The 57,514-nt window shown below is 62.9% G+C and carries 58 protein-coding genes (2 of these 58 cut by a window edge); 21 read left to right on the top strand and 37 right to left on the bottom strand.

Annotated features, from left to right (window positions below):
- From GN300_RS23310 to rimP, 8 genes are all read right to left on the bottom strand, one after another.
- Window positions 1-1,081 carry the 5' portion of an MATE family efflux transporter gene (locus tag GN300_RS23310; RefSeq protein ID WP_063316735.1) on the bottom strand. It extends 323 nt beyond the left edge of the window, so only the first 1,081 of its 1,404 coding nucleotides appear in the window; its start codon is at window positions 1,079-1,081; the stop codon falls past the left edge of the window.
- A gap of 10 nt (window positions 1,082-1,091) precedes the next feature.
- Window positions 1,092-2,084 carry a bifunctional oligoribonuclease/PAP phosphatase NrnA gene (locus tag GN300_RS23305; RefSeq protein ID WP_063316554.1) on the bottom strand — a complete coding sequence of 331 codons (993 nt, stop codon included), beginning with the start codon at window positions 2,082-2,084 and terminating at the stop codon, window positions 1,092-1,094.
- 12 nt (window positions 2,085-2,096) lie between these two features.
- Entirely contained in the window at window positions 2,097-2,576 is a 480-nt protein-coding gene (gene rbfA, locus GN300_RS23300; protein ID WP_003942248.1) for a 30S ribosome-binding factor RbfA, read from the bottom strand.
- Between the two features lie 266 nt (window positions 2,577-2,842).
- Window positions 2,843-3,133: a DUF503 domain-containing protein gene (locus GN300_RS23295; protein WP_003942205.1), complete on the bottom strand. Its 291-nt coding sequence runs from the start codon at window positions 3,131-3,133 to the stop codon at window positions 2,843-2,845.
- Window positions 3,134-3,246: 113 nt separating this feature from the next.
- A complete protein-coding gene (gene infB, locus GN300_RS23290; protein WP_063316555.1) occupies window positions 3,247-6,192 on the bottom strand; it encodes a translation initiation factor IF-2 in 2,946 nt (981 codons plus the stop codon).
- 108 nt (window positions 6,193-6,300) lie between these two features.
- Window positions 6,301-6,651, bottom strand: a complete 351-nt coding sequence (locus GN300_RS23285; protein ID WP_019748063.1) for a YlxR family protein — start codon at window positions 6,649-6,651, stop codon at window positions 6,301-6,303.
- A gap of 44 nt (window positions 6,652-6,695) precedes the next feature.
- On the bottom strand, window positions 6,696-7,727 hold the full coding sequence (nusA, locus tag GN300_RS23280; RefSeq protein ID WP_003942738.1) for a transcription termination factor NusA: 1,032 nt from the start codon (window positions 7,725-7,727) through the stop codon (window positions 6,696-6,698).
- Window positions 7,724-8,344 carry a ribosome maturation factor RimP gene (gene rimP, locus GN300_RS23275; RefSeq protein WP_063316556.1) on the bottom strand — a complete coding sequence of 207 codons (621 nt, stop codon included), beginning with the start codon at window positions 8,342-8,344 and terminating at the stop codon, window positions 7,724-7,726. Before rimP ends, nusA begins: the two co-directional genes overlap by 4 nt.
- Window positions 8,345-8,615: 271 nt before the next feature.
- Between rimP and GN300_RS23270 the strand changes: the two genes are divergently transcribed.
- Entirely contained in the window at window positions 8,616-9,065 is a 450-nt protein-coding gene (locus GN300_RS23270) for a hypothetical protein (RefSeq protein WP_063316736.1), read from the top strand.
- A complete protein-coding gene (locus GN300_RS23265; protein ID WP_003942700.1) occupies window positions 9,062-9,517 on the top strand; it encodes a ferritin-like domain-containing protein in 456 nt (151 codons plus the stop codon). The genes GN300_RS23270 and GN300_RS23265 overlap by 4 nt, the downstream gene beginning before the upstream one ends.
- 51 nt (window positions 9,518-9,568) lie before the next feature.
- Here the strand turns inward: GN300_RS23265 and GN300_RS23260 are convergent, their stop codons facing one another.
- Window positions 9,569-10,993, bottom strand: a complete 1,425-nt coding sequence (locus GN300_RS23260; protein WP_063316557.1) for an MFS transporter — start codon at window positions 10,991-10,993, stop codon at window positions 9,569-9,571.
- Between the two features lie 83 nt (window positions 10,994-11,076).
- Here GN300_RS23260 and GN300_RS23255 point away from each other — a divergent pair, with 83 nt between their 5' ends.
- The 3 genes from GN300_RS23255 to GN300_RS23245 all read left to right on the top strand — a co-directional run bounded on the left by GN300_RS23255 (window position 11,077) and on the right by GN300_RS23245 (window position 13,133).
- The gene (locus GN300_RS23255; RefSeq protein ID WP_003942694.1) at window positions 11,077-11,712 is read left to right on the top strand and encodes a TetR/AcrR family transcriptional regulator; all 636 of its coding nucleotides are present in this window, start codon (window positions 11,077-11,079) and stop codon (window positions 11,710-11,712) included.
- Window positions 11,713-11,805: 93 nt separating this feature from the next.
- Window positions 11,806-12,303, top strand: coding sequence for a nuclear transport factor 2 family protein (locus GN300_RS23250; protein WP_063316558.1), 498 nt, complete (start codon window positions 11,806-11,808; stop codon window positions 12,301-12,303).
- Window positions 12,300-13,133, top strand: a complete 834-nt coding sequence (locus GN300_RS23245; RefSeq protein WP_063316559.1) for an SDR family NAD(P)-dependent oxidoreductase — start codon at window positions 12,300-12,302, stop codon at window positions 13,131-13,133. Before GN300_RS23250 ends, GN300_RS23245 begins: the two co-directional genes overlap by 4 nt.
- Here GN300_RS23245 and GN300_RS23240 read toward each other — a convergent pair.
- Together GN300_RS23240 and GN300_RS23235 are read right to left on the bottom strand one after the other, a co-directional pair.
- On the bottom strand, window positions 13,095-14,051 hold the full coding sequence (locus GN300_RS23240) for a DMT family transporter (protein ID WP_007735024.1): 957 nt from the start codon (window positions 14,049-14,051) through the stop codon (window positions 13,095-13,097). The two genes, GN300_RS23245 and GN300_RS23240, sit on opposite strands and share 39 nt — an antisense overlap.
- Window positions 14,052-14,142: 91 nt before the next feature.
- Window positions 14,143-15,438 (bottom strand): aromatic acid/H+ symport family MFS transporter, encoded by a 1,296-nt coding sequence (locus GN300_RS23235; protein WP_063316737.1) that lies wholly within the window; start codon window positions 15,436-15,438, stop codon window positions 14,143-14,145.
- Between the two features lie 159 nt (window positions 15,439-15,597).
- Between GN300_RS23235 and GN300_RS23230 the strand changes: the two genes are divergently transcribed.
- Window positions 15,598-16,023, top strand: coding sequence for a pyridoxamine 5'-phosphate oxidase family protein (locus GN300_RS23230; RefSeq protein WP_003942732.1), 426 nt, complete (start codon window positions 15,598-15,600; stop codon window positions 16,021-16,023).
- A 75-nt stretch (window positions 16,024-16,098) separates the two neighbouring features.
- Here the strand turns inward: GN300_RS23230 and GN300_RS23225 are convergent, their stop codons facing one another.
- The 5 genes from GN300_RS23225 to GN300_RS23205 form a co-directional block, all read right to left on the bottom strand.
- On the bottom strand, window positions 16,099-16,878 hold the full coding sequence (locus tag GN300_RS23225) for a nuclear transport factor 2 family protein (RefSeq protein ID WP_030535621.1): 780 nt from the start codon (window positions 16,876-16,878) through the stop codon (window positions 16,099-16,101).
- Window positions 16,875-18,605, bottom strand: coding sequence for an acyl-CoA dehydrogenase family protein (locus GN300_RS23220; protein WP_063316560.1), 1,731 nt, complete (start codon window positions 18,603-18,605; stop codon window positions 16,875-16,877). Before GN300_RS23220 ends, GN300_RS23225 begins: the two co-directional genes overlap by 4 nt.
- 58 nt (window positions 18,606-18,663) lie before the next feature.
- Window positions 18,664-19,323 (bottom strand): rhomboid-like protein, encoded by a 660-nt coding sequence (locus GN300_RS23215; protein WP_003942804.1) that lies wholly within the window; start codon window positions 19,321-19,323, stop codon window positions 18,664-18,666.
- Window positions 19,324-19,345: 22 nt separating this feature from the next.
- Window positions 19,346-20,017 (bottom strand): O-methyltransferase, encoded by a 672-nt coding sequence (locus tag GN300_RS23210; protein ID WP_058038652.1) that lies wholly within the window; start codon window positions 20,015-20,017, stop codon window positions 19,346-19,348.
- A 79-nt stretch (window positions 20,018-20,096) separates the two neighbouring features.
- Entirely contained in the window at window positions 20,097-21,842 is a 1,746-nt protein-coding gene (locus GN300_RS23205) for a proline--tRNA ligase (protein WP_054188575.1), read from the bottom strand.
- A 55-nt stretch (window positions 21,843-21,897) separates the two neighbouring features.
- On the opposite strand from GN300_RS23205, the gene yaaA reads away from it, so the two are divergent.
- On the top strand, window positions 21,898-22,641 hold the full coding sequence (gene yaaA / locus GN300_RS23200) for a peroxide stress protein YaaA (protein WP_063316561.1): 744 nt from the start codon (window positions 21,898-21,900) through the stop codon (window positions 22,639-22,641).
- A gap of 12 nt (window positions 22,642-22,653) precedes the next feature.
- Here yaaA and GN300_RS23195 read toward each other — a convergent pair whose 3' ends face one another.
- The 10 genes from GN300_RS23195 to mqo all read right to left on the bottom strand — a co-directional run bounded on the left by GN300_RS23195 (window position 22,654) and on the right by mqo (window position 34,053).
- A complete protein-coding gene (locus GN300_RS23195) occupies window positions 22,654-24,162 on the bottom strand; it encodes a YdiU family protein (protein ID WP_058038651.1) in 1,509 nt (502 codons plus the stop codon).
- A 35-nt stretch (window positions 24,163-24,197) separates the two neighbouring features.
- On the bottom strand, window positions 24,198-24,626 hold the full coding sequence (locus GN300_RS23190; protein ID WP_007735005.1) for a CBS domain-containing protein: 429 nt from the start codon (window positions 24,624-24,626) through the stop codon (window positions 24,198-24,200).
- Between the two features lie 80 nt (window positions 24,627-24,706).
- Complete coding sequence (locus GN300_RS23185; protein ID WP_003942680.1) at window positions 24,707-26,203, bottom strand: MFS transporter; 1,497 nt, start codon at window positions 26,201-26,203, stop codon at window positions 24,707-24,709.
- An 11-nt stretch (window positions 26,204-26,214) separates the two neighbouring features.
- Window positions 26,215-27,441 (bottom strand): uroporphyrinogen-III C-methyltransferase, encoded by a 1,227-nt coding sequence (gene cobA / locus GN300_RS23180; RefSeq protein ID WP_047271356.1) that lies wholly within the window; start codon window positions 27,439-27,441, stop codon window positions 26,215-26,217.
- Complete coding sequence (locus GN300_RS23175; protein ID WP_063316562.1) at window positions 27,438-27,851, bottom strand: cobalamin biosynthesis protein; 414 nt, start codon at window positions 27,849-27,851, stop codon at window positions 27,438-27,440. Before GN300_RS23175 ends, cobA begins: the two co-directional genes overlap by 4 nt.
- A complete protein-coding gene (locus GN300_RS23170) occupies window positions 27,835-29,211 on the bottom strand; it encodes a cobyrinate a,c-diamide synthase (RefSeq protein WP_039973452.1) in 1,377 nt (458 codons plus the stop codon). The genes GN300_RS23175 and GN300_RS23170 overlap by 17 nt, the downstream gene beginning before the upstream one ends.
- Window positions 29,205-29,819, bottom strand: a complete 615-nt coding sequence (gene cobO, locus GN300_RS23165) for a cob(I)yrinic acid a,c-diamide adenosyltransferase (RefSeq protein ID WP_003942784.1) — start codon at window positions 29,817-29,819, stop codon at window positions 29,205-29,207. Before cobO ends, GN300_RS23170 begins: the two co-directional genes overlap by 7 nt.
- Window positions 29,820-29,840: 21 nt before the next feature.
- Window positions 29,841-31,802 (bottom strand): magnesium chelatase subunit D family protein, encoded by a 1,962-nt coding sequence (locus GN300_RS23160; RefSeq protein WP_042925829.1) that lies wholly within the window; start codon window positions 31,800-31,802, stop codon window positions 29,841-29,843.
- 224 nt (window positions 31,803-32,026) lie between these two features.
- Window positions 32,027-32,503: a GNAT family N-acetyltransferase gene (locus GN300_RS23155; protein WP_003942808.1), complete on the bottom strand. Its 477-nt coding sequence runs from the start codon at window positions 32,501-32,503 to the stop codon at window positions 32,027-32,029.
- Window positions 32,504-32,514: 11 nt separating this feature from the next.
- Window positions 32,515-34,053 carry a malate dehydrogenase (quinone) gene (mqo, locus tag GN300_RS23150; RefSeq protein ID WP_003942820.1) on the bottom strand — a complete coding sequence of 513 codons (1,539 nt, stop codon included), beginning with the start codon at window positions 34,051-34,053 and terminating at the stop codon, window positions 32,515-32,517.
- A gap of 146 nt (window positions 34,054-34,199) precedes the next feature.
- On the opposite strand from mqo, the gene GN300_RS23145 reads away from it, so the two are divergent.
- Together GN300_RS23145 and mtr are read left to right on the top strand one after the other, a co-directional pair.
- A complete protein-coding gene (locus GN300_RS23145; RefSeq protein ID WP_003942674.1) occupies window positions 34,200-35,249 on the top strand; it encodes an alpha/beta hydrolase in 1,050 nt (349 codons plus the stop codon).
- Window positions 35,246-36,622, top strand: a complete 1,377-nt coding sequence (gene mtr / locus GN300_RS23140) for a mycothione reductase (RefSeq protein WP_063316563.1) — start codon at window positions 35,246-35,248, stop codon at window positions 36,620-36,622. The genes GN300_RS23145 and mtr overlap by 4 nt, the downstream gene beginning before the upstream one ends.
- 77 nt (window positions 36,623-36,699) lie before the next feature.
- Here the strand turns inward: mtr and GN300_RS23135 are convergent, their stop codons facing one another.
- Both GN300_RS23135 and GN300_RS23130 read right to left on the bottom strand, forming a co-directional pair.
- The gene (locus GN300_RS23135; RefSeq protein WP_003942671.1) at window positions 36,700-37,245 is read right to left on the bottom strand and encodes an alpha/beta fold hydrolase; all 546 of its coding nucleotides are present in this window, start codon (window positions 37,243-37,245) and stop codon (window positions 36,700-36,702) included.
- 208 nt (window positions 37,246-37,453) lie between these two features.
- Window positions 37,454-37,915, bottom strand: coding sequence for a PPOX class F420-dependent oxidoreductase (locus GN300_RS23130; protein ID WP_063316564.1), 462 nt, complete (start codon window positions 37,913-37,915; stop codon window positions 37,454-37,456).
- A gap of 121 nt (window positions 37,916-38,036) precedes the next feature.
- On the opposite strand from GN300_RS23130, the gene GN300_RS23125 reads away from it, so the two are divergent.
- Window positions 38,037-38,906, top strand: coding sequence for a PhzF family phenazine biosynthesis protein (locus GN300_RS23125; protein WP_228232590.1), 870 nt, complete (start codon window positions 38,037-38,039; stop codon window positions 38,904-38,906).
- Window positions 38,907-38,994: 88 nt separating this feature from the next.
- Complete coding sequence (locus GN300_RS23120) at window positions 38,995-39,420, top strand: DUF6069 family protein (protein WP_063316565.1); 426 nt, start codon at window positions 38,995-38,997, stop codon at window positions 39,418-39,420.
- Here the strand turns inward: GN300_RS23120 and GN300_RS23115 are convergent.
- From GN300_RS23115 to GN300_RS23095, 5 genes are all read right to left on the bottom strand, one after another.
- Window positions 39,417-40,250, bottom strand: coding sequence for a GAF and ANTAR domain-containing protein (locus GN300_RS23115; protein WP_058038647.1), 834 nt, complete (start codon window positions 40,248-40,250; stop codon window positions 39,417-39,419). The two genes, GN300_RS23120 and GN300_RS23115, sit on opposite strands and share 4 nt — an antisense overlap.
- Window positions 40,251-40,326: 76 nt before the next feature.
- A complete protein-coding gene (locus tag GN300_RS23110; RefSeq protein ID WP_007734974.1) occupies window positions 40,327-40,896 on the bottom strand; it encodes an RNA polymerase sigma factor in 570 nt (189 codons plus the stop codon).
- 84 nt (window positions 40,897-40,980) lie between these two features.
- Window positions 40,981-42,492, bottom strand: coding sequence for a cobyric acid synthase (locus GN300_RS23105; protein ID WP_003942774.1), 1,512 nt, complete (start codon window positions 42,490-42,492; stop codon window positions 40,981-40,983).
- Window positions 42,493-42,500: 8 nt separating this feature from the next.
- Window positions 42,501-43,358 (bottom strand): type I methionyl aminopeptidase, encoded by an 858-nt coding sequence (map, locus tag GN300_RS23100; RefSeq protein WP_007734970.1) that lies wholly within the window; start codon window positions 43,356-43,358, stop codon window positions 42,501-42,503.
- 29 nt (window positions 43,359-43,387) lie between these two features.
- A complete protein-coding gene (locus GN300_RS23095) occupies window positions 43,388-44,107 on the bottom strand; it encodes a transglutaminase domain-containing protein (protein ID WP_050656475.1) in 720 nt (239 codons plus the stop codon).
- A gap of 53 nt (window positions 44,108-44,160) precedes the next feature.
- Here GN300_RS23095 and GN300_RS23090 point away from each other — a divergent pair, with 53 nt between their 5' ends.
- From GN300_RS23090 to GN300_RS23075, 4 genes are all read left to right on the top strand, one after another.
- Window positions 44,161-44,511 (top strand): multidrug efflux SMR transporter, encoded by a 351-nt coding sequence (locus tag GN300_RS23090; protein WP_003942817.1) that lies wholly within the window; start codon window positions 44,161-44,163, stop codon window positions 44,509-44,511.
- Complete coding sequence (locus GN300_RS23085; RefSeq protein WP_003942819.1) at window positions 44,508-44,834, top strand: multidrug efflux SMR transporter; 327 nt, start codon at window positions 44,508-44,510, stop codon at window positions 44,832-44,834. Before GN300_RS23090 ends, GN300_RS23085 begins: the two co-directional genes overlap by 4 nt.
- 55 nt (window positions 44,835-44,889) lie before the next feature.
- Window positions 44,890-45,726, top strand: a complete 837-nt coding sequence (locus tag GN300_RS23080) for an AraC family transcriptional regulator (protein WP_063316566.1) — start codon at window positions 44,890-44,892, stop codon at window positions 45,724-45,726.
- Between the two features lie 142 nt (window positions 45,727-45,868).
- A complete protein-coding gene (locus tag GN300_RS23075; RefSeq protein ID WP_223304443.1) occupies window positions 45,869-46,945 on the top strand; it encodes an iron-siderophore ABC transporter substrate-binding protein in 1,077 nt (358 codons plus the stop codon).
- Window positions 46,946-46,962: 17 nt separating this feature from the next.
- Here GN300_RS23075 and GN300_RS23070 read toward each other — a convergent pair whose 3' ends face one another.
- The gene (locus GN300_RS23070) at window positions 46,963-47,556 is read right to left on the bottom strand and encodes a GNAT family N-acetyltransferase (protein ID WP_050656477.1); all 594 of its coding nucleotides are present in this window, start codon (window positions 47,554-47,556) and stop codon (window positions 46,963-46,965) included.
- Between the two features lie 162 nt (window positions 47,557-47,718).
- Here GN300_RS23070 and GN300_RS23065 point away from each other — a divergent pair, with 162 nt between their 5' ends.
- Both GN300_RS23065 and GN300_RS23060 read left to right on the top strand, forming a co-directional pair.
- A complete protein-coding gene (locus GN300_RS23065) occupies window positions 47,719-48,117 on the top strand; it encodes a hypothetical protein (protein WP_007734954.1) in 399 nt (132 codons plus the stop codon).
- Window positions 48,118-48,192: 75 nt separating this feature from the next.
- Window positions 48,193-49,638, top strand: a complete 1,446-nt coding sequence (locus GN300_RS23060; protein WP_007734950.1) for a hypothetical protein — start codon at window positions 48,193-48,195, stop codon at window positions 49,636-49,638.
- Here the strand turns inward: GN300_RS23060 and GN300_RS23055 are convergent.
- Window positions 49,616-49,993: an SHOCT domain-containing protein gene (locus tag GN300_RS23055; RefSeq protein WP_007734948.1), complete on the bottom strand. Its 378-nt coding sequence runs from the start codon at window positions 49,991-49,993 to the stop codon at window positions 49,616-49,618. The two genes, GN300_RS23060 and GN300_RS23055, sit on opposite strands and share 23 nt — an antisense overlap.
- A 133-nt stretch (window positions 49,994-50,126) precedes the next feature.
- The gene (locus tag GN300_RS23050; protein WP_007734945.1) at window positions 50,127-50,378 is read right to left on the bottom strand and encodes a three-helix bundle dimerization domain-containing protein; all 252 of its coding nucleotides are present in this window, start codon (window positions 50,376-50,378) and stop codon (window positions 50,127-50,129) included.
- Window positions 50,379-50,569: 191 nt separating this feature from the next.
- On the opposite strand from GN300_RS23050, the gene ppk2 reads away from it, so the two are divergent.
- The 4 genes from ppk2 to GN300_RS23030 are packed head-to-tail and all read left to right on the top strand — an operon-like array spanning window position 50,570 to window position 56,895.
- Window positions 50,570-51,400 (top strand): polyphosphate kinase 2, encoded by an 831-nt coding sequence (ppk2, locus tag GN300_RS23045; RefSeq protein WP_085989950.1) that lies wholly within the window; start codon window positions 50,570-50,572, stop codon window positions 51,398-51,400.
- A 27-nt stretch (window positions 51,401-51,427) separates the two neighbouring features.
- Window positions 51,428-54,169, top strand: coding sequence for a cation-translocating P-type ATPase (locus GN300_RS23040; protein WP_054187745.1), 2,742 nt, complete (start codon window positions 51,428-51,430; stop codon window positions 54,167-54,169).
- A gap of 17 nt (window positions 54,170-54,186) precedes the next feature.
- Window positions 54,187-55,881, top strand: a complete 1,695-nt coding sequence (locus GN300_RS23035; protein WP_058038641.1) for a SulP family inorganic anion transporter — start codon at window positions 54,187-54,189, stop codon at window positions 55,879-55,881.
- Between the two features lie 48 nt (window positions 55,882-55,929).
- Window positions 55,930-56,895 (top strand): endonuclease/exonuclease/phosphatase family protein, encoded by a 966-nt coding sequence (locus GN300_RS23030; protein ID WP_054187746.1) that lies wholly within the window; start codon window positions 55,930-55,932, stop codon window positions 56,893-56,895.
- 36 nt (window positions 56,896-56,931) lie between these two features.
- Here GN300_RS23030 and GN300_RS23025 read toward each other — a convergent pair whose 3' ends face one another.
- Window positions 56,932-57,514, bottom strand: the 3' portion of a protein-coding gene (locus GN300_RS23025) for an Lrp/AsnC family transcriptional regulator (protein ID WP_228402203.1). It continues 416 nt past the right edge of the window; the window shows 583 of its 999 coding nt (coding positions 417-999); the start codon falls outside the window, past its right edge — the gene reads right to left on this strand; its stop codon occupies window positions 56,932-56,934.

Below are 57,514 nucleotides of genomic sequence, written 5' to 3'. Positions count from 1 at the left end.
ATGCGATCGACATTTGACCGAGCACCTCGGCGTCGGACGTGAAGAGTCCGGGGATCACGGAGTGGCCGGCGGCGAAGAAGATCGCGAGCACCACGGCAAATACCGTCGACCATGCGGTGATCCGCCAGGTCATCTTTTTCGCCGCGGCTGCGAATCCACCGCCGAGCGCCGCTCCGATCAGCGTCTGAGCTGCGATCGCCAAGGAATCGAGAAGGAGCGAAACCAGGTTCCACAGTTGGAGGACGACTTGGTGCGCACCGACTACAGCCGCACCGAACCTCGACGCCACTGCAGCCGCGGAAACGAAACACGCTTGGAATGCGAGGCTGCGCAGAATCAGGTCACGGCCCATCAGCATCTGCGCCCGCATGATCGCAAAATGTGGTCGAGCCGAAACCGGTTCACGAAAGAGCGCCCAGGCGAACAGCACACCCGAAACACTCTGGCCCACCAGATTCGCAACAGCTGATCCTTCGAGTTCCAGACGCGGAGCACCGAGCAAGCCGTGCACCAGAATCGGACACAACACCGCCGAAATACCCAGGCCGACAAGGACGAACCGCAGCGGTCGCACCGTGTTCTGAACCCCGCGCATCCAGCCGTTGCCGGCCAGGGCCACCAGGATGAGCGGAACACCCAACACCGCTATCCGGAGCCAACTTTCCGCAGCCGCGGCGATGTCGGGAGTCCCGGCCACCGCCGAAGTCAGCGGGCCGGCGATCACCTGCACGATCACGACCAAGGCCAGGCCGATCGCGGCCGCCAGCCAGGTCGCCTGAACACCCTCGCCCACCGCATCACGCTCGCGCCCCGCTCCGTGCAGCCGTGCCGCGCGCGCCGTGGTGCCGTACGACAAGAAGGTCAGCTGCGTACTCACCAACGACAGGATCAGACCACCGACTGCCAATCCGGCCAGCGGAAGCGCCCCGAGTCGGCCGACCACGGCGATGTCGAACAACAGATAGAGGGGTTCGGCTGCCAGCACCCCGAGTGCCGGAAACGCCAGGGAAAAGATTCGTCGCCCAGTGACGTCGAAATCAGCTGCCGAAGATCCCGCCGAGGTGGCGTCAGATTCGCTCAATGCCGCGGATTCAGCCGAGTGCCGCGACGAGCGCGGCAACAATCTCGTCGCTGGAAGTGGTCGACGTATATCCGGCCGACAGCCGGTGCCCGCCGCCACCAAGACTTTCAGCGACCGCCGACACGTCGATCGCCGACTTTGCACGCAACGAGATCGACCAGCTTCCGGAAACCGACTCTTTGAGTACGGCGGCAACTTCGGCTTCCGAAGTAGTCCGCACGATATCGACGACGCTCTCGATCTCCTCGGAGCGAAGATCGCCGATGTCACTGCGTCGGATCACCGCGTACACCAGCCCACGGCCGTCCGCGGCTTCCGGGACCAGCACCGCGGACCCGAGTACCGAAGCCAGCATCGGCAACCACCCGAACGGATGGGTGTCGAGCAGCTTTCGCGCAATCGCGTCGCCGTCGATGCCGGTCGCCAGCAAACGCGCCGCGAGCACGTGCGGAAGCGGACCTCCCCACCGGAAGGAGCCGGTGTCGGTGACCAGTCCGGCATAGAGACAGTGCGCGATATCGCGATCGATCGCGACTCCCCACGCATCGAAGAATCGTGCGATGAGCGCCGTCGTCGAAGCAGCGGTTTCGTCGACGACGTTGATACTTCCGAATTCGGAATTGGAGCGATGGTGATCAAGGACGATCGTGCGATTCGCGCCGGCGAGTCGACTCGACAACTCACCGAGACGGCCCTCGCTGCCGACATCCACCGTCACCAGTACATCGACACTTTCCCGAACATCAGTGGGCGCCACGAGCAAGTGGAGACCGGGGAAATCGCGCATCGACTCGGGCAGCGCCGACGGCCGACTGAACGCGACCTGCACCGAAATGCCCCGACGCTCGAGAACGAGACCGAGCGCAAGTCCGCTGCCGATCGTGTCCGCATCCGGCTGCACATGGCAGAGAATTGTCACCGTGTGTGCCGATTCGAGAACCTCGGCCACCTGAGCGAACTTCGCCTCGCAGGGGTCGACGTCCGAAAGTGCGGTGATCGTCATTCTCGGTGCGCGTCAGTCGGCTTCACGAACATCTGGCGACGCCTCGTCTTCGTCCGAAGCCACTCGCGGCTCCTTGTACGGATCTGCATCTCCGGCCGGTTGTGCATTCTCACGCGCCTTGGCGACCTCGTCGTCGGCGGCCTTGGCACGGGCCAGCAGTTCTTCCATATGACGCGCGGTGTCGGGAACGGTATCGGCGACAAACGTCAGAGTCGGCGTGAAGCGAACTCCGGTTCCGGCACCGACCTTCGAGCGCAGAACACCCTTGGCCTTCTCGAGACCTGCGGCGGCGGCTTCCACATCGGGTGCGGAATCAACCTTCTCGCCCATGACTGTGTAGTACACCGTCGCGTCGTGCAGATCGTTGGTGACCTTGGTGTCCGTGATGGTCACGAATGCGAGTCGCGGATCCTTGATCTCGTGATCGATCGCCGTCGCGACGATGGTTCCGATACGCTTTGCCAACTTGCGTGCCCGGGCTGGATCTACCATGACTGTCAGTCTCCTCTACCTGGCCACTCGAATCGAGGTGACTCGATCGATCAAAGTTCTGGTTAACAAGAATTATTACCGACAACAGTCTCGTCCATCGGCTACCCGGCAACCAAATCACCATCGGTAGAGGTCAGTTGTCGCATGCGTCGAGCGTGAGCACAAACACCGCCACAGTTGGTCCCGAAGCCACCGAATCCCTTGCCGACGAACTCGATTCGGTACGCCGTCTGGAAGCGTGGCTCATCGACACCGCCCGATGACGCTCAGTCTTCCGGGCCGAAGATTCGCCTTCGCACAGCCAGCAACTGAATCTCCGGACGCTCGGCGACCGCCCGCTCACAATGATCGAGAACGTCGTGCAGGTGATCGACAGACGAACTGACCACACCGACGCCCACGAGCGCACGACGCAGGCGTCCCTGCTCCCCCGCCTCCGCTGCACTCACACCGAATCGACGGAGTTCCGTCAGGATCGGCGACAGCATCGAACGCTTTTCCTTGAGTGAGTGGACATCGCCGAAAAGGATGTCGAACTCCAGTGCCCCTACAAACATTTTCCCCCTATACAGAGCCGAATGGACTCTCTCGGACTTGTATGTTCAAGTCCGAGAGAGTCCATGTCAGCTAGTACTCACGTGCGTCCGCCCCAACGCCCGTGTCGACATAATCAGTCGCGCGGCTTCTCGCGAAGCTCGTAGCACTCGAGAACGTCACCGATCTTGATATCGGAATAGGTGACGGTCAAACCACATTCGTAGCCTTCGCGAACCTCGGTAGCGTCTTCCTTCTCCCGCTTGAGCGAGGAGATGGTGACCGTCTCGGCAATGACCTTGCTGTCGCGGATGAGACGTGCCTTGGCGTTGCGACGGATGCTGCCCGACGTGACCAAGCAACCGGCAATGTTGCCGATCTTGGACGAACGGAACATGGCGCGGATCTCTGCCTTGCCCAGCTCGACCTCTTCGTACACCGGCTTGAGCAGACCCTTGAGTGCCTTCTCGACCTCGTCGATGGCCTGGTAGATCACCGAGTAGTAGCGAATGTCGACGCCCTCGCGGTTCGCCAGCTCCGTTGCCTTGCCTTCGGCGCGGACGTTGAAGCCGATGATGATCGCGTTGGACGCAGCAGCCAGGTTGACGTTGGTCTCCGTGATGCCACCGACACCGCGGTCGATGACGCGCAACTGCACCTCGTCGTCGATCGGAATTCCGAGGAGAGCCTCTTCGAGGGCCTCCACGGTTCCCGAGTTGTCACCCTTGAGGATCAAGTTCAGCTGTGAATGTTCCTTCAGAGCTGCATCGAGATCGTCGAGGCTGATGCGCTTACGACTCTTCGCTGCAAGCGCGTTGCGCTTACGTGCGTTGCGACGGTCCGCGATCTGACGAGCGATACGGTCCTCGTCGACCACGAGCAGGTTGTCGCCTGCACCGGGGACCGACGTGAAGCCGATGACCTGGACCGGACGTGAAGGCAGTGCCTCGTGGACGTCCTGACCGTGCTCGTCCACCATGCGGCGGACGCGGCCGTAAGCATCGCCGGCAACGATCGAGTCGCCGACCCGCAGCGTTCCGCGCTGAATGAGCACGGTAGCGACGGGGCCGCGGCCACGGTCGAGGTGCGCCTCGATGGCAACACCCTGAGCGTCCATGTCCGGGTTGGCGCGCAGATCCAGGGAAGCGTCGGCCGTCAACAGCACTGCTTCGAGCAGTGCGTCGATGTTGAGACCCTGCTTCGCCGAGATGTCGACGAACATGGTGTCTCCGCCGTACTCCTCGGCCACCAGTCCGTACTCGGTGAGCTGCTGCCTGATCTTGTCCGGGTTCGCGCCTTCCTTGTCGATCTTGTTCACCGCGACCACGATCGGCACGTCGGCCGCCTGGGCGTGGTTGATCGCTTCCACCGTCTGCGGCATGACGCCGTCGTCGGCTGCGACAACAAGGATCGCGAGGTCGGTGGCCTTGGCACCACGAGCACGCATGGCCGTGAAGGCCTCGTGACCCGGGGTGTCGATGAACGTCACGAGACGCTCGTTGCCCTCGAGCTCGGTCAGCACCTGGTAGGCACCGATGTGCTGCGTGATGCCGCCGGCTTCGCCCTCACGGACATTCGCCTTACGGATCACGTCGAGCAGACGGGTCTTACCGTGGTCGACGTGGCCCATGACGGTGACCACAGGCGGACGGGACTCGAGGTCCTCTTCTCCGCCGGCGTCCTCGCCGTAGGTGAGGTCGAAGCTGTCGAGCAGCTCGCGATCCTCGTCCTCCGGGCTGACGACCTGCACGACGTAGTTCATTTCGCCGCCGAGCAGCTCCAGCGTCTCGTCGTTGACCGACTGAGTTGCCGTGACCATCTCACCGAGGTTGAACAACGCCTGCACGAGTGCTGCGGGGTTCGCGTCGATCTTGTCCGCGAAGTCCGACAGAGATGCGCCGCGAGCGAGACGGATGGTCTCGCCGTTGCCGCGTGGCAGCCTGACGCCGCCGACTGCGGGAGCCTGCATGCTTTCGTACTCGGCGCGCTTCGCCCGCTTCGACTTACGTCCACGGCGAACTGCTCCGCCGGGACGACCGAATGCACCTGCCGCTGCGCCGCGCTGACCGGGACGGCCACCGCCGCCGGGACGACCGCGGAATCCACCGGCCGGAGCTGCTCCACCGGGAGCACCTGCACCAGCACCGGCGCCGGGAGCGCCGCCGCCGCGGTATCCACCGCCGCCGCCACCCGGACGACCACCGGGAGCGCCACCGGGACGACCCGGACGTCCGCCGCCACCGGGCGCGGGACGAGCGGAACGAGCAGGCATTGCACCCGGGTTCGGGCGAGGAGGCATGGAGCCGGGGCTGGGACGGGGTCCGCCCTGACCTGCAGGCGGACGGGGTCCACCCTGGCCGGGAGCCGGACGGGGACCGCCCTGACCCGGAGCCGGACGAGGTCCACCCTGACCGGGAGCCGGACGGGGACCGCCCTGACCCGGAGCCGGACGAGAACCGCCCTGACCTGCGCCCGGACGCGGTGCGCCGGGAGCCGGACGAGGTGCCGGACGCTCGGCGGGTGCCGAGGAGTACGGGTTGTTACCGACGCGAGGTGCCTTCGGTCCCGGACGCGGTCCGCCGGGCTTTGCGCCGGTGGACGGTGCGACCGGAGCCGCGGGGGCTGCCGGTGCCGACGCTGCGGGAGCAGCCGGAGCCGGACGTGCCGGCTGTGCTGGTTTCGGAGCGTTGAACGTCGGTGTGGGGACCGGCGCTGACGGTGCTGCTGGAGCAGCGGCTGCGGGAGCCGCGGGGGCTGCCGGGGCCGGAGCTGCGGGAGCAGCCGGTGCGGGTGCGGCCGGCTTGGGGCCGGGACGCGGTGCGCCAGGCTTTGCCGCCGACGGCGACGGTGCGCCGGGCTTTGCCGCGGGGCGAGCCGCCGGAGCGGCTGCGCCGGTCTCGGACTTGGTTTCTGCTCCGCCTGCCGACGGGAACGACTCCCGCAGACGACGGGCGACGGGCGCCTCCACTGTGGATGACGCAGACTTCACGAACTCGCCTTGCTCCTTGAGCGTTGCGAGTAGTTCCTTGCTGGTGACACCGAGTTCTTTAGCCAACTCGTGCACGCGGGCCTTGCCTGCCACTGCTCTCCTCACTGATGAGGTCGAGCAGGAGGCATCCCACAGATGTGGGTCCCGCACGACCTCGGGTTATCGCCGATGGACGTTCATCGTTGGTGCTTCACGGTGTGCTCATGAGTGCTTGTGCCTGTTCTTCTCGAGAGGTACTGCTTTTGTGTGAACTGCGTCGACCAGCTGGTCGACAGCGGACGTGTCCAGATTTCCGGACACTCGCAGTGCTCTGCTGAATGCTCGGCGCCGCTCTGCCAGGCTCAGACAACTCGGATCCAGGTGCAGCCATGCACCTCGACCGGGGAGTCTTCGCGATACGTCGGGGACGAGCGGGGAACCCTCCGGCCCCTGCTCACCAACCACGACCCTCAACAGATCGACAGCCGACCCTTGTTCCCTGCATCCCACACACGTTCTTACCGGCGAACCGGGTTTCACGCGCGCCGAATCCGAGGACTCACGTCGAACCATTGTCCACTCTACCGCCGAACCGTCTCGATCACTGCATTCCACCGTTATCCGTTGGACGTGGCGGGCCGGTCGGACGCGTCGCCAACGGGTGCCGCATCGCTACGAATGTCGATACGCCAACCCGTCAACCGCGCAGCCAGGCGGGCATTTTGACCCTCTTTTCCGATGGCCAACGAAAGCTGGAAATCGGGCACGATGACACGGGCCGCACGAGCCTCGGGATCGACGACAGTGACGGAGACCACTTTCGACGGGGAAAGTGCGTTGCCCACAAACGTCGCGGGATCTTCGTCGAAGTCGATGATGTCGATCTTCTCCCCCGCGAGTTCGCTCATGACGTTGCGGACGCGCTGACCCATCGGGCCGATGCATGCACCCTTTGCGTTGAGCCCCTGCACACGTGAGGCGACGGCGATCTTGGAACGATGCCCCGCTTCGCGCGCGACGTTGATGATCTCGACGCTGCCGTCCGCAATCTCTGGAACCTCGAGTGCGAACAACTTGCGAACCAGGTTCGGGTGGGTCCGCGAGAGGGTGATCTGTGGGCCGCGGGCTCCGCGAGCAACCCCGACGACGTAGCACTTGATGCGCTCACCGTGCTCGTAGTTCTCGCCGGGAACCTGTTCTGCAGGCGGCAACAATCCTTCGGCGCCATTGGATTCGCTGCCGATTCGGACGACGACCATTCCGCGGGAATTCGCACGCGTGTCACGCTGAATGACACCGCCGACGATTTCACCCTCATGGGTCGAGAACTCACCGAAACTGCGCTCGTGCTCGGCGTCGCGCAGACGCTGCAGGATGACCTGGCGTGCGGTGGTGGCCGCGATGCGTCCGAATCCCTCGGGAGTGTCGTCCCACTCCTCACCGATCATGTTGCCGTCGGCATCGGTGTCGTGCGCCATCACTCGCACCGAACCGGTCTTGATGTTGACATCGATCCGAGCGTTCTGCTTGTGCCCCTCGGTGTGGCGGTACGCCGTCAGCAGCGCGGTCTGGATCGTGGCGATCACAGTTTCGATCGAGACACCTTTTTCGGCTTCGATCGCTCGCAACGCTGCAATGTCGATATTCACTTGTCGAACCCTTCTTCGTTTTCTACGTCTTCTAATTCTGTTTCGTCGTCTTCGACACTGTCCACGCCCGAGTCCTCGGTGAGGTCAACCGCATCGGAGGGAACTGCGCGCCCCTCCGGGATGCCGCCCGCGAGTTCCAACTCCGCCTCACTGGGCTTCGAGAACTCCACCTGAACTACAGCCTTCTGAACGTCGCCCAGTGCAATCTCGCGCACGGTCAGTCCGCCACGGCCACCGATGACAACTGCCACGGAATCGTCGTTCAACGTTCCGATACGGCCCACCACGGTCTCGCCGGCCAGATCGATTCGCGCTTTACGTCCGCGAGCCCGACGCCAGTGACGATCGAGCGTCAGTGGGCGATCGATTCCCGGAGAGGTCACCTCGAGGGTGTACGGCGTTTCACCGATTTCCTCGAGGGTGTCGAAAAGTTCCGAAACGAGTCTGCTGATCTCCGCGGCGGCATCGAGCTCGATCCCGGCATCGCTGTCGACCATGATGCGCACCGCGCTGTGCTTGCCCGCACTGGTCACGACAACGTCTTCGACGTCATAACCCTGGGCGTGCACGAGTTCGGAGATCAGCTCGATCACCCTCTCCCTGGATGGCACCGGCATCTCGCGAACTCCTCATTTCAGTTGTCGTCGATTGTCCGACTTGTGTCGACTGTCGACGTGGGCGGCTGCGAGCATGAAAAGACACCAGGTGCCACATGCTGCAAGCATCCAAGAGTACCGCTCATTGCGCGTCTCCGTGACCAGAGTGCCCGACGCACGTCACACTTGAACACGTGCCGCGGATTCGAACGATCGGCCGACCACCTGGCACGATGGACTGGTGCTGACGCCCATGACTACTACCCCACTCTCCCGGCGGAGTGCGCTCAAGATGACGGGAACAGCAGCGTTGGGCGCTGCTGCCTTCTCGTTGTCCGCCTGCACCGACAACGGCACAGCGGAGGCGGCTGCAGAAGTCGACCAGCTGACGGCCCAGGCCGATCGAGCCCGCTCCGACGCGGCAGCCGCAACCGCCGCCATCGCACTCGCACCGGACAAGTCGGCATCACTGACCACGATCAGCGCCGAACGCACAGCGCATGCACTCGAACTCGACGCCGAGATTGCGCGAGCAGCGGGCAGCGGCGCCGCTACGACCACAGCGCCCCCGTCGACCTCGGTCGCAAACGCTCCTGCGGGCGTCGAAACCTTGAGTACCTCGCTGGCCGATTCGGCGCGCAGTGCCGCGGACCTCGCTCGGACGATGTCCGGCTATCGCGCGGGCCTGCTCGGTTCGATCAGCGCGTCGTGCTCGACTCAGGTTGCGGTGTTGCTTCCGTGATCACTTCGCACACCCGTCGATCCGAGAGTTCTGCCTTGCTGACCGCAATCGAATCAGAGAATGCCGCGATCTTCGCTTACGGAGTGGTTGCCGCGTTTTCGAATCCTGCCCGTGTCAACGAGGTTGCCACGCACACAGCAGCGCACCGCGCGCGACGTGATGCGCTGGTTGCCCTGTCGACCGACGCGGGCGTGACCCCGCCGACAGCCGCGGCAGCGTACGAGATCCCGTTTCCGGTGACGGACGCCGTTACCGCGGCACAGCTGGCAGCACAGATCGAATCCGACACCGCCGTGACCTACCGGGCATTCGTCGAACAGGTCGATACCGACCAACTCCGCACGTTCGGAATCGACGGCCTGACCGATGCGGCAATCCGCGGTGCCGGATGGCGGTCCGCGCTGGGAACCGCTCCGGCCACCTCAGCGTTCCCGGGGGACCCGACTTCGTAACTGCTGTGCGCCTTTATTAACCCCCGGCGGTTAATAAAGGCGCACAGCGGCTCAGGCCTTGCGATGCGAGGGCACGAACCACGCCGCGACCACGGCCACCAACACGAAGCAACCGCCGACGCGCAGTGCAGGTGTCAGCGCATCTCCGTAACCGAGTGGCGTGAGGGCACCGCCGGCGGCAAGGAAGACTGCAGTGAGAACCGCGATTCCCAGTGCAACACCGATCTCACGAAGCGTCGAGTTGGTCGAACTGGCCGTTCCGTGATCAGGCTCGTCCATGTCGACGAGTACCGCCGTCGAGCTCGGCGCGAAGGTTAGGCCCATGCCGATGCCCGCCATCAGTAGAGCCGGAACCAGCGACCCGTACGTCACGTCGGGACCGATCAACGCTGCCAACCAGAACAATGCTCCGGCCTGGAGCAACAGACCGGTCAGCAGAAGCGAACGGAGCCCGACCTTCGGCGCCAGAAAACCGGCGAGAGGCGCGAAGATCATCGGCGCTGCCGTCCACGGAAGCGTCCGCAGGCCTGCTTGGAACGGGCTGTAGCCCATCACGATCTGGAGGTACTGCGAGAGCAGGAACACCGCCCCGAAGATTCCGATCGAGAAGGTCAAGCCGATGACGTTCGCCATCGAGAAGCTGCGTGAGCGGAACAGACGTAGGGGCATGACCGGATGCGAGGTCTTCATCTCGCGAAAAACGAACAGTGCCAACGCGACTGCGGAACCGACCAACGACGCAACTACTCCAAGCGATCCCCAGCCCTCGTCGTTGCCGTGAACGATCCCCCACACCGCCAGGAACACACCGAGTCCGGCGAGTGCGACACCGGGAAGGTCGAGAGGCTGTGTGCGACCGGTCGATTCACGCAACGCATACAACGCGAGAGGAACAGCGACGATCGCAACCGGCACGTTGATCCAGAAGATCCCCTGCCACGAGAACCCGTCGACTACCGCTCCACCGACCACGGGACCCATCGCGATCCCCAGGCCGGAGACGCCACCCCACACGCCGATTGCCATGGCACGCTTGGCTTCCGGTACCGCTGCCACGAGGAGAGTGAGTGAGAGCGGCATGATCGCGGCAGCGCCGGCGCCCTGAAAGGCTCGGGCCGCGATGAGCAGGCTTGGTGTCGTCGACAACGCCGAAGCAATCGACGCCGCCGTGAACAGCCCGATCCCGAACACGAACATCTTGCGGCGCCCCCACCGATCGCCGAGCGTCGTCGCCGAAAGCATCAGCGTCGCAAAGCAGAGCGTGTACGCATTCATGAACCACTGAAGTTGCCCGACGGACGCATTCAGCTCCTTCTCGATCACCGGCAGCGCGCTCGTCATCACGAGGTTGTCGAGGGTGGCCATGAACATGGGCAGAGAGGCAGCAACCATCACTATCGCGATCGGAACCTTACGTCCTCCACTGCTTTCCGACCCGGATGCGGCGTCCGATCCGGACTTCGTCAAAACGGTCATCGTGATTCCTCGAGTGAAGGTGCCTTAAGGCATCGAATGATTACTTAGGTCGAAACTAAGCTATCCGGTGATAACGTGTCAACATGTCGATCGGTGCAGCTGAACCACGTACCCGCAGGATGAGCGCACCGGAACGTCGCGCGTTGGTCCTTGCCGCGGCAACGCGAGCATTCGCAAAGGGTGGATACTCGGGGACCAGTACGGACGCCGTCGCCAAGGAAGCCGGTGTCTCACAGCCCTACGTCGTGCGCATGTTCGGAACCAAGGCAGATTTGTTCCACGCAGTGTTCACGCGCGCGCTCGACGAAATCGTCCGCACCTTCAACGACAAATTGGATACGGTCACGATCGATCCGAGCAATCCGCAGTTCTGGGCCGAACTCGGATCCGCCTACGGCGAGCTGGTTCTCGACCGAGATCTACTGCTTGTCATGTTGCACGGCTTCGCCACCAGCACCGATGATGTCGCCGCCGTCTCCCGGAACGCCATGTCCGGCATCTACACCTTGCTGCGCGAGCGCACCGGTTGCACACCCGAGCAAGCGCGTTTGTTCATCGCGAACGGGATGCTGATCAACAATCTGCTCGCAATGATGGCGCCCGAACACGCCGAAGAAGATCCAGCCCTCGGCGAGCTCTGGGGCAGCGTCTTCAGCGACTCGACTGCGATCACGCTCACCGGCGACGAATCCTCGAGCGAAACCGACACCGATTCCTGACCGGTCACTGGGAAAAACTACACACATGTGACTGAGGACACCCTACAGTCGATCCGACATGTCTCCGGGAAACCCAGACGAAAAGGACCGACGTTGGATCTCGCACAACGCCTCGACGCGCTCGAACAGATCGAGGAAATCAAGAAGCTCAAGCACGGCTACTGGCGAGCATGTGATGCCAAGGATCCAGTTGGGTTCCGCAACAGCTTCATCCGTTCCGGAGCGTCGATCGACTACGGCCGCCTCGGCGCCTTCGACGACGCGGGGCCGATGGCGGACATCTTCGAGAAGATCGCTCTTCGCAAGGTCGAGGGCCGGTACGCGGTCCTCGACATGCATCACGGATTGCATCCCGACATCACACTGACCTCGGAGACGTCGGCGGTGGGGCGATGGGCTCTGCAGTTCCGCCAGATCGACACCGTCGGGCGCACCGAGAAGTTGATGACCGGCGAATACGACGACAAGTACGTGATCGAGGACGGTATGTGGAAAATGAGTCAATGCCATTTCACGGAGGCGTGGTCGATCACCACTCCCCTGCCCCCGGACGCTGACATCGCCGAGGGTTCGTTGGGTGGGCGGCGATGACGACGAACGGAAAAGTTGCGCTCGTAACCGGTGCCAGCCGGAGCGTCGGCAAGGGCATTGCCCTCGCTCTGGGAAGCGACGGGTGGACGGTGTACGTGACGGCACGAGGAACCGTCGGCGCCGACGGCCCACTCGATCACACCGCGGCGGAGATCACCGAGCGCGGTGGTCACGGCATTGCCGTGCAGTGCGATCACGCCGACGATCAACAGATCGTCGACCTGTTTGCACGCATCGCCGAGGAACAGTCAGGCCGCCTCGATCTTCTGGTCAACAACGTCTGGGCAAACCCGGCGGGTTATGCAGGCTTCGCCGATCCGTTCTGGAAGAGGCCGATCGACGATTGGGATTCGCTGATCGGAATCGGACTGCGCGCCCACTACGTTGCTTCGGTGGAAGCGGCGAAGTTGATGGTTCCCCGGGGCAGTGGAGTGATCGGCAACATCTCGTCGTTCGGCACCCGCGGGTACCTGCACTCTGTGCTGTACGGGATGTCGAAGGCAGGTTTGGACAAGATGGCCGCGGACATGGCTGTCGAATTGAAGGGGACCGGCGTCACCGCACTTTCCTTCTGGCTCGGGTTGATCCGCAACGAGCGGATGGAGGCGAGTGGGATCGAGAGCTTCGAAGGCTTCTCACTGGCCGAGGCCGAAACCCCGGAATTCGTCGGCCAAGTCATCACTGCATTGGCCAACGATCCAGAAGTGAACGCGCGCAGCGGTCACACACTGATCACCGCCGAGACGGCCGTCGAGTACGGAATCACCGACGCCAACGGGAAACAACCGGCGTCACACCGCAGTGCCTTCGGTGGCGGCCCGCTTTTCTGATTCATCAGTAGCAGTGGTCGCGTCGCGTGCCGGCACAGCACGCGGCGCTGCCACTCGCGCCTTCAGGGCAAGCCAGGCACACCCGATGACGACGACACCGCCGGCCACGATCGAGGGTGACAACGTCTCACCGAGTATCAGCGCCGACCAGGCAATGCTGAGCACCGGTTGAACCAACTGTGTTTGGCTCACAGTGGAAATGGGACCGATCGCCAGACCCCGGTACCAAGGAAAGAACCCGAGAAACATACTCACGCATCCCAGGTAGGCAAACGAAAGCCACGAATTCACATCGGCAGAGACCGGAGCCTGGGCCATGGACGCCACCGTCAACGCAATCGTGACCGGCAGTCCGAGAATCAATGCCCAGGCAATCGTCTGCCACGACCCGATCTCGCGGGCCAGCAACGCACCTTCCGAATATGCCAGCGCTGCACACACCACCGCGGCGAACAGAAGAAGATCAGCGAGATGAAACGAGCCGAGTCCGCCGTTTGCAATCGCCACGAACCCTACGACCGATACCGCGCCGGCGGCGCTTGCCCACCAGAATCCCTTACTGGGACGCTCTTTTCCTCGGACGACCGCAAATACCGCGGTCGCAGCGGGAAGTAGCCCGATCACGACTGCCGCGTGACTCGCCGGCGATGTCTGCAACGCAAACGTGGTGAACAGTGAAAACCCCAGTACCGCACCAACAGTCACGAGTGCGATGCGCAACCACTGCCGAAGCGTCGGAAGCGTCGCGCGAGTAACCGACAGCATCACAATCGCAAGGGCCCCGGCAACGACGGCGCGGCCCGCACCGACGAACAGGGGGTCGAGATCCGCGACGGCGACCCTCGTGAGCGGAACGGTGAACGAGAACGCCAGCACACCGAGCAAGCCCCACCACAAACCGGATCGAGACGATGGCATCGGTAGCGGTTCCTGCGGCGCGACGATAGCGCTACTCTTCATACTCATGTTTTACGATAGCAGTAGCACGCCAACTAGCGAAACTGGTACTTCAGGTGCGCACCCGTGTGCAGGAGATAGAAATTGCTCCGAGCAGTCCGACGAGCGCGAAAGCGTAGAAGCCCCACGGCACGGCGTAACCCGCACCCAGGAGGACTCCGCCCAGGATTGGGCCACAGATCGCACCGACCCGGCCGACACCTGCCGACCATCCGAGCGCGGTCGCGCGAATCTGAGGTGGGTGATTGGCGCTCGTGAAGGCGTAGACCAGTACCTGCGCGCTGAATACGAAGCATCCGGCGAGGAAGACCATCACGTAGATTCCGAACGACACCTTCACACTCAGAAGCGCCAGGAACAGTGCAGCTCCGGCGAACCACACGATGGCTGCAGTCCGCGGGCCGATCTTGTTCGCGACGCCCCCGGCGATCAACAGCCCGACGACGGCGCCGGCATTGAGGATCAGAAGGAACGTCAACGACGCCCCGAGGTTGTAACCGGCCTCACGCATGATCGTCGGAAGCCATGTGTTCAATCCGTAGACGAGCAGCAAGCCCATGAAACTGGTGATCCAGATGGCGATGCTGTTGCGCAAGAACTTCGAAGAGAACAGTGCGCGAACGGGATTGGCGGCTTCGGCGCGCTCAACTTCGGACGTGGGCGCAATCTCGAGTTCGACTCCGTAACGGGCAGCGATTTCCTCGGCTTCGGCACGCTTTCCGTGAGCGAGAAGGTACGACGGGGATTCCGGCAGATACCGCAACATGAGTGGAATCAGGGCGACGGCAGGAAGTGCGCCCACAACGAACATCGCTCGCCAACCGAAAGGTTCGATCACGACGAGCGCCAGCGCTGCGGTGGCAACGGCGCCGACGTGGTAGCCGGTCATCAGCATGGTCGACGCAGATCCACCGCCTTGTTTCTTCGAGAATTCGTTGACCAGAGCCAATGCCGTCGGTAGGGCGCCACCCAGCCCCACACCGGCAAGGAAGCGCAGCAGCCCGAAGATGAACGGATTGGGCGCAATTGCGCACAACAGAGTCAGAATCGAGAATGCGGCAACGGCGTACAGCAGCGCGCGGCGTCGACCGATGACGTCAGTGAGAGTGCCGATGACGAGGGCGCCGATGGTCATGCCGATGAGCCCGAAGGTCGAGATCATCGTAATCGTGCCGGTACTCAAACCCCACGCGTCGTAGTCGAGAAGCGAAGGAATGACCGCGCCGAGTACGACCAGGTCGAATCCGTCCAGAAGCACAGCGATCCAACACAACGGTGCTACCCACATTGCGGCACGCGCCCCAGGCGAACCGGTGATTGAACTCGACTGCGTATGCGGTGCGGTCATCGGATCCTCGACATTCACTGCTTGTGGGCGTTCGCGACCGGTTGGGATCCAGTAGTTCGGATCGAAACGTGTTCGCATTGCGAACGCCTGTTCATAATGAGCACATCGATTGTGTACGGAGTCACAACGCCATGTCAAACGTCGCGGTAATCTCGAGGAATGGCACTCTCCGAAAATGAGCGTGAACAGTTCCTGGCCGAACCCCACATCGGGGCGCTGTCCGTGGCGGACGGCACCGAGCGCGGTCCGTTGACCGTCCCGATCTGGTACCTGTACTCACCCGGTGGCAAACCATGGATCCTCACGGGCAAGGATTCGCGAAAGGCACGACTCATCGAGTCGGCCGGGCATTTCTCGTTGATGGCCGAAAGGCTCGATCCGACAATCCGTTACGTCAGCGTCAGCGGATCCGTCGACAAGATCGTTCCGGGCACCGACGAGATGCTGGTCGAAGTCTCGCGGCGTTACCTGGCCCCGGACAAGGTCGACGGGTATCTCGAATTCGCGCGATCGCAGTTGGGCGAACAGGTAGCGATCTACATGAATCCGCAGCACTGGCTGTCTGCCGATCTCGGGGCGATCTGACAATTCTCAGAAAAGCGAAGGCTCGGCGCGCCGGAGTGGCGCGCCGAGCCTGACCTGCATGTGGAGGGCTCTATGTCAGCTCTCGGTGAAGAAACGCACCCGATTGAGTCGATGACCGCTCGCCTCGAAGCCGAATAATGCGATGGCCGGTTCCCCGCACACGATGACGCTCGCCGTCACGGTGCGACCGGCAACCAGCATCTTGCTCTTCGTCACGCCGGTGAGCAGAGCGTTGACATCAGCGTTGGACAACTGCGTCCCCGCCGGAAGCTCGACGGGTACCGGCGGCGTTCGGCCGACAGCGGCCGCATCGAGGAACCGCGACGCTGCCTTCTTGCCTTTGTCTCCGACGCCGAAGATGCCGCGCGAGAACCCGAGCGCCCCGCCGATCCCCTGGTTCGAGAGCAACTGCGGCGTCAACTTCGCGGCCGCCTTCACCCCCGCCACACCAGCAGTCGCGAGCTGGCTCAACATCGTCGCCAATTCCCAATGCGCATAGAGGGTTCCGATCCGCAAGGAATCGGGCTCCCCCACCAAGTCGTAGCGCAAGTGCATCGGAACGTCGAGAACGACTCCGGTCGACATCTCGGTAGCGAGGCTCAGATCGCGCCACACCGTCCGGCCGCACACGATGTCGCGCTCGACATGGAAGGTGATCGAATTGGGGGCGATGAACGTGTCGTAGAAACTCTCGATCGCCGCCTGACCGTTGTGCGGACGTGAACCTACAGGGTCGTTGACCTGTCCGTCGCCGGCAAACAGGGCCACCCAGGTCGAGCGGTCATGCGCGCCGACGGCTTTCGGGGATCCCTCCACGACGGCCATCAACTGCTCGCGCGTCACCGGCGCGGTCACGCGCGCATCTCGTATGCACCGTCGTACGCCTTGACCTGCTGCCACACCCGGTCGAAGCGTTCACTGTCGACAACAGGCTTCCGCACCGCGGCCAGGGCCCATTTCTGCTGCTCGGGTGTCGACGACGGCTTTCCGTGCAGCGCGATCGCGTATCCCGAGAAGTCACGAATCTGGAAGTCGAAGATCTGATCGACAACGTCGGCGTCGAGCCCGCTGATCTCGGCCTGTTCGAGAATCAGATGACCGTAGACGACGAGAGAGAACAGGTGCCCGACGTTGAGCATGAAATCGAGATCCTTCTGCTGCTGCGCGTCCGGCGCTGCAGCAGTGAGCAATTCGGTGAGCGCGATCGCCTGCTCGTAAAAACGGGCGACGTTCGGAATCGAAGAGTGCTTCTCGTAGACGGGCTTCCACTCGTGGAACTGAATCTTCGCAGCGCCGCGGGTAGGCCCCTGGTTCCAGAAGAACTCGTCGTCGGCGGCGTCGTCGCGCGTGACGATCTCCGGGAACTGCGCCGAGTTGAACAGATAGTTCGGCAAGAACTTGAGAATCAGGCCGACGTTGACGTGGACGGTGCCCTCGAGCTTGGGCAGCGTGCCGATCATCTGCGCTGCCTCGCGGAAGTACGTGGACTTCTCGTATCCCTTGGCTGCGATCACATCGTGCAGCAACCCGACCACCTTCTCACCTTCGGAGGTGACCTTGGCCTTGGTCATGGGATTGAACAGCAGGTAGCGACGGTCCTCGAGGCTGGCGCTGCGGAAGTAGTCGACCGCCCGCGCACTGAACTGCTTCATCGCGATCAGACGTGAGTACGCGTCGACGAAGGCGGCGCGAACGTGGGCGAAATCCGTGACGGGATTGCCGTACAGGATTCGATTCTGCGCGTGAGTGATTGCCTCGAAGAACGCATGCTCGGTGATGCCGATGGAGCCGGTGCAGAGGTTGAACTTTCCGACGTTGACCGTGTTGAGCGCGGCCTCGAATGCGGCGACGCCGGTGTGCAGAATGTCTTCCTCGCGCACCGGGTAATCGTCGAGGCGGAAATTGCTGACATACATCTGCCCGCGCAGGACGTTGTCCACGAGCTGATAGTTCGGATGTGCACTGTCGGCGACAAAGAACACGTAGCCTTCGGGACCCTCGACGTCGGTACGACGCCCGAACACAGACACCATTCCGGCTACGTTGCCGTTTCCGATGTAGTACTTCTCGCCGCTCGCGCGGAAGGCGACGTCGCCGTCGGTGGGAGTGAGGAGCATGTCGGTGGAGTACACGTCGGCGCCGTGGTCGCGCTCGGACAGCCCGAACGCCATGACACCACCGTCGGCAAGTTCCTGCGCTGCACGCTTCTTCGCAGCGTCGTTGTCACTCATCCAGATCGGTCCGAGTCCGAGGATCGTGACCTGCCAGGCGTACCAGTAAGCGAGTCCGTAAAAACCGAAGATCTCGCTCAGAGCTGCGTTGCGGGCACCGTCCCAACGACGGTTCTCGTCACCGTCGGCGAATGCCGCCGGAGTCTGGAACGTCGCGAACAACTTCTCCCTGCCGACGAATTCGAGAAAGTCGGAGACCCACACGGCGTCGAGGTCGTCCTGAAGAAGTTGCTTCTTGCCGCGGCTCTCGAACCATTCGATGGTGGCTCGCAGCAAACGGCGGGTCTCCGGATCGAACTGAGCGGGGTCGTAAGTATGGGGGTTGAAGAGCAATCCATCGGTGCCAGACACGTCATTACCTTTCGTCGATGACGCTAAACTACCAGCGGGTAACTTTCCGCGGTGCGATTCATGGAAGACCTGCGATTCTTCGCGAATGCCACAGGTCCATCGGATTCCACGTGCCGGCCCGAGCGCGCGTGATCGGGTAGCACGCCAACCCGAGCAACAACGCAGACATGTGGCCGATGGCGGTGAAATTGGTGGCGAAAATCAGAGGTACACCGTAGAAGAGCAGCAACCCCGCGAGATAGACGTATCGCCACGGATCGACGATTCGATATACCAGAATCCCCATGACGCCGGCCAGACCGTAACTCACACCCACGTCGAGAGTGTTGACCGCCGACTCCGCCACGTATCCGTGCCGAATACCTTCGTACAGAACACCTTCGCTGATGTACGTGGCTCCGACGTGGGCGATGACGACAACACACAGCCACCGCCATGTCCCGAGCCAACGCTCAGCCGTTGCATGAAAGATGGTGAAGAGAACCAGGTATCCCAACCAACCGCCACCTTCGAGCCAGAAGGCACTCGAGAACAGGACTCGTAGCGGGTCTTCGGCCAGGTGATGCAGATTGGTCGAGCGCTTGCCGAGAAAACGCTCCTCGACATTGTCAGGCAGATGCCGCAGGAACAGTGTCGTGAACAGCAGGGCCAGCAACCAGACGTAGGTACCGGGAGCACTGCGCACCCATCGCCATGCCGCCTTTGCCGCCCCCAGCATCCTCACCGCTTCGAGTCTGCGCTCACTCGTTCACTACTGCAACGGCAAACCCGTCCCATCCCTTCGAACCCACGGTTTGAATGGCGGTGCCGTCGAGTTTTGGCTCGGCCGCGATCATCTCCAACACCGCTCGACTCGCTTTGACGCGCTCGTCGTCGATCTCCGGGTTGGACACGTGTCCCCCACGCACCACGTTGTCCACGATGATGACGGTTCCGGGATGCGAAAGAGCCAGCGCCCACCGCACGTACTCGGTGTTGTTCTCCTTGTCGGCGTCGATGAAGACCAAGTCGAAAGGTCCCAACTCTTCTTTCGCGATCAACGGGAGACTGTCGAGCGCAGCCCCGACGCGGATGTCGACACGGTCAGCCAGTTCGGCGCGCTCGATATTTGCCCGAGCGACATCCGCGTGGGTGGGATCGAATTCCAGCGTGATGACCTGGCCCGAGGGACCGACCGCGCGAGCGAGCCAGATCGTGCTGTATCCGCCGAGCGTTCCGATCTCGAGAACATTGCGCGCCAAGCACATTCGCGCCAGAAGGTTGAGGAGCTTGCCCTGGTTCGGCGCCACGTCGATGGGCGGGAGACCTGCCTCGGAATTGGCGGCGAGTGCCGCGTCGAGAACCGGATCTTCACCTACCAACGTGGAAACGAGATAGCCGTCGACTTCTGCCCAATCCGGTTCGCGTTCCATAGCCACGATTGTGGCAGAAAAGAAGGGCCGCCGCAGACACCTCGGAAGGTGGCTGCGGCGGCCCTGACGACTATTCGAATCAGCCGCGAACTGCGCTGATGATCTCCTCGATCGCCGAGTCGGCGTCGATCTCACGGCTCTCGCCGGTGAAGCGGTCGCGAATCTCGACCTTGCCGTCGGCCCAACCACGGCCGACGACAACGATCAGCGGAACGCCGATCAGCTCGGAGTCCTTGAACTTCACGCCCGGCGACGCCTTACGGTCGTCGAGGATCACTTCGAGTCCCGCGCGGTCGAGCTGCGCGGCGAGGCCTTCGGCGCCTTCGCGAGCGGTCTCGTCCTTGTTCGCAATGACGAGGTAAACGTCGGCCGGTGAGACCTCAGCGGGCCAACGCAGACCCTTCTCGTCATGGTGCTGCTCGGCAATGACGGCCACCAGACGCGAGACGCCGACGCCGTACGAACCCATGGTCGGGCGGACGGGCTTGCCGTTCTCGGCGAGGACATCGACGGTGAAGACGTCGGTGTACTTACGGCCGAGCTGGAAGACGTGCCCGATCTCGATACCGCGAGCCGAGACCAGCGTGCCGGCTCCATCCGGAGAGGCGTCACCGTCACGAACCTCGGCGGCTTCGATGGTTCCGTCGGGGGTGAAGTCCCGACCGGCAACGAGGCCGACCACGTGCTTGCCGTCTTCGTCGGCGCCGGTGATCCAGCTGGTGCCGTCGACGACACGCGGGTCGACAAGGTAGCGAACGCCGTTGGCCTGCAGCGCCTTCGGGCCGATATAACCCTTGGCCAGGAACGGGTTGTTCTTGAAGTCGGTCTCGGTGATCATCACGAATTCGGCCGGCTCCAGCGAAGCCTCGAGGCGTTTTTCGTCGACCTCACGGTCGCCGGGGATGCCGATACCGAGCAGTTCCCACTCGCCGCCGGGCAGGCGGGTCTTGACCATGATGTTCTTGAGTGTGTCGGCGGCGGTGACGGTACGGCCGAGATCAGCGCCGTTCGCCCAGTCCACCAGGGTGTCGATGGTGGGTGTGTTCGCGGTGTCGTACACCTTGGCTTCGGGCAGCCCGTCGAACGGAATCGAATCGGGAACAACAGTCTTGACGGCCTCGACGTTGGCGGCGTAGCCGGATTCGAGGCAGCGGACGTAGGTGTCTTCGCCGATCTCGCTCTCGGCAAGGAACTCCTCGGACGCGCTGCCGCCCATCGCACCGGAGGTGGCCGAGACGATGACGTACTTGACGCCCAGACGCGTGAAGATCTTCTCGTAGGCGCCGCGATGCGCCTGGTACGACTCCGTCAGGCCTTCGTCGGTCAGGTCGAAGGAGTAGGAATCCTTCATCAAGAACTCGCGGCCGCGCAGAATGCCGGCACGCGGACGCTCTTCGTCGCGGTACTTGGTCTGCACCTGGTACAGGGTGACCGGGAAGTCCTTGTAGGAGTTGTACTCACCCTTGACCGTCAGAGCAAAGAGCTCCTCGTGGGTCGGGCCGAGCATGTAGTCGTTGCCCTTGCGGTCCTTGAGGCGGAACAGGTTGGGGCCGTACTCGGTCCAGCGGTTCGACGCTTCGTAGGGATCGCGCGGGAGCAGCGCAGGCAGCAGGATTTCCTGTCCGCCAATTGCATTCATTTCTTCACGGACAACACGCTCAACCTCGCGCAGCACCCGCAATCCCAGCGGCAACCACGAGTAGACGCCTGGAGCGATACGACGCACGTAGCCGGCACGAACCAGCAGTTTGTGGCTGGCAACTTCGGCGTCCGAGGGATCGTCACGCAGGGTACGCAGGAACAGGTGGGACAGACGGGTAATCACGAGGTGTAAGGATAGTCGCCGCAGTCGGCCGAGCGGGCCTCGGTACGGTTACAGCGTGCTTGTACTGCTGCCTCCCTCAGAAACCAAGTCCGACGGCGGCAAGGATGCGCCCCTCGATCTGGCCGAACTGTCGATGCCACAGTTGACCGAAACGCGCGAATTGCTGGTTCAGACGCTGGTCGATCTGGCCGCTGACGTCGAGGCGTCGTGCGAAGCGCTCGGGCTCGGTCCGACGCAAGCAGACGAAGTGGAACGCAACGCCAAGCTGTGGGTGTCCGCGACGCGGCCCGCACTGCAGCGCTACACCGGCGTGCTCTTCGACGCCCTCGACGCAAAGTCGTTCACCCGCGCCCAGAAGGCGAAGGCGCTCGATCGGATCGCCATTGGTTCCGCTCTGTTCGGTGCTGTCCGCGCAGGAGATCTGATCCCCGCCTACCGCCTTTCCGGCGGGTCCAAGCTGCCCGGAATGGGCACGCTCCGCTCCCTGTGGAAGCCGGAACTGCCGAAGGCGTTGGCTGCCGAAGCCGACGGGCTGGTCGTCGATCTGCGATCGGGTACGTACCAAGACCTCGGTCCCGTTCCGGACGCCTTGATTGCAACGGTCCTCACCGAGAAGCCGGACGGCACCCGGACGGTGGTCAGTCACTTCAACAAGCACCACAAGGGTCTGCTCGCCCGTGCGCTGGTGGTCTCGCGCGCCGAACCGACCGATATCAAGGGTGTCGCGCGGGTGGCGTCGATGGCCGGCCTGCGGGTGGAAATCGCGTCGGAGCGTGAACTGATCATCCTGACGGATTGATGGCTTCGTCTGTCAAGTGCCGCAGAAGGTTTGGAACGTCTCGCTGAAAGACCGCGGAGCCGCCTCGGTGTAGTCAGCCCACTCGTCGCGTCGGTCGAATGGATGCGTGACAACCTCCAGCAGCTTCTCGAATGGAGCGAGGTCGCCGTCGGTCGCGGCGCGCAGGGCAGCGTCGAGCCGATGATTACGCGGAATGTACAGCGGGTTGACGCGATCCATCGCGCTCGCGGTCTCCGCGGCCCCTTGTCCGTTTTCGGTCAGGGCTCCCTGCCACCGCTGCAACCAGGGCGCGATGTGCTCCCGTGGCACGAGTTGGTCGAGAGGCGCCGAATTTCCGCGCAATTCGTCCGCGAGTGCGCGGAAACTGCCTGTCCAATCAGCTCCGTGTTCCGCCAACAACGTCAGCAGATCGTCGACGAGCGCCCGATCGACAAACGGCTGGGCCAGACCGATCTTTGCCGCGAGACCGGCCGCATAGTGTCCCTCGTAGCGCTCGTCGAAGGTCTCGAGAACTGCCGACGCCGCGGAAATCGCATTGTCGGGTGCGGAATCGATCAGCGGCAACAGTGTTTCTGCCAAGCGCGCCAGATTCCACTTCAGTACAGCGGGCTGATTGCCGAACGCATAGCGGCCCCCGTGGTCGATCGAGCTGAACACTGCCGCCGGATCGAATGCGTCGAGGAAGGCGCACGGACCGTAATCGATGGTCTCTCCCGAAATTGTCGTGTTGTCGGTGTTCATGACCCCGTGCACGAAACCGATGAGCATCCACCTCGCCACCAGTGACGCCTGCGCCTCGACGACCGCCTCGAGGAACCTCAGATAGCGATTGTGTGTACCCGTTGACGGAAGTTCGGTCAGCTCCGGGTAGTGCCGGGCGATCGCGTAGTCGGTGAGCGGCTGCAAGACCTCGCCCTGCCGGGCCGCGAACTCGAAGGTCCCAACGCGTAGGTGACTCGACGCGATCCGTGCAAGCACGGCACCGGGTTCTGCGCCGTTGCGGCGAACGTCTCGGCCCGTCGCCACCACCGACAGCGCGCGTGTAGTGGGGACACCGAGGGCATTCATCGCCTCGCTGACGAGATATTCGCGCAGCATCGGCCCTACGACCGCATACCCGTCGCCGCCCCGAGAGAACGGTGTGCGCCCGGAGCCTTTCAGATGCAAGTCCACTCGCTGCCCGGCACTGCTGACGAGTTCGCCGAGTAACAACGCCCGACCGTCCCCGAGAATCGGTGCGTACCCACCGAACTGATGACCCGCATACGCCATCGCCACCGGTGTGGCCCCGACCGGCACCGTCGACCCGGACAGGACGCCGATCCCGTCCACACTTCGCAGCGCTGCTACGTCCAATCTCAACGACGCAGCCAGCTGCTCGTTCACCACGAGCAACTGCGGGTCAGGGGCGGCAGCACCTTGCCACGGCACCGTCAGAGCGCCGAGTTCGTCGGCGAACGTGCTCTCGAGGCCGGCCACGATGGTGACCGTGTCTGCTGTGGATTCCTGGAATGCGGCCATCACACGAGAGTAGTCACCGTGCGACAACCTATCGATCAGCCCTGATCGATGTACGACTCGAGCTGATCGCGTTCGCTCTTGAGCTCGTCGATGCGGCTCTTCACCACGTCACCGATACTGACGATGCCGAGGAGGTTGCCATCCTCGATCACCGGCAGATGCCGGATTCGACGCTCGGTCATGATCGCGGCAATGCTGTCCACTGCGTCTGCCGGAACGCACGTGTACATCAGAGCGGTCATGACCTCGGAAACCTGGATCCCGAGAAGGTCCGGGCCACGCTCGTGCAGGCGTCGAACGACATCGCGTTCGGAGATGATGCCGACCACCGCGTCGTCGTCGACCACCACCATGGCTCCGATGTTGTGGCGGGCAAGATCGCACAGCAGCCCGTTGACCGTCGTGTGGGCGTCGATCGTGACGATGCTGTTGCCCTTGTTTCGCAATATGTCCGCGATCCGCATCACGGCACCCCGATCCGTCGAGACTCTCGGCACGTCCTGCAACGATCGTATCGGCTAGCGAAGCGGAAAAACAGGACTGATCAGGCGATTCCCTGAGCTGCCTTCTCCGCAGCCTGAGCCTGGGCTACCTGAGAAGGTGTGAACCTGATGCACAGCGCCGCGATACCGGCGAACACGGCGCAGACCGCGCAGCCCACAAGTGCGAAGGTGTACCCCTCTCCGAGTGCAATCAATTGCGCCGGATTCATGTCCGCTGCCTTGCCCGAAGTGCCGCCGAGCGAGAGCGTCTTGGACGTCGCCATTGCACCGATCACCGACAGCGCCAATGGTCCACCGAGCGTCTGGGCAACTTGGGAGATTGCGGTCAGCGGGCCGATCTCGGTCTCCGGGACACCGGCGATCGCGCACAGTGGCAAGGGCACCATCGCGAGGCCGATACCGAATCCGATCCCGATCACGGGCACGAACAAGTTGGCCAGGTAGGTGGAGTCGGAATCGAGAGTAGAGCCGTAGAGGAGTCCGACGATCATGATCACGACGCCGGTGAGGACCAGCCAGCGGGGTTGAACCTTCACGGCGAGCTTGGAAGCAACCGACGCGGCGGCGCCCAATCCGAACGCGAACGGAATGAACGCGATACCGGCACGCAACGGCGAATACTGCATGATGTCCTGCACGAACAGTGCGACGAAGGCCGTCATGCTGAACATCGCGCCACCGACGAAGAAGATGGCGAGGAACGTCGCGACACGGTTGCGATCGGCGAACAACGAGAAGGGCAAGAGCGGGTTGTCTGCAGTTCGCTCGACAAAGAGGAAGGCGGCGAGGGCGACCAATCCGGCCGCCAATGCACCGATGACGGCGATGCTCCCCCATCCCATTTCCGGGCCTTCGGTGAGAGCAAAAACAACACCGGTACAACCGAGGGTCGCGAGGATCGCGCCGGGGACATCCAAAGCCAGACGCGTCTGATTCGTCTCGCGAAGGGCGCGGAACGCCATGCCGACGAGCGCGATGCCGATCGGGACGTTGATGAGGAAGATCAGACGCCACGACACCTCGGTCAATGCGCCGCCGATGATCAGACCGGCGATCGATCCGACGCCCGTCATGGCGGCAAAAATCGCGATGGCCTGATTACGAGCCGGACCCGCGGCGAAAGTCGTGGCAACAAGGGCGAAGGCAGTGGGCGACGCCACGGCTGCGCCGACACCTTGAAGCGCCCGCGCTGCGATCAACATGCCCTCGTTCAGGGCGAGTCCACAGAGCAACGACGCCACCGTGAACAGCGAGACTCCCGCGATGAACATCTTCTTGCGTCCGAACGCGTCGCCGAGCCGACCACCGAGGAGCATGAGCCCACCAAACGCAAGCGCGTAGGAGGTCAACACCCAGTTGCGGCCGCTGTCGCTCAGCCCGAGGTCGGCCTGCAATGGCGCCAGAGCGAGGTTCGCGACAGTACCGTCGAGCACCACCATCATCTGCAAACCACTCAGGACGATGATGGCAAGCCCGATGACTCGAGTCGCTACCGGGGCATTCGCCGAAGCGGTTTCAGATGTTGGGGAGTCAGACACAAGACTTCACGTTACCCAGCGTCGACGGAAAAGCCCGCGACCGGCCCGATCACGATGATCGCCGGAGGCTTGATCTCCTCGTCCTTGACGCGCTGAGCAACGGTCGCCAGATCGGCCCGAAGTTCACGCTGGGTGCGCAGAGTGCCCTCTTGGATCACGGTGACCGGCGTGGTTGACGGGCGTCCACCGTCGACGAGTGCCTTCGCGAACTGATCGATGCGCTCGACCGCCATGAGCAGCACGATCGTGCCGCGCAACTTGGCCAGCGCCGACCAGTCGACCAGCGAATCCGGATGATCCGGAGCCACGTGCCCACTGACGACGACGAACTCGTGGGTGACGCCGCGGTGGGTGACCGGGATGCCTGCGGCCGACGGGACCGAGATCGCGCTCGTGATTCCGGGCACTACGGTCACCGGAACGCCGGCAGCGGCACACGCTTCGAGTTCTTCGTATCCCCGTCCGAAGACGTACGGGTCCCCGCCCTTGAGGCGGACCACGAACTTGCCTGCCTTCGCGTTGTCGATCAGCGCGGCGTTGATGGCCTCCTGAGCCATGGCACGGCCGTACGGGATCTTCGCGGCGTCGATCACCTCTACGTCCGGACCCAGTTCGGCGAGCAACTCCGGCGGAGCCAATCGGTCGGCCACGACGACGTCGGCGCGGGCGAGCAAACGGCGTCCGCGCACGGTGATCAGATCGGGATCACCGGGGCCACCACCGACGAGAGCAACACCCGCAGCGGCAGGCTCGGCCGTATCGGCGAGCACGCCCGACTGAAGACCTTCGACGACGGCGGTGCGGACTGCTGCCGAACGACGGTGATCGCCGCCCGCCAGAATTCCGATGCTCATACCGTCGTACTCGGCGCTGGCGGGAGTGACGGCGGTGCCGTGCTTCGCGTTGTCGGCGCGCACGCAGAAGATGTGGCGACGCTCCGCTTCGGCGACGATCGCCGCATTGGTTTCCGGCTCGTCGGTCGAGGCGATGGCGTACCACGCACCTTCGAGGTCGCCGTCGGCGTACGGGCGCTCTTCGACCGTGATCTGACCGGCAGTGGCCATACCTTCGACGGCTGGAGTGAACGCGCGACTGATGACGTGAACGCGGGCACCAGAGGCGACCAGCAGTCCGAGTCGGCGCTGAGCCACAGTGCCGCCACCGAACACGACCACGCGTCGATCGGTCAGGTTGAGGCCGACCAGGTAGTTGGTCTCGTCTGCGGTGGACTCGCTCACTCGCACTCCGTTTCGTTGTCAGAATTGGTCAAGCTGGAGGGAACTTTACGGGCCGCGGCCACGGTCACTCCATCCCTGGCAGTCTTGGCCAGCACAAGTCGGCCGCCCCCGGACGCGAGGATCGCAGCCGCTTCCGCGACGCTTGCCGTTCCGACGGCGTTCTCGACGCGAGGCGATGGTGACGGAACTTGAACTCGCGCAAGTACGTCCGGGGCGAAACTCACAATCGGGACGTTCAGTTCATGGGCCGCTGTCAGAAGAGCCGAAGACTCAGCTTTTGCCGCCACAGTGGCGAGTACCACGATCTTCCCTTGCGCCGCGAGCACAGCCTTCACCGCAGCGACGATGTCCTTCGCGGTGACACTCGTCGTGAATCCCACGCCGATACAGAGGTCATCCCCGTGCGGCATCGACGAACTTCGCGATCGATTCGGGCTGCCCCACCGGATGAGTGTGGAGATACGACGCGTGGACGCCGCCGCGAACAAACCCTTCGCGGACACTGCCGCCGTCCCAGGGCCGCCACCCCCACGCACTTCCGCAACCGTCCGCGTCTGCCGAGACGAGAGACGTTCGGTGGAACTCGTGACCGGTGACGCGGGAGCCTGCGTCGAAGAGGCTGGAGTCGCTGATCGCCACTGCTTCGCGGTACCCGAGGGTCAGGCGTTTCCCGAACGTCGCATCCACTCCGACCACACCGGCCATGCTGTGACCGTCCAAGCTGCGAGCGAGGTAGAGCAGACCGGCACACTCGGCGTGGATCGGTGCACCGCCGTCCGCCAGATCGCGAACCTGCTGCAGCAGTACGGTATTGGCCGCAAGGTCTACCGCGTGTTCTTCCGGGAAGCCACCGGGAAGGACCAAAGCGGCAGTTCCCGCAGGAAGCTCGTCCCGCAACGGGTCGAACACCTGCACGTCCGCGCCGGCGGCAGTCAACAGCTCCCGGTGCTCGGCATAGCCGAAGGTGAAGGCCGGGCCACCCGCCATGGCAACCACAGGCCGAGACTCTGCGTGTGCGCCGACCTCGGCAACCGGATCCCATGCAGCTGCACTCACGTTCGAGGCGGCCAGTGCGCGAACAGCACCCAGATCGACGTGCGAGGCAATCAAATCGGACATCGCGTCCACTGCGGCCACAGCGGCGGCGCCGTGCTCGGCCGCCGGAATCAGGCCGAGGTGCCGGGAGGGAACTTCGAGTTCCGTCAACCGTGGCACAACTCCGAGCACTGCGACGCCGACCTTGTCGCACGCATGACGCAACACCTGCTCGTGACGAGCGCTCCCGACGCGATTGAGAATGACGCCGCCGATGCGCACACCTGCGTCGTAGGTCGCGAAGCCGTGGAGTACGGCGGCCAGACTCTGACTGTGCCCACGGGCGTCGATCACGAGGACTACCGGCGAACCGAGGATCGACGCGACCTGCGCCGTCGATCCCTCCGCCGACGGCTGCGAGTTTGCCTCGTCGATCTTCCCGTCGAACAGACCCATGACGCCTTCGACCACGGCGATGTCGCAACCAGCGGTTCCATGCCGGTAGAGCGGTCCGATGCGATCCGGGCCCACCAGAACAGTGTCGAGGTTGCGTCCGGGCCGCCCTGCCGCGAGTCCGTGATAACCCGGGTCGATGTAGTCCGGCCCCACCTTGAAGGGTGCAACGCTGCTACCGGACCGTCGCAGCGCGCCGATCAATCCCGTTGCCACCGTAGTCTTTCCGCTACCCGAGGCAGGAGCAGCGATCACCACGGCCGGAGTGGAAGGACTTACCATTCGATGCCCCGTTGGCCCTTTCGGCCGGCATCCATCGGGTGCTTGATCTTGGTCATCTCGGTCACGAGGTCGGCGGCGTCGATCAACGCCTGCGGGGCGTCGCGTCCCGTGATGACAACGTGCTGGTTGCCCGGACGATCGCGCAGTGTCTGCACGACCTCGTCGACGTCGACCCAGCCCCACTTGAGCGGATAGGTGAACTCGTCGAGGACATAGAATCGATGTTCCTCGCTCGCAAGCCTTCTCGCGATCTCCTGCCAACCCTCCGCAGCGGCAGCAGCATGATCTTCCTCGCTACCGGCCTTGCGTGTCCATGACCAACCTTCGCCCATCTTGTGCCACTGCACCGGCCCACCGACGCCGGTTTCGTCGTGCAGGTTTCCGAGCGCGCGGAACGCGGCTTCCTCTCCGACCTTCCACTTGGCACTCTTCACGAACTGGAACACGCCGATGTCGAACCCCTGATTCCAGGCACGCAGCGCCATGCCGAAAGCGGCGGTGGACTTACCCTTTCCCGGGCCGGTGTGCACGGCAAGTACCGGCGCGTTACGACGCTGACGCGTGGTCAGACCGTCGTCGGGAACTGTCTCGGGAACACCCTTGGGCATCGTGAACTCCTGAGCTGGGATCTAGGCTGCGGCGCGGACGACACCCGCGACCTGCTGCGCTGACAATTCGGCGAGGCGGACGTATCCGCCACGTAGTTCTCGCGCCAACTCGGCCGCCAGCCCCAGACGCACGAGGCCGGTCTCGCAGTCGACGACGATGGACGCGACGGACGCGTCGGCGAGAAGATGCGCGGCGACGCGGGCGCGGTGCAGCGCGTCCTTGCCGCCGGTAGCCCGGCCGTCGGTGAGTGTGACGACGAGGGCGCGACGCTGCGGGTCACGAAGTCGTTCACGCAGAACCACTTCGCGAGCACGCAGGAATCCCTCTGCGAGTGGGGATTTGCCGCCGGTACGCATCGACTGCAAGCGACGGACAGCGATGTCCACCGAAGATGTCGGCGGCAGTACGAGCTCCGCTTCACGACCACGGACGGTGATGACGGCGACCTTGTCGCGGCGCTGATAGGCGTCGCGGAGCAACGAGACAACCGCACCGGTGACCGCGGAGAGGCGGTCGCGTGCTGCCATCGACCCCGACGCGTCGACAACGAAGACGATCAGATTGCCTTCTCGCCCTTCACGTATCGCGCCGCGGAGATCAGCGGGTGCCAGCCGCAACCGTCCAGCAGTGCGACCACGGGCAACTTGAGACTCGGCTGCGGCAAAGACCGTGCTCGTCAGATGCAATCCGTGCCCACGCTCCCGCGTGGACCGCACAACTCGTCCACGGGACGACATGGACCGCGAGCGTCGTCCCGGTGCACCTTCACCGACTCCCGGAACTTCGAGGAGCTTGGCCTTGAATTCGCCGGCCGGTGGAGCCGAGGGGCGATCGGTGGCGCGTACTCCCCCACCAGGTCCGTCAGGGTCGTCCGGGCCGTCGTCGTCAGGCCCGTCGTCGTCCGGCCCTTCGTGTCCGGGACCGCCGTCATCGGAGCCGCCATCTTCCGGGCCACGGTCTTCGTGATTTTCGGGAGGTTCGGGCTCTCCGTCGCGCGCGTCGTCCTCTACCTGCGACTGAGCATCCTGATCAGCCTGCTCGAGCGCATCGTCCAACTGCTGCTGATCCAAGCCGGGCTCGTCGAACGGATCGCGGCGGCGGCGATGCGGCAGCGTCAGTTCCGCCGCTACTCGTACGTCCTCCGCAGTGACTTCACTGTCGCCGCGCCAGGCAGCGTGGGCCGTCGCGGTGCGCGCCAGCACCAAGTCCGCGCGCATACCGTCGACGTCGAACGACGCACACAGCGAGGCGATACGGCGCAGTTCGCGGTTACTCAGCTCGACCGAGTCCAATTTCTCACGCGCCGTGAGGATTTCGGACGCCAACTCCTCATCGGCGGATACGTACCGAGCGACAAATGCCTCGGGGTCACGCTCGTAGTCGAGTCGGCGACGCACCACTTCCATGCGAATGTCGACGTCGCGGGACGCGGCGACGTCGACAGCCAGACCGAAACGGTCCAGAAGTTGCGGACGCAGTTCTCCCTCTTCGGGATTCATCGTGCCGACGAGTACGAACTTGGCCGGATGCGAATGGGAGATGCCGTCACGCTCGATGTGAACCCGACCCATCGCCGCGGCGTCGAGAAGCACGTCGACCAGGTGGTCGTGAAGCAGATTCACCTCGTCGACGTACAGAACACCCTGGTGAGCGGCGGCGAGCAGTCCAGGTTGGAATGCGCGCTCACCGTCACGCAGAACCTTCTCCAGGTCGATCGAACCGATCACCCGGTCTTCGGTGGCGCCCACGGGCAGTTCGACCAAGCGGGCCGGTCGTGTCGTTCCGGCGTCGTCGACCGCGGGCAGCAGCGCAGTCAGCGCGCGCACGACCGTCGACTTGGCAGTTCCCTTCTCACCGCGGACCAGGACCCCACCGATCCCTGGATGCACCGCACACAGGATCAGCGCCAATCGCAATTGATCCTGGCCGACCACAGCACTGAACGGGAAGCCCGCCACTGGTCGATCTTCTTCACTTCGCACGTCGATATCCCTCCACCTCTCGGTTTCCTCGCCGAGAATTTGGCTGCACTCGAATGTCGCGGCAACCTGGCTGAGATCTCCCGGTTTATCGGTAGAGGAGAGATCTTTCACAGTGGCGGGACCGCGCCTGGATCGAACAGGACTTCCCCGCGAACATTCGGTATCGAAAAAACCCTAGTCGGCTCGCTTTCCCACGAGCCGACCAGGGTCAATTCTCCGACAAACTAGCTGACGGCCACGAAAGGCTCTCCCCCACCTCGACGCATCGGGGTGTGCGGGATGCCGTCTTCGATGAACTCTTCGCCGTCAGCCTTGAATCCGTGCTTGGCGTACATCTCGACCAGGTAGGTCTGGGCGTTGATCCGACACGGCGCTTCGCCGACCTCGGCCAGTGCGGCCTGCAGGAGGCGGGTCGTGTGGCCCTGGCCGCGAGCTTGACGCGACGTGCACAGGCGTCCGATTCGGAAGCTCTTGTTTCCGTCGTCGTGCTCTTCGAGCAGCCGGAGCGTGCACACCACCTGGCCGTCCTGCTCGAGCCAGAAGTGGCGTGTTTCCGTCAGCAGGTCCCGCCCGTCCAACTCGGGATACGGGCAAGCCTGCTCGACGACAAAGACCTCCACTCGAAGCTTCAACAACTCGTAGAACGTCTTGTTGTCGAGATCGAGTGCCCATGAACGCTTCAAAGCTGCTGTTGCCGTCATGGGTTGGACTATCACACAGTCGCGGCGGTATCCGCGACCGGAGCCGATTCGGAAGCACCGGCGGAATCGAGCTCGAGAACCTTCGAGGACCAATCCCAGACCTGGTTGAACAGGCCTTCGTTGTCGGTGAGCTTGACGCCGATGGACGGAACCATCTCGCGGAGCTTGCCCTTCCAACCCTGGAACTCGGTCGGGAAGCAGCGCTCGAGTACGTCCAGCATCGCCGGGACGGCCGTGGACGCACCGGGCGAAGCACCGAGCAGGCCGGCGATGGAACCGTCCTCAGCGGCGACCACAGCGGTACCGAATTCGAGGACACCACCCTTGCCCTTGGCACGGCGGATCACCTGGACGCGCTGGCCCGCGGTGATGAGTTCCCAGTCCTGGGCCTGCGCCTTGGGCGCGAACTCACGCAGATCCCAGATGCGACCGGCTTCGTTCTTGGCAAGCTCGCTGACCAGGTACTTGACCAGGCCGAGCTCGCTGACACCGACACCGAGCATCGAGAGGATGTTGTTCGGCTTGACCGAGCCGGGCAGGTCCGTGACGCGACCCTGCTTGAGGAACTTCGGCGACCAACCAGCGTAGGGACCGAACAGCAGACCCGGCTTGTTGCCGATGACACGGGTGTCCAGGTGAGGCACCGACATGGGCGGGGCGCCGACGGCAGCCTTGCCGTAGACCTTGGCGCTGTGCTGGTCGATGAGTTCGGGGTTGGTGCATCGCAGGAAGGCACCGCTGACCGGGAAGCCACCGAAGCCCTTGGCTTCCTTGATGCCCGACTTCTGCAGCAGGTGCAGGGCGCCGCCACCGGCACCGACGAACACGAAGCGCGAGCGAACGGTGCGCTTTTCACCGGTGCGACGGTTGGTGACCTTGACGGTCCAGGACTTGTCCGAGTTCTGGGTCAGGTTGGTGACCTCGTGGCCGAAGTACATCTTGCCGCCGGTCTTGCCGATGTAGCCGATGAGCTGCTTGGTGAGCGCTCCGAAATCGACGTCGGTGCCGTCCTGGCTCCAGTTCAGGGCGATGGGATCGGAGAAGTCGCGTCCCTTGGCCATGAGCGGCAAACGCTTGCTGAACTCGGCCGGATCGTCGATGTACTCCATACCGCGGAAGAGCGTGTGGCCGGCAAGTGCGTCGTAACGAGCACGGAGGTACTTGGCGTTGGCCTCACCGTGAACGAAGCTCACGTGCGCGATGGGGTTGATGAATTCCTTGGGCTGTGTCAGGACGCCCTGCTCTACCGCGTGTGCCCAGAACTGGCGTGACACCTGGAACTGCTCGTTGACGTTGACGGCCTTCTTGATGTCGACCGTGCCGTCCGAGTTCTCAGGTGTGTAATTGAGCTCACACAGGGCTGAGTGACCGGTTCCCGCGTTGTTCCAGGGGTCGCTGCTCTCGGCTGCGACGGCATCGAGCCGCTCGAAGGTCGAGATCGACCAATCGGGCTGCAGCTGGCGCAGCAATGCACCCAGCGTGGCGCTCATGATGCCTGCGCCCACGAGCACTACATCCGTCTTCGTCTCTACCGCGTTCTGATTCGACACTGGAGAATCGACTTCCTTGTCATTAGCCGTGCGCGCATCCGCCTGCTGTGTTACGCCGAATAGGTTACCCGTGCGTACACGCGCGGTTCACCACCCCCAATTGTGCTCTACAACGCGCACTCGAAACGACGATTAGATTGTGATTTGTGACTACTTGGGTTCCAGACGTCCTCGGTGACGGATATCAGCAGCTGACGATCCCGCTCGGAACGGATCCGGACGGCGAAGGCGAGGTGGACGCAACACTGGTCCGCTACCAACCGCAGAAGGAGGCGGTGAAGACACACCGTGCCGTTTTGTACGTGCACGGCTTCACCGATTACTTCTTCCAGAAGCACCTCGCCGAGCACTTTGCCGAGCAGGGTTACGCCTTCTTCGCACTCGACCTGCGTAAGTGCGGCCGCTCCCTCAAACCGGGGCACACAGCTCATTACGTCTCCGACCTTGCGCTCTACGACGCCGAACTGAACGAAGCGCTGCGCATCGTCCGCAGCGAGACCGAGGGCAGCGAGGTGCTGCTCATGGCGCACTCCACCGGCGGTCTGATCGTTCCGCTCTGGCTGAACCGTTTGCAGCGCAAGCCCGGTGGCAGCGACGGCGCCGGAATCTGCGGGCTGGTACTCAACAGCCCCTGGTTCGACCTTCAGGGTCCCTCAGTGGTGCGCAACGTCGGTACTACGGCGATCGATGCGCTCGGACGGGTATCGGCGAAGACGGTGATCCCGGGAACTGGGCTACCGACTTACGGTTCCAGTCTTCATGTTTCGGCCAACGGCGTCTGGGATTACAACCTCGACTGGAAGCCACTGGCAGGCTGCCCCGTTACCTTCGGCTGGATGCGGGCCGTCCGAGCGGGTCACGCAAAACTTCACCGCGGCCTAGACATCGGAGTGCCCGCGCTGATTCTGCGCTCGAAGAAGTCGCAGTTCGCGAAGGCGTACAACCCGAGCGTCGACCTCGCCGATTCCGTGCTCGACGTCAAGCAGATCGCACGTTGGGCCGGTTGCCTCGGCGATCGCACCACCATCGTCCCGATCGACGGCGCCCGTCACGACGTGTTCCTTTCGACCGAGAAGCCCTTGGCCACAGCCTTTTCCGAACTCGACCTGTGGTTGGAGTGGCTCGACGGCCACCTCACGCCGGCCGCAGAAAGTTCGGCAAGCACAGCAAGCAACACACAGGAGATCGCGCAGTGACGCACTACGACCTTGCAATCATCGGCAGCGGATCCGGAAACTCGCTGCCAGACGAGCGGTTCGACGGCAAGAAGATCGCAATCCTCGAAGAGGGCACCTTCGGCGGAACGTGCCTCAATGTCGGGTGTATCCCGACCAAGATGTTCGTCTACGCCGCCGAGGTGGCACGCACCGTCACCACTGCCGAGAAGTACGGCGTCGACGCCACGCTCGACGGCGTTCGTTGGTCCGACATCGTCAAGCGCGTCTTCGGCCGCATCGATCCCATTTCTGCAGGTGGCGAGCGGTATCGCAGCGAAGACAGCCCCAACACCACCGTTTACCGCGGCCACGCAACGTTCACCGGCGAGAAGACGATCGACACCGGAACCGGCGAGACGATCACCGCCGATCAGGTGGTCATCGCTGCCGGTTCGCGTCCGATCATCCCGGAAGAGATCGCGTCGAGCGGTGTGAAGTACTACACCAACGAAGACATCATGCGACTGCCCGAACTTCCCGAGCACCTCGTGATCGTCGGCTCAGGATTCATTGCCACCGAGTTCGCACACGTGTTCTCCGCGTTGGGTTCTCGCGTGTCGATCATCGGTCGCAGCCAGCGACTGCTGCGGCACCTCGACGACGAGATCTCCGAGCGCTTCACCGAGTTGGCCGAACAGAAGTGGGACGTCCATCTGGGCTCCCCCCTCACGTCGGTACGCGGCGACGGCGACAACATCGCCGTCGAACTGGCAAACGGCACAGTCGTTTCCGGTGACGTTCTCCTCGTCGCGGTCGGTCGTCAGCCGAACGGTGACCTACTCGGTCTCGACAAGGCCGGCGTCGAACTCGACGACAAGGGCTCGATCGTGGTCGACGAGTACCAACGCACCACCGCAGAGGGCGTCTTCGCACTCGGTGACGTCTCCTCGCCGTACCAGCTCAAGCACGTCGCCAACCATGAAGCGCGCGTTGTTCAACACAACCTGCTCCAGGACGCGTGGAAGGACACGTCCGGGCTTCGCAGCACCGATCACCGCTTCGTACCGGCAGCCGTGTTCACCGACCCGCAGATCGCCGACGTCGGAATGACGGAGAAGCAGGCTCGCGACGCCGGACTCGACATCACGGTCAAGGTGCAGGCTTACGGCGACGTCGCTTACGGCTGGGCGATGGAGGATCAGGAGGGCATCTGCAAGGTGATCGCCGAGCGCGGCACCGGACGCATTCTCGGTGCCCACGTCATGGGTACGCAGGCTCCGACGGTGATCCAGCCGCTCATTCAGGCGATGAGCTTCGGTTTGTCAGCTCAGGACATGGCGCGCGGCCAGTACTGGATCCACCCGGCCTTGGCCGAAGTGGTCGAGAACGCGCTGCTCGGCCTCGACATCTGAGCCCCGCAGCCCTTATGACGCCGAAAAGGCGGGCACTCCTCGCAATGGGAATGCCCGCCTTTTCGTAGGTCAGAGTTTCACCAGGGGCTGGTACGCAGCACGATCTCGGTTGCGAGTTCGGCCGGTGCCGACTTGACGACGTCGTCGACACCCGGAAGTTCCGTCACGCGGAAGTCGGAGTACACGAAACGACCGCTGGCGTCGGCGATGGCCCGACCTCCACTGCCCACGACTACGGTGGTCGGAACCTCGACCGGCGGTACGCCGGCAATATCGCTGGCCGACGGATGTCCACGGTCCACGGCGATCAAACTCGCGAAGCGGCCGAACTGACGTGCAGCCAACAGCCACGCGAGATCGGCGCCCTCCCGGTGACCGACCAGGTTCACCCAGGCGATGTTCAACTCGTCCAGAAGTACCACTGCCGAGGTCTCGTCGAGATTCTCGATCGATTCCACCGCGACGGTCCGCAGATCCGAATGGTGCAGTCGCTCACACACATCGTCGTACAAGTCGACGGGGTCGCCCTTGCCGGGAAGCAGGAGTACCGCATGCTTGCTGACCGGCCCGTCGATCCGAACGGTGCACGAACCACTGCCCACCGCTACTCGAGTCAATTCCATGTCTGGAAACGGTACGCGATCCACACAGCGGAGGACCCTGGAGTCGACAGAAGTATGACCACTCATACATTCACGCGCCGCTACGAGCCCGAATTGTTCGCTCTGCACCGCCTCCACTCGGAGCGAAAGTGGCTTTCGGCGCATCTGAGGCGACGGACGTACCGTTCGCTCGAAGTGGGGGTGGGCCGAACTCCAGTGGGGCGCGGCTCTAGGTACCGGACGGTTTGGGGAGCCTCGTCATTCCGTAGACGTGATCAGCGCGCACCGTGAGGATCTGTCGACGCTCTGCCACCATCGCTTCGCGGTACTCCTCCCAATCGGGATGCTCCTGGCCGCTGATGTCCCGGTACAGCTCGACCAGGGCGTCCGACACTTCGTCGTGAGGATCGGCCGCTGCGGGTGTCACCACAGCAAGTCCTTCGATCACGGCGTAGCTCCAGAAGTCGGGCGCGCTGACGTGAAGGGAAACCCGCGGATCGCGGATCGCATTTTTACTCTTGGCGCGATCGGCCGTGACGGACACGGAAGCCGTCTTCGACTCGTCATCCCAGCGGTAAATGATGTTGGACAACTGTGGGCGGCCGTCACGCTTGACGGTTGCCAGCACACCTTGTTTTCCCTCGGCCACGAGTGCGAACAACGCGTCGTCGGTGTCTGTGTCATTGCTCATGTCTGCACCAACGACGCCGTGCGGCCGGTTTGTTCCGGAGGCAGTCCAGTTCGAAGATCGCGGACCGCAATCGCGCGATCACTCTTCCCTCGATGGACGACAGCGGACAAAGATGGTCGACATGGCAACTTCTCGCGACATCCTCCGGCTGACTGCGTTCAGTTCGGATCCGGCCGGCGGTAATCCGGCCGGCGTAGTGCTCGACGCGCGTGGACTCGACGACTCCGAATTACAATCTGTTGCAGCCGAAGTCGGGTATGCCGAGACGGCGTTCCTCATCGAACCGGTGCTCGGAGGCAACCCGCGCCACAGCCGGATCCGGTACTTCTCCCCTATCGCCGAAGTACCGTTCTGCGGTCATGCCACTATTGCGACGGCCATCGCTCTCACCGAGCGAGACGGTGAGGGAACCTTCACATTCGAAACACCGATCGGACCGGTATCCATCGACACGGCGACCGACGAGGACGGAAGGTCCACCGCGACCTTCACCAGCGTCGAACCGTCGGTCTCGCCGATCGATCACGCCGTGCTGACAGCGCTGCTCGGGCTCATCGGCGTCGATTCGTCTGCGCTCGACGCGCGGTATCCCGCAATGCTTTCGTACGCCGGCAACACTCACCCGATCGTCGTACTTCGTGATCAGTCGACATTCGACGAGTTCACCTTCGATCCATCCGCAATGCGAATTCTGATGGACGCGCAGGGGTGGGCCGGCACGGTGACGATCCTGCATCCCCTCGACGACAACACCTTCGAAGCCCGAAATCTGTTTCCGGTGGGAAACATCGTCGAGGATCCCGCAACCGGGTCCGCAGCGGCATCGACCGGCGGTTACCTGCGCAAACTCGAACCCGCGGCCACTCCGCGGCGGATCACCATCCACCAGGGCCGACACGTCGGGCGTCCCAGTGTGCTCGAAGTCGACATCCCGGTCGACGGCGGTATCTCGGTCACCGGCACCGCAGTGCCCGTCGTCGACGGGCAATAGTCAACCTCAGCGATGAGTTTCTCCCCGCCGGCGGGTCTATTCACCAGAGCGACGTCACAAGAGCATCGCATCGAGCCGGGAGAACATCATGTCTACAATCGCTTCAACCGCACACAACCTCCACCTCACCAAGCCGCGTGCCGTACTCGGGGCCACGGTCATGGCCCTCGTCGCCAACCTGATCCTGTGGTTGATCGGCCTGGCATCGGGCGGATCGTTCGAGATGACAGATCAGGGAAAGGTGGCGAGCGTAGCTCCCGGCGGGGTCATCACACTTACGGTAGTGCCGTTGCTGGTCGGTTTGTCGCTCGCAATGTTGATCGCACTGAAGTGGGAGCCGATCATCCGCATCGCTCAGGTCGTGGGTGCAGTGTTTGCGCTCGGCACCATCGCCCTGACGATTGCCGCGGACTTCGACGCCGCCAGCACGGTCACGCTCGCGCTGATGCACGTGGTTGTCGCCGCGAGCGTGGTCGTCGCGCTCGAGGCCGTACGTCGGTCTCCGTCGAACTAGACCGCGGTAGGCGGCGCGGAATACGTCTCGACGATCTCGGCTGCCACGTCACGCAACTTGGTGTTCGTGGTCTGAGACTGCCTGCGCAGCATGTGAAATGCGGTGTCGGCGTCGATCCGATGGATGGCCATCAGCATGCCTTTGGCCTGTTCGATCGGCGCCCGAGTCTCGAGCGCGCGTTGCAGGGCGTCAGCTACGGCCTTGGCAGATTTGAAACGGGAGAAGTCTCCGATCGCGCGTGAGACTGTTGTCGTGAGAATCTCCATGACTTCCGCGTCGACGCTGTCGAAGGCCGCTGGGGCACGTCCGTACAAGTTGAACGAACCGAGTCGCTGATCCGGCGTGAAGAGCGGCGCCGCGAGAAAGGACTTGATCCCTTCGTCCTTCGCGGCCGCCGCGAACCGCGGCCAGCGATCTGCGCTGGTCTCGGCATCAACGACTACGGTTTCACCGGTTCGAGCCGCGTGCAGACATGGTCCGTCGCCGGCGTCGTATTGCTCGATGTCGACGCGCAGGGTCCGCGAATCGGTGTGAACGGCGGTGTAGGTCTGCCCGGCAAGATCGATGGTGACGCCGATGCTGTCGGCGCCGTCGATGGCGTCGTTCGCGATTTCGACGGCGCGTTGGAGGAGAACCACGAGTTCGTCCTCGTCGCCGATACTTCCCCCGAGCGCTGCCAGCAACTCTCTGACCGCACGTGCCGTCAGCCGAGTTTCCGCAGCCTCGACGGCGACGTCAGCACCCGTTGCCGTCGCATCGTCCGGCAGTACCGACGGCACCGAATCCTCGGTTCTCGGGTCGAAGCCTCTGGGGTCGAAAGCGGTATCCACGACGAAGCATTCTTCCAGTTTCACGGGCACCAAGGAGAGTGAGTTCGGTGACAGACCCCGGCAAACCGCCGAGTCGTCATCGCCATCGATCGAGTGCGACACCGAGATTCCGCCTCGCCCGAGTGTGCTGGCCACGAACCGCGTCCGGACTCAGTTCCAGGACAACAGCGATCTGTGGATACGTCATGCCCTCCACTTCTCGCAAGACCCAGGCAGCACGCTGACGCAGTGGCAGGCGATCGAGTTCGGATTCCAGGGCGTCGAGAAATGCTGTGCCGCAGACTTCTTCGCTCGGATCACGCAAACGGGGATCAGCTTCTTCCCGGAGTTCGTCCATATCGGCGGCGCAGGAGCCGACTTTTCGATAGAAATCCGAGATCTTGCGAGAACAGATCGCGAACAACCAGGTCTTGGTGCTCGAGCGCCGCTGAAACCCCGGAAGTTGGCGCCACGCAGCGACGCAGGTTTCCTGGACGATGTCGTCGACGTCACTCTCGCTCGCGAGCAGTCGACGGGCAAATCGATACAAGTGCGGGCCGTATCGGCGGACGATGACGTCGAAGGCCGCGTGATCGCCGAGCATTGCCGAGTCGACCAGCACCTCGTCACTGAAGTCGGTCAGCAAGCCGTCGAATTGATCTGTCACCGCGCACACTCCTACTAGGGAGCCGTCGCGGGAGTGAGGCCTGGCTATTCTACCGCGTCCACGTCGACACCCGCGGGAGCGCTCTCAGGCTTCGAGTGCGGAAGCAATGACGGGGAGCCCGATAGGCGCCCCACCGTTGATCAGTTTCTCGAGTAGATCCTGATCGAGGTGCTGCTCGACGAGATCAGCGAGAAGGTCGAGTTGTTGTTCTCGCACCGCGGCAACCGCGGTGTCGGGTGCAGCAACAAAACCGGGAACCGCGAGCTCACGCAGCAGGCTGCGCCGAAAGTCGTCACTTTCCAGGAGACCGTGCCAGTGTGTCCCTCGAACAGGCCCTCGCACACTGCCTTCCGGCATACCGCTCGAGTCCGCCAGCAATGGGTGGTCCCCGTTGCGCACGACGCGTCCGTGATGAATCTCGTACCCGGACACCGAGATACCGTCTGCCGTACCGGTCATCTGCGCCAGCACCTTGTCCGGAGCGAACTCGACATCGAGGTCCAGCAGACCCAGTCCCGCGGTGGTCCCTGATCCTGATTCGACGTCGTCGACGATGGAATTACCCAGCATCTGGTAACCGCCGCAGATTCCCAGGACTGCTTGCCCGCGACCTGCTCGCGCGACGATCTCGTCGGCCAGGCCGGTACTTCGCAACCACTCGAGGTCACTCACGGTGGACTTACTACCGGGGATCACCACGAGGTCCGCGTCGCGAATCCGCGACGGATCGGTCACCCACGAAACTGCCACGCCCGGTTCACATGCCAGTGCCTCGACGTCCGTGGAGTTGGAGATGCGCGGGAGCCGAACCGCAGCAACGGTGAGCCAGGCCGAACCGACGGGTGGGCCAGGGCGCCCTACCGGGGCATTGCCGGTGACGCCAAGCGAATCCTCGGCGTCGAGCCAAAGATCGTCGGCAAACGGGATCACTCCGAGAGTGGGTCGACCGGTGAGGCTGCGCAGTTGTTCCAGTCCGGGTTCCAACAGTGCAACGTCACCGCGGAATTTGTTGATCACAAATCCCGCGATCAATGCCTGGTCGCTCGGCGAGAGCACAGCAACGGTCCCGAACAGATGGGCCAGGACGCCGCCGCGATCGATGTCACCGACGACGACGACCGGAATCCGCGCAGCCTCAGCCAATCCCATGTTGGCAAGATCCGTTGCGCGCAAGTTGATTTCGGCCGGTGAACCGGCGCCTTCACAGATCACGACGTCGAACTCGGATCGAAGCGATTCGAGATCTTCGGCCACGACGGCGCGAAGCCACTGCCGATGCTGCATGTAGTCGCGAGCACCCACTGTGGTCATCGCCTTGCCCCGAACGACCAGTTGCGAAGTGCGGTCACTTCCAGGCTTGAGCAGCACGGGATTGAATCGAACACTCGGCTCCAGACCGCATGCCCGCGCCTGAAGTGCCTGCGCACGGCCGATCTCTCCGCCGTCCAGCGTGACCACGGAGTTGTTCGACATGTTCTGCGCCTTGAACGGCGCCACTCGGACGCCTCGACGCGCCAACATGCGACACAATCCGGCCACCAGAACGCTCTTGCCTGCGTCGGAAGTCGTGCCGGCTACCAGCAGAGCGCCGCGCATCTCCGAACTCAAGGCAGGGTGAGAATCTCTGCACCGGTCTCGGTGACCACCAAGGTGTGCTCGAACTGCGCCGTCCACTTACGGTCCTTGGTGACGACGGTCCAACCGTCCTCCCAGATCTCGTAGTCGATACCACCGAGGTTGATCATCGGTTCGATCGTGAAGACCATGCCCGGTTCGATGATCGTCTCGACCGCGGGCTCGTCGTAGTGCAGGATCACGAGGCCGTTGTGGAAGGTCTCGCCGATTCCGTGTCCGGTGAAGTCCCGGACGACGCCGTACCCGAACCGATGGGCGTAGGACTCGATGACACGTCCGATCACGTTGAGCGCGCGGCCGGGCTTGACGGCTTTGATGGCCCGCATCGTTGCCTCGTGTGTGCGCTCGACGAGCAAGCGGTTCTCTTCGGACACGTCACCGGCGAGGAATGTCGCATTGGTGTCGCCGTGTACCCCATTGATGTACGCGGTGACGTCGATATTGACGATGTCGCCGTCCTGGATCACAGTCGAGTCGGGGATTCCGTGGCAGATCACCTCGTTGAGAGACGTGCAGCACGACTTGGGAAAGCTCTTGTAGCCCAACGTCGACGGGTATGCACCGTGGTCGAGCATGAACTCGTGTGCGATGCGGTCGAGTTCGTCGGTCGTGACACCGGGAGCGACAGCCTTGCCGGCTTCCTGCAGCGCGCCTGCAGCGATCTTGCTGGCGATGCGCATCGCCTCGATCGTTTCCGGCGTCTGAACCCAGGGCTCGTTGCCCTCTTTGGCGGTCGGCTTCCACGCGTACTCGGGCCGCTCGATCTTCGAGGGCACAGCGAGGACGGGAGAGACGGTTCCAGGGACCAATGGGGTACGCACAGACATGCAGAACAGCCTAGACCTCGCGTCGCGCGTCAGCCGGATGCACTCCAGTTCCGAAAAACCGGGTCGACGAGAATTCTGACGGGGGTCGACATCGTCTGTCCGAATTCCTCGAAGAGCACATCGCGAGATTCGAAGGTGCCCAGATCGCGGTCGACGAATTCGGAGAAGTCCAAGCAATCACACGAAACAGACTTGCCCCAACTGATCGGAGCGCGTCCGATCGCGTCGAACAGTGTCTCCTCGCCGGTGTTCGTGAACGGTTCGAGCGCTGAGACCACCGCAGGTGAAACGATCTCGGAGATGTCCTGCCAGCGTCCGTCGACCAGAAATTCCGGCCACGCCAGCAGCACTGACTTCGGAATCACCGCATGTAGACGCCGAAATCTCGGGTACCAGAATTCCCCGCGTAGTACGAGACCGCATACTCGGGTGGCGATACCTCGGCGGCGAGCCAACGCTTCGACGATAGCCAGTCTCTGACTGCAGGATCCGCGCTCTCGACTCAATGTCACCGAGACGGGTTGCCGGTCGTCGAGGCCGTACACCGGCCGAATATTTGCAGCGACGCTGCGATGCGCCGACACCAGGAACTCCTGCGCCGACTGGATCGCACCTTCTGCAATGTCCTCGTAGAGGCGGGCCACGTCGTCGTGGCCCCAGTCGAGGATCGGAGTTGCGGCCACATCGCCAACCGACGCGTCGTGGCGGATGTCACCTTTGCGGATTCCACCGAGCAGTACGCACGTCATGTCTCGACCGTAGTGCGCGACCGGAATCGGTGGAGCCTGACAGAATCCCAACCGTGAAGAAATGGCTGTTGTTGATCACCGCGATCCTCACCGAGGTGTCTGCGACGCTGTCGTTGCGCGCCGCCCTCGATCACCCGGCTTGGTACATCGTGGTCGTCGGCGGATATCTCGCAGCATTCACCGCCTTGTCGTTCGTCCTGCGGGAGGGCATGGGACTCGGTGTTGCATACGGAATCTGGGGCGCAACCGGAGTTGTCCTGACCGCAGTATTCGCAACGGCCCTTTTCGGAGATCCTCTGACGGCCACCATGGGCGTCGGGATTGCACTGGTCATCGGCGGAGTGCTGTGCGTCGAACTCGGCTCTCAGGCTGCCGCCGACAGCGGGCCGGCGGACCCAGCATGACCTTCGTATTTCTGATCGCTGCAATTATTTCCGAGGTCACCGCGACGTTGTCACTACGGATGGCGTCGCAGGACGGCAGCGACAAACGATGGCTCGCGGTTGTCACCGTGGGGTATCTCGCCGCTTTCGCCTTCCTGACCCTCGCGCTCGACGCGGGCCTCACCATCGGCGTCGCATACGGAATCTGGACCGCATGTGGAGTGGCGTTGACGGCAATCGCATCCCGCATTCTCTTTCGCGAACCGCTGACCAGGCTCATGATGGTCGGGATCGGCCTCATCGCGGCAGGCGTGCTTCTCATCGAACTCGGTGCGAGTCACTGATCGCTGCACACATCAGTGTAAGGTTTACCTAACTTTGCTCTGGAGGTAGTCCACGGTGCTGATCCCTGCCCTTCGTGAAATCGCCGACGGTCCACAGCTGGACGACGATTCCCACTTACGGGAATCCGACCGCCACACTCCGATGGCGCGCGCCGTCCCGGCGCCGTTCCAACTCACGACTTACATCGTCGAGACCGACCACATCACCCGGTGGCCAGAGCACGCTCACGTCGAGCACGAACTGATCTGGTCCGACCGCGGTGTCGTCAACATGATCATCGACAATCAACTCTGGACCGTCACGCCTGGCGTCGGCCTGTGGATCCCCCGCGGGGTCCTCCACGAAGGTCAGGCAAATCCCCACGTCGCATTCCGCGCCACGCTCTTCACCCCCGAGCTGTGGACTCCCGCCTGGAACGAACCGTGCATCGTGACACTGAGTGAGGCAGCCCGGGCACTGCTGATACACCTCGCCCACACCGGAATGCCTGCAGAACAACGCCTTCGGGCACAGCAGGTTTGTGTCGATCTCCTCACCCCGGCATCGGCACCTCACTTCGACGTACCGATCCCCCGAGATCCGCGGCTACGGATGCTCGTCGACAAAGTGCTGTCGGATCCCGCCGACGATCGATCACTCGATCAGTGGGCTCACGTTCTCAATCTCAGCCGACGTACGGTCACCCGGATTTTTGCCGCGGAACTCGCCTTGAGCTTTGCGCAGTGGCGCACTCTGGTTCGTATGAGCACGGCCCTCGGCATGCTCGGGACCGGAATGAGTGTGAACGCCGTCAGCCGCCGTGTCGGTTACGGGACGTCGAGTTCCTTCATCGCCGCTTTTCGCAAGACGGTCGGCTACACCCCCGGCAATGCGCTCGCCGCTGCCAACTGACTCGAGCCTGACCTGTTGTCGACATCGGCTGGCCCCTTCGCTACACGCACGCGCCCTACATTCACTTAGGTAAGCCTGCTCTCATGCGCGTACTGCGCTGAGTCGTGCAAGCACTTCCCTGATCAATCCCGAGGAGTTTCGCGTGTTCAGATCTGCCCGTCAGAGAATTCGTCCCCAGCGGAGGCGACGAATCGTTGTTGCGCTCATGCTGGCGGCGGCACTGCCTCTGACCGCCTGCACACAGTCGTCATCGGACGCCCAGGAAAACAATTCATCGGCATCCGCCGTCGAGGACGGCGCCTATCCCGTGACGATCAAGCACGCTTTCGGCGGGACCACCATCGACAAGGAGCCGACACGGATCCTCACCCTCGATTCCGCAGCGGCAGACACGGTCATCGCCCTGGGTGTCACTCCGATCGCGATGCAGAAGGACTCTTGGGCCGGCGACGCCGACGGGTTCCTGCCGTGGACCCGCGCCGAACTCGAAAAGTCGGGCCAGACGCTGCCCACGCCTGCGCCGTACTACTCCGACAGCGGCGAGCTACTGTTCGAGCAGATTCTCAATGCCGCGCCTGATCTGATTCTTGCCCCGTACTCGGGCTTCTCCGAGCAGGATTACCAGCGCCTGAGCTCGATCGCCCCGACCCTCCCGTACGACACCAAGCCGTATCAGCCCAGCTCGTGGCAAAACCTCGCCACCGATGTCGGCAAGGCACTCGGGCGTCCCGCTCAAACCGCGGCGCTGATCAAGTCGGTTGAGGAATCGGTCCAGGAATCGAAGGCGAGTCATCCCGAATTCAACGGAGTCACTTTCGCCTTCGGTTCCTACATCCGTGAAGGAGAAACCGAAACCGCCATCTACGGTCCGGACGATCCGCGCGTCAAGTTTGTCGAAAACCTCGGGCTCACAGTCGCTCCCGACGTGGTGAACGGCGCCAAGAACTTTGCCGGCGACTCGTTCCTTTTCGGCATCAGTATGGAAAAGCTCGACACGATCGACACCGACGTGTATCTCGGTTGGGCAAGCGATCAGTCGGAAGTCGACAGCACATTGGCCAACACTCTGTTCTCGCGGTGGCCGGTCATCGCCAACGGCAAGGACCTGTGGATCACCGACAATCGCCTGACTGCAGCGACAATGTACGTCAGCCTTCTGAGTGTTCCGTGGGCGACCGACGAACTCGTGCCACAGTTGACCGAACTGGTCGCAAAATAGCAGCCCGCTCGGTCTGATCAAGCAACTGAAGGCCACTCACCGCGAAGTGTCGCGAAAACCACGGTGTCGGTCCACTCGTTCTTGATCCACGCGTTCTGCCGAAAATGTCCCTCTCGCCTCATACCGATCCGCTGCGCGAGTCGCGCCGAGGATTCGTTTCTCGAATCCATTCGCGCGACCACGCGGCGCAATCGGGGTGTCGCGAACGCGAGGTCGATCAGAGCGGTCACTGCTTCCGTCGCGAATCCTCGGCCGCCGAACTCGGGCGAAAATGCCCACCCGAGTTCGGCGGTGTGCTCGACTTCGGCTGTGCAATCAGATTCTTCGACTCGCCAAGCACTCACGCTTCCGACGACCCGGCCCCCGTACTCGACAACAAGTGCCACCGCGCCCGATGCCAGGTCGCGGCGAGACATTCTGGTCTGCACGGCCTCCCGAGCCTCCGCGAGACTCCAGGGTTCGTTGAGCAAATATCGGCATACGTCGCTGCGCCCGTAGAAGGTGAGAAGATCCCGGTGATCGCCTGGGCGGTAGGTACGGAGCACCAGCCGGTCCGTCCGGATCACACCCGGTGCAGGCCTCATCGCCACACCTACGTCCGCCATATCCATGCCGTCACGGTAGGTTCTTTCGAATTCGTAGGCGAATGAATATCGCAATGCTGTGCAGCGCTCAATGTTTGATTTGCCCTCCGACGGGCTACTTCACCACCGTAAAAGGTCGGGACAGGGAAATATGCCAGGCTATTTCGCGCTTGAAATCTAGGGGCGGTCATGTCCGAGGATTCACTGGTAAAGCAGGGTGTGGCAAAAGGAAGCGCGCTGGGCGGAGCCGTTCTCCTCATCACAGTCGGCGTGCTCGAAATCCTCCAAGGCATCTCGGCGATATCGGAGGACGACGTGACAGTCGTCGGCCCGGAATACACGTACCAATTCGACCTCACTTCGTGGGGATGGATCCACCTCGTACTCGGTGTGCTCGTCACCGCTGTCGGAATCATGCTCTTCACCGGCGCGACGTGGGCACGGGTAGGCGCGATAGTCATCTGTTCTCTGTCGATCCTCGCGAATTTCCTGTGGCTACCCCACTCGCCGTGGTGGTCGATCATCATCATCGCGCTCGACGTATTCGTCATCTGGGCCGTCGCGACCTGGAATCCCGAGGTCATCTGAGGTCACCCGCCGAATCATCTTCGCAGTTCAGCATTTCAACTGTGCGCCAGTAGTTTCCGTCCCGGGAGGACCATCATGGCAAACGGCACGAGCGACGGACCACTCCAGGAGGACGAACGTGCCGAACTAGCCCGGTTGCGCGAAGAGGTAGCAACACTTCGCGAGCAGACTCCCAGCGCCCGCGAAACGACCGTCGAGAAAGTCTCCCGACCACCTCGACATGGGCTGCGGTGGACCGCGGTGACAATCCTGCTGGTGCTGGTCGCACTGCTCGCAGTCTTGTCGGTAACCACCCGCTTCGTACGTAGTCAGATCCTCGACACGGACCGCTACGTCAGCACGGTAGCGCCACTGGGTGAGAATCCAGCCGTGCAAGCGGAGATCACGAATCAAGTCACGGACGAGATCTTCGATCGCGTCGACGTCGAAGGGCTCACCACCGAGGCACTCACGGCATTGACGGATGTGTCGAATCTCGAAGCCAACGCGCCTCGCGTGGACCAGGCGTTGGTGGGTTTGGCCCCGGTGATCGCCGGCCAGGCGAAGAGTTTCGTCCACGACACAGTGGCCTCGCTCGTTCGGACGCAGCAGTTCGAAGACCTTTGGATTCAGGCGAACCGAGCGGCGCACAACTCCCTCGTCGCCGTCATGACCGGAAACTACGGACCCGACTCGGTCGAGGTCGACCAGAGCGGAACGGTCAGCATTTCACTGAGCACGATCATCGACCGGGTGAAAACGGCGCTGACCGACCGCGGCTTCGCTTTCGCAGACAAAATCCCGTCCGTGGACAAGGAGTTTGTTCTCTTCCAGTCCCCCGAGCTGGTGAAGGCGCAGCGAGCCGTCTCGGCACTCGACAAGGTCTCGGCGGTGCTGCCGTGGTTGGGAATTGCTTGCGCAGCAGCCGCTGTCGCCGTTGCGCCAACCGGTCGCAGGCTTCGTACGCTGTCCCTGGTCGGACTGTCGATTGCGTTGGGAATGCTTGTTCTTGCGATCGGAATTCTGATCGGGCGCGCAATCTACCTCGACAGTGTCCCTACCGATATCCTCTCGCCAGACGCCGCCACCGCTGTCATCGACACAGTTCTGGTTCCGCTTCGGACGAGCCTTCGCGCGGTTGCGGTCCTCGGTGTGGTGGTGGGGCTCGGCGCCTACCTGATCGGTGGGTCGTCGTCGGCGATCGCCGTTCGTCGAGGCTACGGGCAGGCGTTGGACTTCGTCCGGCATTCTGCAAGCGGCCGAACGCCGAATCAGGTGGAGCGGTGGGCCAATCAGCTTCGTGTCCCACTGCGCTGTGCCATCATCGGCATCGCCGCCCTGTTGCTGCTCTTCTGGCGCTACCCCACCGGATTGGTCGTTGGTTGGATCGTCGTCATTGCGCTCGTTGCTCTCGTCGCACTGGAAGTGTTGGTTCGTCCCGCACGCGCCGCCGCGCAGGACGCCGGGCCTGACGACGGCGGAACCGACGACGCCAGGCCCGGGGCAGAAGATACGAAAACTACGCCAGCGCCTTTGCCTTGATGGCCTGGAATTCCTCTTCGTTGATCGCGCCTGAGTCGAGAAGCTCTCTGGCGTCGGCGATCTGCTGAGTCGGCGATTTCCCGGCGACCTTTCGAATGTAATCACTCTGCGCGTGTATGTGCTCTTGAGCGGCTTCCATCGACCGCCTCGTCATTCCGTCATTCTTGACGACCACGTAGATCATCGCGGACAGGAATGGAATGACGAAGAGGAATATCATCCACAACGCCTTGGCCCAGCCCGAAGTCTCGTGATCACGGAACAAGTCGGTGATGATCGAGAACAACACGCTCAAGTACGCCACAAAGGCAAAGCAGACGAAGATGAACCAGAAGAATTCCCAGAAGCCTTCCATGTCAACGCTCCCTGTACTCGGTTTTACACATCAGGAGTTCGGGAGGCTGACGTTCCGCGCCTGAGCTCCTGCATTCGGCCAGAACTCCCTGGTCCAAGGTCATTTCAGTATGCGCCGACGATCCCCGTTCCGGCTACAGCTCGAGAGAGTTCAGACTCGCCGACCGCTCATCCATTATCGGAATCACGATTCTCCGATCCGAGATCTCTTGTCTGGCCGCTTTTTCGACCAGAAGAGGCACGAAGTCGCGGATCCGACATCCCGCAAAACGCTGGTGAATTGTTCGCACTCTGTTTTCGATCTCCGGTGGAGGAACGGCGGGATAGCGGGAAATGAGGCGAGTGATCACCCGCTCGACGTGGAGCAACTCTTCGTCGCCAGTCATCCATTAATGGTCGTCCGTCCAGCCGAGCACGTCAAGACTCGGAAAGGGTTCGAAAACAACACGATTCGGGTCTCGATTGCGAAGAGAATAGGTTCACCGAATATGGGGCATACACATAAGGGCGGACGGTTCCCCGCGCGCTCGCGTTGCGCTCATGATGCCAGGGAGTGGAAGTGGGAAAGAACGCTCGGATTCTTCACGACGACACCCCGTCGACCCTTACCGACGACGCGCCGCCCGTGGCAGAAAAGCCGATGAAGAACAAGGTGTACCGCCGCAAACTCAAGCCGTTGCACGGCGAACTCGTGGCTTTGCAGGAGTGGGTCAAATCGTCTGGAGCCAAGGTCTGCATCGTATTCGAAGGTCGAGATACCGCGGGGAAGGGCGGTGTCATCAAAGCCATCACCGAGCGAGTGAGTCCGCGAGTGTTCCGGGTCGTCGCGTTACCCGCCCCGACCGAGCGAGAGCATTCGCAGATGTATGTCCAGCGCTACGTCCCGCATCTTCCGGCTGGCGGTGAGATCGTCATCTTCGACCGAAGTTGGTACAACCGTGCCGGTGTAGAACGAGTAATGGGCTTTTGCACCGAAGAACAAGCACATCAATTTCTCCAGCTCATTCCGACCGTCGAACGCGCGATCGTCGAATCGGGAGTCATTCTGCTCAAGTACTGGCTCGAGGTCAGCGAAGAACAGCAGCTCTTACGTCTGCAGAGCCGGATCGACGACCCTCGAAAGATCTGGAAGCTGTCGAATCTCGATCTGAAGTCGTTCAGTCATTGGTACGACTACTCGCGTGCCCGCGACGAGATGTTTCGCTTCACCGACACCGGCTGGGCGCCATGGTATGTCGCAAACAACAATGACAAGAAACGCGGACGACTCAACATCATCAGCCACATTCTGAGTCAGATCCCCTACGAGCCCGTGCAATCCACGGACATCACCCTGCCGAAACGGCAGAAGGCTCACGGCTACCAGACGCCCAAACAACCGCTGCACTGGATTCCGACCCGGTATTGACGATCGCCAAGGAAAGGATGTGCGGTCATGAGCCCCACGCCGTGGCATGCGCAGAGTGGCGAATCAGTCGTGTCCGTACTGCAGTCGGACCCGGAGCGCGGACTGCAGTCGGATGAGGCCGACCAACGGCGACGACGCTACGGGTCGAACGAAATCACCTCGACGCCACCGCCGTCGACGTGGTCGATCGCGCTGTTGCAGCTGAAAGATCCGATGAACTTGATGCTCGTCGCCGTGGCCGCGGTCAGCATCGCCATCGGTGAAGTGCCGACAGCAATCGTGGTGGCGGTGCTCGTCGTGCTCAACATCGTCCTCGGAACTCGACAGGAGTTGAAGGCACGGGCCAGCGTCGACGCCCTCGCCAAGATGCAGACGCCCCAAGCACGGGTCATTCGTGACGGGAACCTGATTCAACTCGACGCTACCGAACTGGTGCCGGGTGACATCGTCCAAGTCGAGGCAGGAGACATCATCGCTGCCGACGGACGGTTGCTCGCCACCACCACCCTGGAGACGCAGGAAGCCGCATTGACCGGGGAAAGCGCGCCGATACCGAAGGACCCGAATACGCTGAACAACGAGGATATTCCGCTCGGAGACCGCAGCAATCTGGTCTTCCAGAACACCTCGGTCACCCGCGGCACGGCGACCATGGTGGTCACCGAGACCGGGATGCAGACGCAGATAGGCCGGATCGCGTCGATGTTGTCGGCGGTCGCCCCTGGCAAGTCGCCACTTCAACGTGAATTGGACTCTCTCACCAAACTTCTCGGAATCATCGCGTGGACGGCAGTGATCGTCATCGTCGTCATCGGGCTCCTTCGTGGGCAGGACCTGACTACGCTTCTGCTCCTTGGTATCGCAATGGGAGTGTCCGCGATTCCGACCGGCCTGCCAACATTCGTCCAGGCGATGCTGGCCTACGGTGCCCGTCAACTGGCCGACGCCAAGGCCGTCGTGAAGAACCTGACCGACGTCGAAACACTCGGCGCGACCAGTGCAATCAACTCGGACAAGACCGGCACGCTGACCATGAACCAGATGACCGTCCGATCGCTGTACGTCCACGGCCGTTGGTACACGGTCGAGGGCGAAGGCTATGCCAAAGCGGGAAGGATAACGCAGGTTGCCGGCGAGGCGCCGCCCGACTTCACCCTTCTCGCATACGGACTGTGTCTCGACAGCGATGCAACGGTTTCCGATTCCGGGGAAGTTGTCGGCGACCCGACCGAGGCCGCGCTCGTGGTGCTCGCGGCAAAGATCGGTGCCGACGCCCCACTCACCAGACGGACCTACCCGCGGGTGGCGACGGTTCCGTTCGATTCCGCGTACAAGTTCATGGCCACGTACCACCATCTCGAAGTCGACGGCGTAAGTCAGTTCGTCGGATTGGTCAAGGGCGGACCCGATGTCGTCCTCGCTCGGTGTTCTTCGGCCTTTCTCCCCGGCCGTCGGCAGGTCCCGATCGAGGAAGTCCGAGACGAACTCACGGCAGCAAATCAGTCCATGTCCGAAAAGGGTCTTCGGGTGCTGGCATTCGCGGTCAGACGCCTCGACGGACGGGAAGACGCTGTCGTGGCCGACCCCATGTCCTTTGTCGAGGACCTGACGTTTGTCGGTATGGCAGGCATCATCGACCCGCTGCGTCCGGAGGCGGTCGATTCGGTGCGAACCGCACACCGGGCCGGCATCGAGGTCCGCATGATCACCGGCGACCATGCCATCACCGCCGCAGCGATCGGTGCCGAACTCGGACTCGGCCCGGGCTCGGTGGGCGGAGGCGAGTTGCAAGCGATGACCGATGAAGAACTGTCGACCGCGTTGCCGAACCTGCACGTGTTCGGCCGCGTCACTCCGCAGGACAAACTTCGCTTGGTCGATGTCATGCAGAGCGGTGGCGCCGTCGTCGCGATGACCGGAGACGCGGTCAACGACGCCGCCGCGTTGAAGAAGGCAGACATCGGCGTCGCCATGGGCTCGGGCAGTGAGGTGACCAAACAGGCGGGCAAGATGGTGCTCACCGACGACAACTTCGGCACCCTCATCACCGCGATCACTTTGGGCCGCAACATCTACGGAAAAATCGTCTCGTACATCCGCTACCAGATGTCGAAACTCTTCTCCTTGGTTCTCCTCTTCCTCGCTGCGAGCATCTTCAATATCAACGAGGGTGTGGCACTGACGCCACTGATGGTGCTGTTCCAGCACTTCTTCATCACACTGTTCCCCGTCGCCGTGATCATGCTCGACCCGCCGCCACCGGATCTGATGAACAAGCCTCCGCGCGATCCCAAGATGCCGATCGCACATCGAAGCGCAGTCGCTCAGTGGCTCGCGTACGGTGTCCTGCAATTTGCCGTGACACTCGCGGCGATGCTTCTCGCACCCGGTGAAATGAGTACTTCCGATGCGAATGTTCCCATGACCACAGCATTCGTAGTGCTCTCTCTCGGTTCGATTCTCGCGGGGCTTACCATGCGGCGTGATCCCGAGTCCGGCGTGGTTCCACCGGTTCTCGGTGCCATCAAGATCTTGACGATCCCCACGGTCGTGACCGTATTCGCCGTCGAGGCGGGCGTCCTCCAGGACCTCCTCATGACAACCTCACTGACCGGCGCCCAGTGGCTCGCCTGCCTGGGTTGGTCGCTGATCATCCCGGTTGTCGTCGAGTTGGACAAGGCAATTCGACGCCGCCGCCTCGCACAGGCACCTGCGCCCCTCCCTGCGACCACCGCGGTTGCCCCCGAGCGCGCCCGTTCGCTCCACTGAGGGAGGACAATCAAACGATGATGTGGGCGGAGAGTCTAGGTCGGCTACCGGGCGTCGCGACTGCCCGTGGGTATCGCCGCGAGTGGTTGCGAACAGACGTCACTGCCGGACTCGTCTTGACTGCCCTGCTCATCCCGGCAGGCATGGGCTACGCCGAGGCCGCCGGGTTGCCTGCGTACGCCGGGCTGTACGCCACCATCGTGCCTTTGCTCGCCTACGCGGTAGTCGGGCCCTCGAAAATCCTTGTACTCGGACCTGATTCGTCACTGGCGCCGCTGATTGCCGCCGCGGTCATACCGCTGGCAGTGGTCGGCGATTCGGAGAATGCGCTTGCACTAGCCGGTGTTCTCGCCATTCTTGTCGGACTCATCCTCGTGATCGGCGGATTCCTTCGTCTCGGCTTCGTGACCGAACTCCTCTCGAAACCGATCCGCCTCGGCTACCTCAACGCCATTGCACTCGTCGTCGTAGTTGGTCAGATTCCCAAGCTGCTCGGATTCTCCGTCGACGCGTCCGGTCTACTCGGTGAAATCGGCGGAATCTCAAAGGCCCTGGTGGGTGGCGACGTCGACCCCCTCGCTGCCGCCATCGGTGTCGGTTCGCTAGTCGTCATAGTCGCCTTCCGGCTCTGGGTACCTGTTGTTCCCGGCGTTCTGGTGGCCGTTGTCGCGGCCATAGTCTTGTCCGCTGCCGCCGGTCTCACCGATGACATCGGCATGGTCGGCGCACTGCCGGAAGGACTCCCTCTCCCTTCCGTCGGTGGAGTCACCTGGCAGGACGTCGGCCATCTGATCGGGCCCGCCGCCGGTATCGCATTGATTGCCTTCGCCGACACCGGCGTTCTCTCGCGCACCTTCGCCGCCCGCCACGGCGAGGACGTGAACGGCAGTACCGAAATGAAGGCGATCGGTGTCGCGAACGTGGCCGGCGGGCTGTTCGGCGGGTTTCCGATCTCGGCGAGCGGGTCACGAACTCCGGTAGCCGAACAGAGTGGGGCGCACACACAATTGGCCGGCGTCGTCGGGGCGCTCGCGGTCCTGGTGTTCGTCCTCGTCGCTCCCGGACTCACGGCATATCTGCCCGATGCAACACTGGCCGCCGTCGTCATCGTCGCCGCGTGTGCACTGATCGACGTGGGCGGCATGGTCCGCATGTGGCGCATGAGCACCGTGGAATTCGGCCTCGCCGTCGCGGCGTTTCTGGGCGTCGCCCTGGTCGGTGTGCTACAAGGCATCCTTGTTGCGATCGGACTGTCCTTCGCAGCGGTCATCGCGCAGGTATGGCAGCCACATCGAACCGAACTCGTCGAGACGGGCGAACCCACCGGATTCCACGACATCGAACGCCATCCAGATGGGCATCGCATCCCCGGCCTGGTGTTGGTGAGGTTTGACGCGCCACTGTTTTTCGCGAACGGCGAGATCTTCGACGAATACGTTCGCTCCGTCGTCGCCAAGGCGCCAGATCCGGTCGACTGGGTGGTTATAGCCGCCGAACCGATCACCGGACTCGACACAACGGCAGTCGACGAACTCGTCGATCTGGATACATTCCTCGAAGGCAAAGGAATTCGGTTGGCATTCGCAGAGATGAAAGGTCCGATCAAGGATCGACTCATCCGATTCGGAGTCGGGGATCGATTCGATTCGACGCACTTCTACCCGACCGTCGAAGCCGCCGTGAACGCATTCCGCACCCGAACCGGCGACTGACAAACGCCAGGCAGTCGGGAACCGTGGCTGCATTGGGTACCGTTTGGTATGGGATTCACGACGGACAATGTTCCGGCACGCCGTATCGCTCAGGTCGCCGGCGTGGGCGGTATCGCCGTCGGCGTTGTCTCGCTGATCGCGTTGTACTCCACCAAGCCGATCAACCCGTTGATCGCCGTGGCCTCCTTCGTCCCGATACTGCTTGCGGTCACACTCGCAGCGTCCCTGATATGCCTGGTCTTTCGCCGCTGGATCCTGCTGGCGATCTCGGTGGTACTGATTGCGGTGGGCGCGTCGGTGATCAGTCCACTGTATGTGGCAAACAGTTCCGAAATCGACGGGCCGACTCTGCGCGTAATGCAAGCAAACCTTCTCTTCGGGCAGGCAGATCCCGCCAGTTTGACTGCGACGGTGCGCGAGAAGGCAGTCGACGTCCTGACGGTTCAGGAACTGACCACATCACTCGAAGGCTCTCTCAGAGATCAAGGACTCGAGCAACTGCTGCCGCATCACTACTTGGTACCGGACGAGGCCGGCGGGGGTGGCGCCGGTATTTACAGCCGTTATCCGCTGACGGACACTCGGGAATTGAACGGATTCGGACCGACCAATCTTGTTGCCGAAGTAGGCTTCTCGACTCCGTTCACCCTTCTGGCGGTTCACCCCGGACCGGCGTACGTGACCCCGCCCGACGTGTGGACTGCCGAGCTGAGCACTTTGCGAAACGCGCTCGACGCTGCTGCCGCCGAGGAAACCGTCATCGTCAGTGGCGACTTCAACACCACATTCACGCACAAGCAATTCCGTGACCTCCTCGATGTCGGCTACTCCGATGCCGCAGACCAATTGGGAGTAGGCATCGTGCGCACCTATCCGGCGGACAAGAAATTTCCCGCGATCGTCGGCATCGACCATGTACTTCTGCGGGGCGGACAGGCGAAGTCACTCGAGCGGATCGACATCGAAGGTTCCGATCACTTCGGCTTGATCGTCGACGTGGCGATCCCCAACTAGTCGGAGAGCACCCGACCCGCGCGAACGCGTTGCGGATCACCCGTGCTTCGGCATGCTTCGACCCGACACATCGATCGTCCGATGCAGGTGATGCGGCGTACGCAGGACGATCGACCGGTCCACCACGGATACGCCCGGAAACTGTTCGGCGAGATAACCTTCCAGACGCTGCACGTCGTCGATCGAGCGCAGCCACACCGCCAATGCGATGTCGTAGCTGCCGATCGTAGAAGCAACAAGCCTCGCCTCACGCAGGTGCGAAAGGCGCTGAGCAATTGCCTCCTTTCGCCCGTCGAGACGTAAGAAGTACCAGGCGTAGACCGGCCAGCCGGAGTAGGGCCGAGCAATCTCCGTGCGGACGACCAGTCGCCCCGTCGACAGCTCGTGAGAAAGGAGCGCCCCAGCGCGAGCCGGCGTGACTCCGAGGGCCGCAGCGAGTGCCGAGACGGTGACACGTGGTTCGCGAGAAAGAATGTCGAACAGCTGCGACTGTTCCTCTTCGCCGGCGCGTACACCACGAATCTTTCCCGCCGGGGCCGACTCGAGCGCGGCAATTTCTTCCGCATCGAGAGCACGTAGACGCCAGTTCCTCGCGTCGGAGTTCGCCGAGGACACGATC

The organism is Rhodococcus sp. Ni2 (assembly GCF_021352185.1).
GTDB lineage: Bacteria > Actinomycetota > Actinomycetes > Mycobacteriales > Mycobacteriaceae > Rhodococcus_F > Rhodococcus_F qingshengii.
The sequence above is the reverse complement of the archived record's forward strand: the minus strand, read 5'-3'. Positions and strand labels throughout refer to the sequence as shown.

Bases quoted from the DNA above. Each gene is read 5' to 3' on its own strand.
- rimP (WP_063316556.1), bottom strand. From the start codon at position 8,344: ATGCCGGTGCCATCCAGGGAGAGGGTGATCGAGCTGATCTCCGAACTC.
- GN300_RS23245 (WP_063316559.1), top strand. From the start codon at position 12,300: ATGACGACGAACGGAAAAGTTGCGCTCGTAACCGGTGCCAGCCGGAGC.
- GN300_RS23190 (WP_007735005.1), bottom strand. From the start codon at position 24,626: ATGCGGATCGCGGACATATTGCGAAACAAGGGCAACAGCATCGTCACG.
- GN300_RS23065 (WP_007734954.1), top strand. From the start codon at position 47,719: ATGTCCGAGGATTCACTGGTAAAGCAGGGTGTGGCAAAAGGAAGCGCG.
- GN300_RS23285 (WP_019748063.1), bottom strand. From the start codon at position 6,651: ATGGTTCGACGTGAGTCCTCGGATTCGGCGCGCGTGAAACCCGGTTCG.
- GN300_RS23170 (WP_039973452.1), bottom strand. From the start codon at position 29,211: ATGGTAAGTCCTTCCACTCCGGCCGTGGTGATCGCTGCTCCTGCCTCG.
- GN300_RS23120 (WP_063316565.1), top strand. From the start codon at position 38,995: ATGTCTACAATCGCTTCAACCGCACACAACCTCCACCTCACCAAGCCG.
- GN300_RS23125 (WP_228232590.1), top strand. From the start codon at position 38,037: ATGGCAACTTCTCGCGACATCCTCCGGCTGACTGCGTTCAGTTCGGAT.
- GN300_RS23060 (WP_007734950.1), top strand. From the start codon at position 48,193: ATGGCAAACGGCACGAGCGACGGACCACTCCAGGAGGACGAACGTGCC.
- GN300_RS23175 (WP_063316562.1), bottom strand. From the start codon at position 27,851: ATGCCGCACGGGGATGACCTCTGTATCGGCGTGGGATTCACGACGAGT.
- map (WP_007734970.1), bottom strand. From the start codon at position 43,358: ATGTCTGTGCGTACCCCATTGGTCCCTGGAACCGTCTCTCCCGTCCTC.
- GN300_RS23030 (WP_054187746.1), top strand. From the start codon at position 55,930: ATGGGATTCACGACGGACAATGTTCCGGCACGCCGTATCGCTCAGGTC.
- GN300_RS23135 (WP_003942671.1), bottom strand. From the start codon at position 37,245: ATGGAATTGACTCGAGTAGCGGTGGGCAGTGGTTCGTGCACCGTTCGG.
- GN300_RS23305 (WP_063316554.1), bottom strand. From the start codon at position 2,084: ATGACGATCACCGCACTTTCGGACGTCGACCCCTGCGAGGCGAAGTTC.
- GN300_RS23255 (WP_003942694.1), top strand. From the start codon at position 11,077: ATGTCGATCGGTGCAGCTGAACCACGTACCCGCAGGATGAGCGCACCG.
- GN300_RS23155 (WP_003942808.1), bottom strand. From the start codon at position 32,503: ATGACGGCAACAGCAGCTTTGAAGCGTTCATGGGCACTCGATCTCGAC.
- GN300_RS23215 (WP_003942804.1), bottom strand. From the start codon at position 19,323: ATGCTGGGGGCGGCAAAGGCGGCATGGCGATGGGTGCGCAGTGCTCCC.
- GN300_RS23235 (WP_063316737.1), bottom strand. From the start codon at position 15,438: ATGACCGCACCGCATACGCAGTCGAGTTCAATCACCGGTTCGCCTGGG.
- GN300_RS23260 (WP_063316557.1), bottom strand. From the start codon at position 10,993: ATGACCGTTTTGACGAAGTCCGGATCGGACGCCGCATCCGGGTCGGAA.
- GN300_RS23040 (WP_054187745.1), top strand. From the start codon at position 51,428: ATGAGCCCCACGCCGTGGCATGCGCAGAGTGGCGAATCAGTCGTGTCC.
- GN300_RS23105 (WP_003942774.1), bottom strand. From the start codon at position 42,492: ATGCGCGGCGCTCTGCTGGTAGCCGGCACGACTTCCGACGCAGGCAAG.
- GN300_RS23270 (WP_063316736.1), top strand. From the start codon at position 8,616: ATGACGGGAACAGCAGCGTTGGGCGCTGCTGCCTTCTCGTTGTCCGCC.
- GN300_RS23050 (WP_007734945.1), bottom strand. From the start codon at position 50,378: ATGACTGGCGACGAAGAGTTGCTCCACGTCGAGCGGGTGATCACTCGC.
- GN300_RS23070 (WP_050656477.1), bottom strand. From the start codon at position 47,556: ATGGATATGGCGGACGTAGGTGTGGCGATGAGGCCTGCACCGGGTGTG.
- GN300_RS23240 (WP_007735024.1), bottom strand. From the start codon at position 14,051: ATGCCATCGTCTCGATCCGGTTTGTGGTGGGGCTTGCTCGGTGTGCTG.
- rbfA (WP_003942248.1), bottom strand. From the start codon at position 2,576: ATGGTAGATCCAGCCCGGGCACGCAAGTTGGCAAAGCGTATCGGAACC.
- GN300_RS23085 (WP_003942819.1), top strand. From the start codon at position 44,508: ATGACCTTCGTATTTCTGATCGCTGCAATTATTTCCGAGGTCACCGCG.
- GN300_RS23230 (WP_003942732.1), top strand. From the start codon at position 15,598: ATGGCACTCTCCGAAAATGAGCGTGAACAGTTCCTGGCCGAACCCCAC.
- GN300_RS23095 (WP_050656475.1), bottom strand. From the start codon at position 44,107: ATGACGTGCGTACTGCTCGGTGGAATCCGCAAAGGTGACATCCGCCAC.
- GN300_RS23055 (WP_007734948.1), bottom strand. From the start codon at position 49,993: ATGGAAGGCTTCTGGGAATTCTTCTGGTTCATCTTCGTCTGCTTTGCC.
- GN300_RS23195 (WP_058038651.1), bottom strand. From the start codon at position 24,162: ATGGCCGCATTCCAGGAATCCACAGCAGACACGGTCACCATCGTGGCC.
- GN300_RS23210 (WP_058038652.1), bottom strand. From the start codon at position 20,017: ATGGAACGCGAACCGGATTGGGCAGAAGTCGACGGCTATCTCGTTTCC.
- GN300_RS23130 (WP_063316564.1), bottom strand. From the start codon at position 37,915: ATGAGCAATGACACAGACACCGACGACGCGTTGTTCGCACTCGTGGCC.
- cobO (WP_003942784.1), bottom strand. From the start codon at position 29,819: ATGCCCAAGGGTGTTCCCGAGACAGTTCCCGACGACGGTCTGACCACG.
- GN300_RS23035 (WP_058038641.1), top strand. From the start codon at position 54,187: ATGATGTGGGCGGAGAGTCTAGGTCGGCTACCGGGCGTCGCGACTGCC.
- GN300_RS23295 (WP_003942205.1), bottom strand. From the start codon at position 3,133: ATGTTTGTAGGGGCACTGGAGTTCGACATCCTTTTCGGCGATGTCCAC.